At 63.3% G+C, this 57325-nt stretch carries 51 protein-coding genes (1 of these 51 cut by a window edge); 39 read left to right on the forward strand and 12 right to left on the reverse strand.

Annotation, left to right across the window (positions count from 1 at the left end; translation table 11 throughout):
• Positions 1 to 298 precede the first annotated feature (298 nt).
• From ACK41V_RS06690 to ACK41V_RS06785, 20 genes are all read left to right on the forward strand, one after another.
• Complete coding sequence (locus tag ACK41V_RS06690; RefSeq protein WP_409779591.1) at positions 299 to 1285, forward strand: substrate-binding domain-containing protein; 987 nt, start codon at positions 299 to 301, stop codon at positions 1283 to 1285.
• A 473-nt stretch (positions 1286 to 1758) separates the two neighbouring features.
• Positions 1759 to 2769, forward strand: a complete 1011-nt coding sequence (locus ACK41V_RS06695) for a sugar phosphate isomerase/epimerase family protein (protein WP_409779593.1) — start codon at positions 1759 to 1761, stop codon at positions 2767 to 2769.
• Between the two features lie 57 nt (positions 2770 to 2826).
• A complete protein-coding gene (locus ACK41V_RS06700; RefSeq protein WP_409779595.1) occupies positions 2827 to 3990 on the forward strand; it encodes a Gfo/Idh/MocA family protein in 1164 nt (387 codons plus the stop codon).
• A gap of 870 nt (positions 3991 to 4860) precedes the next feature.
• Entirely contained in the window at positions 4861 to 5712 is an 852-nt protein-coding gene (locus ACK41V_RS06705) for a type II secretion system protein (protein WP_409779818.1), read from the forward strand.
• 22 nt (positions 5713 to 5734) lie between these two features.
• Positions 5735 to 6562: a type II secretion system protein gene (locus tag ACK41V_RS06710; protein ID WP_409779598.1), complete on the forward strand. Its 828-nt coding sequence runs from the start codon at positions 5735 to 5737 to the stop codon at positions 6560 to 6562.
• A gap of 62 nt (positions 6563 to 6624) precedes the next feature.
• Positions 6625 to 7551, forward strand: coding sequence for a type II secretion system protein (locus ACK41V_RS06715; RefSeq protein ID WP_409779600.1), 927 nt, complete (start codon positions 6625 to 6627; stop codon positions 7549 to 7551).
• Positions 7552 to 8046, forward strand: coding sequence for a hypothetical protein (locus tag ACK41V_RS06720; protein ID WP_409779602.1), 495 nt, complete (start codon positions 7552 to 7554; stop codon positions 8044 to 8046).
• 3 nt (positions 8047 to 8049) lie between these two features.
• Positions 8050 to 9351 carry a hypothetical protein gene (locus ACK41V_RS06725; protein ID WP_409779605.1) on the forward strand — a complete coding sequence of 434 codons (1302 nt, stop codon included), beginning with the start codon at positions 8050 to 8052 and terminating at the stop codon, positions 9349 to 9351.
• Positions 9348 to 9935 carry a hypothetical protein gene (locus ACK41V_RS06730; protein ID WP_409779608.1) on the forward strand — a complete coding sequence of 196 codons (588 nt, stop codon included), beginning with the start codon at positions 9348 to 9350 and terminating at the stop codon, positions 9933 to 9935. Before ACK41V_RS06725 ends, ACK41V_RS06730 begins: the two co-directional genes overlap by 4 nt.
• Positions 9936 to 10179: 244 nt before the next feature.
• Positions 10180 to 11847: a pilus (MSHA type) biogenesis protein MshL gene (gene mshL, locus ACK41V_RS06735; RefSeq protein WP_409779611.1), complete on the forward strand. Its 1668-nt coding sequence runs from the start codon at positions 10180 to 10182 to the stop codon at positions 11845 to 11847.
• On the forward strand, positions 11844 to 12818 hold the full coding sequence (locus ACK41V_RS06740; RefSeq protein ID WP_409779614.1) for a hypothetical protein: 975 nt from the start codon (positions 11844 to 11846) through the stop codon (positions 12816 to 12818). Before mshL ends, ACK41V_RS06740 begins: the two co-directional genes overlap by 4 nt.
• The gene (locus tag ACK41V_RS06745) at positions 12818 to 14386 is read left to right on the forward strand and encodes an ExeA family protein (RefSeq protein ID WP_409779617.1); all 1569 of its coding nucleotides are present in this window, start codon (positions 12818 to 12820) and stop codon (positions 14384 to 14386) included. The genes ACK41V_RS06740 and ACK41V_RS06745 overlap by 1 nt, the downstream gene beginning before the upstream one ends.
• A complete protein-coding gene (locus ACK41V_RS06750; protein ID WP_409779620.1) occupies positions 14370 to 16115 on the forward strand; it encodes a GspE/PulE family protein in 1746 nt (581 codons plus the stop codon). Before ACK41V_RS06745 ends, ACK41V_RS06750 begins: the two co-directional genes overlap by 17 nt.
• 22 nt (positions 16116 to 16137) lie before the next feature.
• The gene (locus tag ACK41V_RS06755; RefSeq protein ID WP_409779623.1) at positions 16138 to 17406 is read left to right on the forward strand and encodes a type II secretion system F family protein; all 1269 of its coding nucleotides are present in this window, start codon (positions 16138 to 16140) and stop codon (positions 17404 to 17406) included.
• 319 nt (positions 17407 to 17725) lie between these two features.
• Positions 17726 to 18142 (forward strand): hypothetical protein, encoded by a 417-nt coding sequence (locus tag ACK41V_RS06760; RefSeq protein ID WP_409779626.1) that lies wholly within the window; start codon positions 17726 to 17728, stop codon positions 18140 to 18142.
• Complete coding sequence (locus ACK41V_RS06765; protein ID WP_409779628.1) at positions 18139 to 18933, forward strand: type II secretion system protein J; 795 nt, start codon at positions 18139 to 18141, stop codon at positions 18931 to 18933. The genes ACK41V_RS06760 and ACK41V_RS06765 overlap by 4 nt, the downstream gene beginning before the upstream one ends.
• Before the next feature lie 20 nt (positions 18934 to 18953).
• The gene (locus ACK41V_RS06770) at positions 18954 to 21167 is read left to right on the forward strand and encodes a hypothetical protein (RefSeq protein ID WP_409779631.1); all 2214 of its coding nucleotides are present in this window, start codon (positions 18954 to 18956) and stop codon (positions 21165 to 21167) included.
• Entirely contained in the window at positions 21164 to 22441 is a 1278-nt protein-coding gene (locus tag ACK41V_RS06775; RefSeq protein ID WP_409779634.1) for a type II secretion system protein, read from the forward strand. Before ACK41V_RS06770 ends, ACK41V_RS06775 begins: the two co-directional genes overlap by 4 nt.
• Entirely contained in the window at positions 22438 to 23751 is a 1314-nt protein-coding gene (locus ACK41V_RS06780) for a type II secretion system protein (RefSeq protein WP_409779637.1), read from the forward strand. The genes ACK41V_RS06775 and ACK41V_RS06780 overlap by 4 nt, the downstream gene beginning before the upstream one ends.
• A 25-nt stretch (positions 23752 to 23776) precedes the next feature.
• On the forward strand, positions 23777 to 24511 hold the full coding sequence (locus ACK41V_RS06785) for a type II secretion system protein (protein WP_409779640.1): 735 nt from the start codon (positions 23777 to 23779) through the stop codon (positions 24509 to 24511).
• 292 nt (positions 24512 to 24803) lie between these two features.
• Here the strand turns inward: ACK41V_RS06785 and ACK41V_RS06790 are convergent, their stop codons facing one another.
• Complete coding sequence (locus tag ACK41V_RS06790) at positions 24804 to 25157, reverse strand: hypothetical protein (protein ID WP_409779643.1); 354 nt, start codon at positions 25155 to 25157, stop codon at positions 24804 to 24806.
• A 301-nt stretch (positions 25158 to 25458) separates the two neighbouring features.
• On the reverse strand, positions 25459 to 26895 hold the full coding sequence (locus ACK41V_RS06795; RefSeq protein WP_409779646.1) for a PLP-dependent aminotransferase family protein: 1437 nt from the start codon (positions 26893 to 26895) through the stop codon (positions 25459 to 25461).
• A gap of 160 nt (positions 26896 to 27055) precedes the next feature.
• Between ACK41V_RS06795 and ACK41V_RS06800 the strand changes: the two genes are divergently transcribed.
• From ACK41V_RS06800 to ACK41V_RS06855, 12 genes are all read left to right on the forward strand, one after another.
• Positions 27056 to 27898, forward strand: a complete 843-nt coding sequence (locus tag ACK41V_RS06800) for a c-type cytochrome (RefSeq protein ID WP_409779647.1) — start codon at positions 27056 to 27058, stop codon at positions 27896 to 27898.
• Positions 27899 to 27913: 15 nt separating this feature from the next.
• Positions 27914 to 29194, forward strand: coding sequence for a c-type cytochrome (locus ACK41V_RS06805; protein WP_409779650.1), 1281 nt, complete (start codon positions 27914 to 27916; stop codon positions 29192 to 29194).
• Positions 29195 to 29271: 77 nt separating this feature from the next.
• Complete coding sequence (locus tag ACK41V_RS06810; RefSeq protein WP_409779653.1) at positions 29272 to 29673, forward strand: thioredoxin family protein; 402 nt, start codon at positions 29272 to 29274, stop codon at positions 29671 to 29673.
• Positions 29674 to 29871: 198 nt separating this feature from the next.
• On the forward strand, positions 29872 to 33219 hold the full coding sequence (locus tag ACK41V_RS06815) for an SNF2-related protein (protein WP_409779821.1): 3348 nt from the start codon (positions 29872 to 29874) through the stop codon (positions 33217 to 33219).
• Between the two features lie 386 nt (positions 33220 to 33605).
• On the forward strand, positions 33606 to 34202 hold the full coding sequence (rimP, locus tag ACK41V_RS06820) for a ribosome maturation factor RimP (protein WP_409779656.1): 597 nt from the start codon (positions 33606 to 33608) through the stop codon (positions 34200 to 34202).
• Between the two features lie 89 nt (positions 34203 to 34291).
• Positions 34292 to 35776, forward strand: a complete 1485-nt coding sequence (nusA, locus tag ACK41V_RS06825; protein ID WP_409779659.1) for a transcription termination factor NusA — start codon at positions 34292 to 34294, stop codon at positions 35774 to 35776.
• A 24-nt stretch (positions 35777 to 35800) separates the two neighbouring features.
• Complete coding sequence (gene infB / locus ACK41V_RS06830) at positions 35801 to 38665, forward strand: translation initiation factor IF-2 (protein WP_409779662.1); 2865 nt, start codon at positions 35801 to 35803, stop codon at positions 38663 to 38665.
• An 18-nt stretch (positions 38666 to 38683) separates the two neighbouring features.
• Entirely contained in the window at positions 38684 to 39055 is a 372-nt protein-coding gene (rbfA, locus tag ACK41V_RS06835) for a 30S ribosome-binding factor RbfA (protein ID WP_409779665.1), read from the forward strand.
• 3 nt (positions 39056 to 39058) lie between these two features.
• Positions 39059 to 40051 carry a tRNA pseudouridine(55) synthase TruB gene (gene truB, locus ACK41V_RS06840; RefSeq protein ID WP_409779667.1) on the forward strand — a complete coding sequence of 331 codons (993 nt, stop codon included), beginning with the start codon at positions 39059 to 39061 and terminating at the stop codon, positions 40049 to 40051.
• Positions 40048 to 41871 (forward strand): translational GTPase TypA, encoded by a 1824-nt coding sequence (typA, locus tag ACK41V_RS06845; protein ID WP_409779670.1) that lies wholly within the window; start codon positions 40048 to 40050, stop codon positions 41869 to 41871. Before truB ends, typA begins: the two co-directional genes overlap by 4 nt.
• Positions 41872 to 42021: 150 nt before the next feature.
• Positions 42022 to 42897, forward strand: a complete 876-nt coding sequence (locus ACK41V_RS06850; protein WP_409779673.1) for a DMT family transporter — start codon at positions 42022 to 42024, stop codon at positions 42895 to 42897.
• Positions 42894 to 43988: an enoyl-CoA hydratase/isomerase family protein gene (locus tag ACK41V_RS06855; protein ID WP_409779675.1), complete on the forward strand. Its 1095-nt coding sequence runs from the start codon at positions 42894 to 42896 to the stop codon at positions 43986 to 43988. Before ACK41V_RS06850 ends, ACK41V_RS06855 begins: the two co-directional genes overlap by 4 nt.
• Positions 43989 to 44097: 109 nt before the next feature.
• On the opposite strand, the gene smpB is transcribed toward ACK41V_RS06855, so the two are convergent.
• The gene (gene smpB / locus ACK41V_RS06860; RefSeq protein WP_409779678.1) at positions 44098 to 44571 is read right to left on the reverse strand and encodes an SsrA-binding protein SmpB; all 474 of its coding nucleotides are present in this window, start codon (positions 44569 to 44571) and stop codon (positions 44098 to 44100) included.
• Between the two features lie 281 nt (positions 44572 to 44852).
• Between smpB and ACK41V_RS06865 the strand changes: the two genes are divergently transcribed.
• Positions 44853 to 45293, forward strand: a complete 441-nt coding sequence (locus tag ACK41V_RS06865; protein WP_409779681.1) for a type II toxin-antitoxin system RatA family toxin — start codon at positions 44853 to 44855, stop codon at positions 45291 to 45293.
• A complete protein-coding gene (locus ACK41V_RS06870) occupies positions 45286 to 45675 on the forward strand; it encodes an RnfH family protein (protein WP_409779684.1) in 390 nt (129 codons plus the stop codon). The genes ACK41V_RS06865 and ACK41V_RS06870 overlap by 8 nt, the downstream gene beginning before the upstream one ends.
• Positions 45676 to 45711: 36 nt before the next feature.
• On the opposite strand, the gene ACK41V_RS06875 is transcribed toward ACK41V_RS06870, so the two are convergent.
• Positions 45712 to 46269 (reverse strand): DUF4124 domain-containing protein, encoded by a 558-nt coding sequence (locus ACK41V_RS06875; RefSeq protein ID WP_409779687.1) that lies wholly within the window; start codon positions 46267 to 46269, stop codon positions 45712 to 45714.
• 108 nt (positions 46270 to 46377) lie between these two features.
• Between ACK41V_RS06875 and guaB the strand changes: the two genes are divergently transcribed.
• The 5 genes from guaB to ACK41V_RS06900 all read left to right on the forward strand — a co-directional run bounded on the left by guaB (position 46378) and on the right by ACK41V_RS06900 (position 51861).
• A complete protein-coding gene (gene guaB, locus ACK41V_RS06880) occupies positions 46378 to 47853 on the forward strand; it encodes an IMP dehydrogenase (protein ID WP_409779690.1) in 1476 nt (491 codons plus the stop codon).
• A gap of 110 nt (positions 47854 to 47963) precedes the next feature.
• Positions 47964 to 48236, forward strand: coding sequence for a type II toxin-antitoxin system Phd/YefM family antitoxin (locus tag ACK41V_RS06885; RefSeq protein ID WP_409779693.1), 273 nt, complete (start codon positions 47964 to 47966; stop codon positions 48234 to 48236).
• The gene (locus ACK41V_RS06890; protein ID WP_179680916.1) at positions 48233 to 48667 is read left to right on the forward strand and encodes a type II toxin-antitoxin system VapC family toxin; all 435 of its coding nucleotides are present in this window, start codon (positions 48233 to 48235) and stop codon (positions 48665 to 48667) included. The genes ACK41V_RS06885 and ACK41V_RS06890 overlap by 4 nt, the downstream gene beginning before the upstream one ends.
• Positions 48668 to 48691: 24 nt before the next feature.
• On the forward strand, positions 48692 to 50311 hold the full coding sequence (gene guaA, locus ACK41V_RS06895; protein WP_409779697.1) for a glutamine-hydrolyzing GMP synthase: 1620 nt from the start codon (positions 48692 to 48694) through the stop codon (positions 50309 to 50311).
• Between the two features lie 293 nt (positions 50312 to 50604).
• A complete protein-coding gene (locus ACK41V_RS06900; protein WP_409779699.1) occupies positions 50605 to 51861 on the forward strand; it encodes a tyrosine-type recombinase/integrase in 1257 nt (418 codons plus the stop codon).
• On the opposite strand, the gene ACK41V_RS06905 is transcribed toward ACK41V_RS06900, so the two are convergent.
• From ACK41V_RS06905 to trbJ, 8 genes are all read right to left on the reverse strand, one after another.
• Entirely contained in the window at positions 51839 to 52210 is a 372-nt protein-coding gene (locus tag ACK41V_RS06905) for a helix-turn-helix transcriptional regulator (protein WP_409779702.1), read from the reverse strand. The genes ACK41V_RS06900 and ACK41V_RS06905 overlap by 23 nt on opposite strands.
• A 95-nt stretch (positions 52211 to 52305) precedes the next feature.
• Positions 52306 to 52569 (reverse strand): DUF2274 domain-containing protein, encoded by a 264-nt coding sequence (locus ACK41V_RS06910; RefSeq protein WP_409779705.1) that lies wholly within the window; start codon positions 52567 to 52569, stop codon positions 52306 to 52308.
• A complete protein-coding gene (locus ACK41V_RS06915) occupies positions 52566 to 53852 on the reverse strand; it encodes a TrbI/VirB10 family protein (RefSeq protein ID WP_409779708.1) in 1287 nt (428 codons plus the stop codon). Before ACK41V_RS06915 ends, ACK41V_RS06910 begins: the two co-directional genes overlap by 4 nt.
• A 2-nt stretch (positions 53853 to 53854) precedes the next feature.
• Complete coding sequence (trbG, locus tag ACK41V_RS06920) at positions 53855 to 54865, reverse strand: P-type conjugative transfer protein TrbG (protein WP_409779710.1); 1011 nt, start codon at positions 54863 to 54865, stop codon at positions 53855 to 53857.
• Positions 54862 to 55575 carry a conjugal transfer protein TrbF gene (trbF, locus tag ACK41V_RS06925; protein ID WP_409779713.1) on the reverse strand — a complete coding sequence of 238 codons (714 nt, stop codon included), beginning with the start codon at positions 55573 to 55575 and terminating at the stop codon, positions 54862 to 54864. Before trbF ends, trbG begins: the two co-directional genes overlap by 4 nt.
• A gap of 9 nt (positions 55576 to 55584) precedes the next feature.
• Positions 55585 to 56955 carry a P-type conjugative transfer protein TrbL gene (trbL, locus tag ACK41V_RS06930; protein ID WP_409779716.1) on the reverse strand — a complete coding sequence of 457 codons (1371 nt, stop codon included), beginning with the start codon at positions 56953 to 56955 and terminating at the stop codon, positions 55585 to 55587.
• A gap of 3 nt (positions 56956 to 56958) precedes the next feature.
• On the reverse strand, positions 56959 to 57279 hold the full coding sequence (locus ACK41V_RS06935) for an EexN family lipoprotein (protein ID WP_409779719.1): 321 nt from the start codon (positions 57277 to 57279) through the stop codon (positions 56959 to 56961).
• 12 nt (positions 57280 to 57291) lie between these two features.
• Positions 57292 to 57325, reverse strand: partial view of a P-type conjugative transfer protein TrbJ gene (trbJ, locus tag ACK41V_RS06940; RefSeq protein ID WP_409779722.1) — the final stretch only. The gene runs 695 nt beyond the window's last position; only the last 34 of its 729 coding nucleotides appear in the window; its start codon lies off the right edge, out of view — the gene reads right to left on this strand; the stop codon is at positions 57292 to 57294.

A 57325-nucleotide genomic window follows, 5' to 3' on the forward strand; every position in this document is an offset into this window, starting at 1 on the left:
GCCCCGCAGTGGCAGCCCTTCGACAGGCTCAGGGCGAACGGGGAGGGGGAGCGCACGGCGCTGAACTCCGACCTGTCCCCAAACCGTTCGGGCTGAGCTTGTCGAAGCCTGGGCGCACACGCCCCGTAGTGGCAGCCCTTCGACAAGCTCAGGGCGAACGGGCGAGTGGCGCAGGCCCAAGGTGCTTGCATCCGTTCCAAAGTGCTTTCACCCGTTTTTGATTTCGTCAGTGTTCCCCAGTCGGCCAGGCTTTCATGGCCATTTTCAGCAAAGCAATAGCAACAGGAGACAACGCATCATGAACAGCAAGATTTCTTCTTCCTTCACCCGCCGCCTGGCCCTCTCGGCCGTGGGTGCCGCAGCCGCACTGGCGCTGGCCGGCCCGGCCATGGCGCAGGCCAACAAGACGATCGTGGGCGTGGCCATTCCGTCGGCCACGCACGGCTTTACCGGCGGCATCGTGTACTGGGCCAACCAGGCCAAGAAGGACCTGGAGAAGGCCCACCCCGGCCTGCAGGTCATCGTCAAGACCGCAGGCGGCGCGCCCGAGCAGGCCAACCAGCTGCAGGATCTGGTCACGGTGAACAAGATCAACGCCCTAGTCATCTTCCCCTTCGAATCGGCCGCGCTGACCAAGCCCGTGGCCCAGGTCAAGGCCAAGGGCGTGTACGTGACGGTGGTGGACCGCGGCCTGACCGACACCAGCGCGCAGGACGCGTATGTGGCCGGTGACAACACGGCGTTTGGCAAGATTCCCGCCGAGTACATCGCCAAGGCGCTGGGCGGCAAGGGCAACGTGGTGGCCATGCGCGGCATTGCGACCACGCTGGACAACGAGCGCATGGACGCGTTCAACGCGGTGCTGAAGAACCACCCCGACATCAAGCTGCTGGACGCCAAGTACGCCAACTGGAACCGCGACGACGCCTTCAAGGTCATGCAGGACTACCTGACCCGCTTCCCCAAGATCGATGCCGTCTGGGCGGCCGACGATGACATGGCCGTGGGCGTGCTCAAGGCCATTGAGCAATCGAAGCGCAAGGACATCAAGCTGGTGTTCGGCGGCGCGGGTGCCAAGGGCATGATCAAAACGCTGATGGACGGCAGCAACCCGATGATCCAGGCCAACGTGTCGTACAGCCCCAAGTTCATCTACGACTCGATCAAGCTCACGGCCGAGGCGCGCATCAAGGGCGAGAAGCTGCCTGCGACGACCATCATTCCGTCGGTGTTGATCACCAAAGAAACGGCCAAGGACTTCTACTTCCCTGATTCGCCGTTCTGATGACGGAAATATGAGTCAAATTGCTGATTAAGTACATATCTCAGATGAGGGCATCAGCCTGTGCACCCGCCGCGGCGCTGGGGGTTGACTCCCTCTCCCCTCGCGGGAGAGGGTTGGGGAGAGGGGGCTGCACCCGCGCAGCGCCCGTTTCATACCCCTCTCCCCGGCCCTCTCCCACAGGGGGAGAGGGTGTGAGAGTCGTCTGAATCTGAGATAGGCGAATAATCAGGTCAAATTGGCCTCTAGCGCTTATCCAATAAGCGCCAATAGCTATCAAAAACATAGTTACTGGTGTTTGCTGGGTTTGCGGTAGGCCTTGGCTCCCAGTCCCTCTGACTGCCCCAACACCCACCACCGTTCGGGCTGAGTTTGTCGAAGCCGTGCCCCGGCCTTCGACAGGCTCAGGCTGAACGGTTGGGTAGTGCGAAGTGAATACAGACAACCCCTATCGCCTCCTTTCAACAGGACCCACCATGCCAAGACCCGTCACCCTTTTCACCGGCCAGTGGGCCGACCTGCCGCTGGCAGAACTCGCGCCGCTGGCGAAAAGCATGGGCTACGACGGCCTGGAGCTGGCCTGCTGGGGCGACCATTTCAACGTGCAGGAGGCGCTGTCGTCGCCCCAGTACGTCAAAGACAAACACGCACTGCTGGCCCAGCACGGCCTGCAGTGTTTTGCCATCGGCAACCACCTGGTGGGCCAGGCCGTGTGCGACCTGATCGACGAGCGCCACCAGTCCATCCTGCCGCCCCATGTGTGGGGCAATGGCGAGCCCGAAGGCGTGCGCCAGCGGGCCGCGAGCGAGCTGGCCGACACCGCGCGCGCCGCCGCAAAGTTTGGTGTGAAGACGGTCACGGGCTTCACGGGTTCGTCGGTGTGGCATTCGATCTACGCCTTTCCGCCCACCACGCAGGCGTACTGGGACAAGGGCTTTGCCGATTTCGCCAAGCGCTTCGGCCCCATCCTGGATGTGTTCGAGCAGCACGACATCAACTTTGCACTCGAAGTGCACCCCACCGAGATCGCGTTCGACATCGCCTCGGCCGAGCGCGCCATTGCGGCGGTGGGCGGCAACAAGCGCTTTGGCTTCAACTACGACCCCAGCCACCTGGCCTACCAGGGCGTGGACTACGTGAAGTTCATCCGCCAGTTTGCCGACCGCATCTACAACGCCCACATGAAGGACGTGTGGTGGGGCAAAGGCGACGGCACGGTGGGCACGTTTGGCGGCCACACCAGCTTTGGCGATGCCCGGCGCAACTGGGACTTTCGCAGCGTGGGGCGCGGGATGATCGATTTCGAATCCATCATCGTTGCGCTCAACGACATCGGCTACCAGGGCCCGCTCTCGGTGGAGTGGGAGGACAGCCGCATGGACCGCGTGCACGGCGCGACCGAGAGCGCGGCGTTCTGCAAGCGGCTTGATTTCAAGCCCGCTGCAGGTGCGTTCGACGCGGTGTTTGCGCGAGACAAGCAGGCCTAACCACGCCGCCTCCAGAAAACCGATAACAACAACACACAGCGAGCAAAGGCGTTTCGTATGTCCAGTCAAAGAAAGCTCCGCTACGCCATGGTGGGCGGCGGCCAGGGCGCCTTCATTGGCGCAGTGCACCGCAAGGCCATGGCGCTGGATGGCCAGTTTGAGCTGGTGGCGGGCGCGCTCTCGTCATCGCCCGAACGTGCCCGCGCATCCGGCGCCGAACTGGGCCTGGCGGATGACCGCAACCACGGCAGCTGGCAGGACCTGCTGGCCGACGAACTGCGCCGCATCCCTGAGGATCGCATCGACCTGGTCAGCATCGTCACTCCCAACCACGTGCACCACCCGGTGGCCCTGGCTTTTGTGCAGGCGGGCTTCCATGTGGTGTGCGACAAGCCCTTGGTTCACACCAGCGCGCAGGCCGACGAGCTGGTGGCCGCCGTGCAGAAGGCGGGCACCGTGTTCGGCGTGACCTACAACTACACCGGCTACCCGATGGTGCGCGAGGCCCGCCACCTGGTGCAAAGCGGCGCTTTAGGCGTGATCCGCAAGATCACCGTCGAATACAACCAGGGCTGGCTGGCCACAGCAGTGGAGCAGGGCGGCCGCAACAAACAAGCCGATTGGCGGCTGGACCCCGCGCGCAGCGGCAGCGCGGGCACCATGGGCGACATCGGATCGCACGCAGAAAACCTGGCCGCCACCGTTACCGGCATGGCGCCCGAAGCCCTGTGCGCCGACCTGACCGCCTTTGGCGCAGGCCGCCAACTGGACGACGACGCGCAGATGCTGCTGCGCTACGAAAGCGGCGCGCGCGGCTTCATCGTGGCATCGCAAGTGGCCGCGGGGCTGGAGAACGACCTGCGCCTGCAGGTCTCCGGCACGCTGGGCACCATCACCTGGCGGCAGGAGGACCCGAACCACCTCGTGCACTCGCCAGTGGACGGGCCACGCCGCATCCTCACCCGCGGCGCGCCGTGGCTCAGCCCGTCGGCCTTGCTGGCCGGGCGCATTCCCGCAGGGCACCCCGAGGCGTTCATCGAGGCCTTTGCCAACGTGTATCTGGGCGTGGCCGCCGACATTCGCGCACGCCAGGCGGGCACGTTGGCCAACCCCTTGCAGGCCGACTACCCGCGCGTGGAAGACGGCGCGCGCGGGGTGCGATTCATCGAGAAGGTGGTGGAGTCTGCTGCGTCCGAACGCAAGTGGACAGTGCTGGGGTGACGTTTGCCTGTGCAGTTGCGCGCGTAGTGCGTACTGCGTGTGCGTAGCGCAATGTTCGCAGCGCTTGGCTGCATCGGACGCAGTCAGACCCCATCAATGGCATCCATCGCACGGATGACACGCTCGCGTGGAACATCGCGCGGATGAGACCACAGGCGCGCTGCTTGAGCGTAGCTTGATCATGTTCGTGGCGACCCTTGTCGAAGCGCCGCTCGGGGATGGATCGCAACTGTTGTGGGTGCTGCTGACGCACCCACGCTGCAAGGCCACGCACTTGGTGCAGTAGCTGGCCCCGTCGACTTTTTGAACCCCTTCCAAAGCATTGGGCGGCACCAGTCCTCCCTGTTTGCGCGCGGACTCCTGTGGTTTTCAGACTGCAAATATCGATGCGGATGGCGTGCGCAAACGCTTCTTTCTCGCGGCACAAATCCCGTATACAGCACCCGCATTCAGCGCACTTTGTTGTTGTGAGGCTCGCGGAAGTTGTAGGCCGGTCAAAACATGCGGGTAAACCCTTGATTTTTCGATAGTTAAAAGATATCGAACTTTGTTGGTAATTGTTTGTTTTTGTGTATGTTGTGTCACTAATACATAAGCACTATGGATTGTGAGGCGCAGTTGCGCGATGCTTGCGCACCGTCTGAAAGAGAAAAAATTGTGGAGCGAAGCAGGAGTTTGTCGTTGATTTCATTGAAGAAATGGACTCGCTTCCACCTTTCAGTTTTGCGGCGATTTCAGTCGATTCAGGGTGTCGATGGAGGCGAACGAAGCGCTGCTGTCGTTCAATTGGTGACGCCAGTTTTCACTTGTTTACATTCGTTACGTTCAGTAGTCTTGGCGCTCACTCTTATTTCAACGCTTGAGGAAATCATGCGATCACTTTTCTCCGTCCTGCCATCTCGGCGCATGCACCGGCCCGCTAGCCCCCGAGCCGCGCAGGGTGGTTTCACCCTGGTGGAGCTGGCCGTGGTTCTGGCCGTCATCGGGCTCATCATCGGCGCCGTGGCCATCGGCAAGGATGTGCAGCGCAACGCTGAGTACACCAAGATCAAAAACAAGTTCATTGATCAGTGGGAGCAGGCTTACAACCAGTACTACCAGCGCACGGGCGTGGTGGTGGGGGATAGCCAGATTTCGCCGCGGATCATGGTCAATGGGGCGGCATACGTCGCGACTGGCACCAACCCCGTATCGGGGGGCAACATGCTCACTGCAGTCGAGCCCGCGCCGGTGTGCGCCCACGCTCCTGCGGGGAATGCGGATGTGCGCGACTCGGCAAATGCCTACGTTGCGACGACGAATGATCTTCGCTTGTACATGACGCGCGCCGGTATCCGGATGCCCCCCGGGCGTGCTGAGGGGCAGGAGGATCTGTTTGTCTACACAGATACCAATGGCGCTCCCCAAGAAATTCAGGTGTGCTTCCAGTGGAATCGGCCTAGCAGCGCGGAGGGCGCTGGCAACGTAATGGTGATTGCAGGGCTGACTCCCGATTTGGCTCGAATGCTTGACCAAATGATCGACGGAAAGCCGGATGCGCAGGAAGGGCGCTTCCGTCTGCGAAACGTTGCTAACGGTACGCCGAACGGGCCGGGCGTCGAATGGTCTGCCAACAACACGTTTGGACAAGGGGCTGCCACGCCGACCGCGACCGGTGCAGGGCAAACGCGTGATGAAGAACAGGTCATCACCCTGACCGCCATTTACAAGATGAATCAGTGAATCAGGGCGAGGAATCAACATCATGAAGCAAGCATTCAAGCTCCCTGCACGCCGTATGCAAGCGCTGCGTCAAAAGGGTTTCACACTGGTTGAACTGGCGGTTGTGCTGGCCGTCATCGGCCTCATCATTGGCGCCGTTGCCATCGGTAAGGACGTTCAGCGCAACGCTGAATACACCAAGGTCAAGAACAAGTTCATCGACCAGTGGGAGCAGGCGTACAACCAGTACTACCAGCGCGCGGGCGTGGTCATCGGTGATAACCAGACCGCTCCACAAAACATGGTCAACGGTGAAGGACTGCCGTTAAACACGCGCTCAGGTCGCAATATGACCGGATTTACCCCCCCTGGGGCTGTGTGTGACAAGGCGCTCGGCCGGGGCATGGCAGTTCGGACTGGGGACCGTACGGACCTGCGGACTTTGATGACCCGTGTGGGCGTTCGCATGCCACCGGGTCGTGCCGAAGGTCTGGAGGACCGCTATGTCTATCTGGACACCAACGGCAATCCACAGGAGATCCAGGTTTGTTTCCAGTGGAACGTCCCGTTGGCGGACAACTCCCCAGCTAACGCAGTGGGCGAAGGTTCAGGCAACGTGATGATCATCACGGGACTCACCCCCGATCTGGCCCGCTCGCTGGACCAGATGATCGACGGAAAACCCGATGAGCGTGAAGGCCGCTTCCGTCGTCAGGGGGTCCTCAACAACGCCGGTGGAGCTGTCAATGCGCCGGGGCAGGAGTGGAATCTCACTAATCGCGATTCCATTGACCCTGCCCACGCCCCGGGCCGCAGCTTTGACGAAGACCAAGTGGCCATCGTCACCGCGATCTACAAGATGAACCAGTAACTGGTCTCCATCCATATTTCATACCGTACCCCATCCGTATCGACTCATCGCCGGAGATTTTTATGCCCAAATCCAATTCATTTCGCAGGCTTGGCCGCAAGGTCCAGCAAGGCTTCACGCTGGTAGAGCTGGCCATCGTGCTGGCCGTCATTGGTCTCATCATCGGGGCCGTGGCCATTGCCAAGGATGTTCAGCGCAACGCCGAATACCAAAAGGCCGTGAACAAGTTTGCCTACCAGTGGAAGATGTCTTACGACCAGTATTACCAACGCGCTGGCGTGGTGGTGGGCGACTGCCAGCAGGCGCCGACGTATATGGTCAATGGGTCGGAGACCCAGATTCCGGCGGGCACTGATGCCTGCACACGGGCAGGGTCGATGGCGGTTGCGGGTATTCCCGAAAATTTTGCGAACCGGGGGCTGAAGATTTGCAGCGGTCAGGGCTACTCTGCAGGCCAGGCTGGCGTGGGTGATGCCGCTTTGGCCACGCAGAACCTGCGCACCATCATGACCCGCACCGGTGTACGCATGCCGCCAGGCCGCGGCGAAGGGCATGAAGACCGTTTTCTGTACATCGACTCGAACGGGAATGCCGTTGAGATGCAGGTGTGCTTTCAATGGAATACGTCCGGTACCGCCAGCGGTGCGGGCAACGTGATGGTGATTCGGGGTCTTACCCCTGACCTGGCCCGTTTTATGGACCAGGTGATTGATGGCAAGCCCGATTCGCGCGAAGGCCGCTTCCGTATCCAGAGCCGTCCTGCCCACACTGCCGCGACTGACGCCAATGCGCCTGGCAATCAATGGGAAGCCAACAACACCGAAGGCAACAACATCGCGAACACGGCGGCCAATAGCGCCATGAACAACAGCGATGCGCGCCAGCCAGTGATCAACAACAGTGGCAACGCAGGTGGGACCGCCACCGGACGGACCTTCGACGAAGACCGCGTCATCCTGCTGACCGCCCACTGGACGATGGAGCAGTAATTGAACGCCACCCGCACGCTCAAGCTGGTACTCCTGGCGCTGGCCACTGCCCTGTTGGGCGGCGGCGCCTGGATGGCGCACAAGGGGCTCAAGCAACTGGCTTGGGAGCGCCAGCAATTTGCGCAACTGCAATTGGGGCTGGACAACGCCCGTCGCCTGATCCCCGAAGTGCAGCAGCGTGAGCAGCTGGTGCGTTCGATCAAGGAAGTGGCAGCGCAGGTGGACCGCATGGGCTTTGATCCGTCGCAATGGGGTGAGCGCAGGCTGCGCCGCGCCCAAGGGCCGGCTACCCGTGCAGAGGCAGCCCAGTTTCTGGGTGAGCTGGGGCGGGGCGGGGCGGGGCAGATTTTTGTAGCCGATGTGTTTGACATCGCCACGGTCTCTTCGGATGCCAGTCTCTTTCATCCTCCGCTACCGGGCGACCAGGGGCTGACGCTCGGTGTCACCGGCACGCTGCATTTCCAGACGGTGTCTGTCTCTCAATCGCCCAGGTGACCCATGAGCGCTGAACATGTTTATCGCGTAGCCAACTCCGGATGGCTTCACTGCCACGGCCACCAGGCGCAGGAAGTGCCCGCATGGCCCCGGCTGACGCACAGTGCGCTGGTGGTGCTGGATCTGGACGATGTCTTTACAGACGTATGGCGCTTTGAAGGCAAGGCCGACTACGCGCCAGCTTTGATTGAAAAGCGCGTGAGGACCCAGGGCCTGGTCGATGGGGCCGCCCATGTGGTGGTGCACCGTTTGGTCAAGTTGCCCGGTGGATTTCAGGTGTTCTTCTCTGCAATCTCGCTGGAGTTGTGGCAGCGTTGCACGGAGTGGGCCAAGGAGCAAGCCGACCACTGCCTGGTCATGATGGCCCCAGGTCTGCTGTGCCACGACGTGAGTTCTGGCAACGCGCGGTTGATGTTGTCTCAGCGTCGGTTGCTGAGTTTTGTGCACACCGAAGAGGGCATGGTTTTTGGTTCGACGCAGGCCCTGGGGTCAGGTCAATCGGCCATGGCCAGTGCCGCTCAGGTGTTGACGGCCAACCAGACCGCGCTTTTGACACGATTGGGCGCGGACGCCGTGGAGTGGGGCACGTTGTGGTCTACCCAGGCTGCCGACGTTGACACCTGCTTGACGGCGCTGCGCAGTGTGCTGGGTGGTACGCCGGTGGTAATGCCCGCGCAAGAGCTGGCCCTGGTGGGTGAGCGTGTGCAGACCGTGATGCCAGCGCTGGCGCGCCAAGCGGCAGGGCGCCACGCACTCAATCCATTGGTGGAAACAGTGGCTTGGCGCGCCGAGCGCTGGGTGGCCCCTATCACGGTGGTGACTGCCCTGGTGGGCTTGGTGCTGGCGATTGTTGGCGTGCTGGTGGGTCAGATGGCCGAACAGCAGCGGTCCGCTGGGTTGAACCAACAATCCGAACTGACGGTTTTGCAAGATCGCATTCAGGCAGTCTCTACGGTAGAGGCGCCACAAAAACTGCTTCCGGTGGCAGAGTTTTCGCGCACGTTGGATGAAGGCGCCCGGCATGACCCGGTGGCTTTCATGGCGTTGCTGAAGGCGTCGGCGGGCAACGATATTCGCATTCAGCGGGTACGTCTGGAATCTGCCACGGGGCTGGCGCGCATCAGGGCGTTTCGGGTGGATGGCGTGATTGCTCCGGGCGCATCGGCTTCGGTCACGCGTTGGGTGTCCGCGATGACAGCTGCTGGCTGGAAGCTCAAAGCCGTGGACCCCACCTACACCGTGCCCGGCGCCTTCTCATATGAGCTGGTTGCAACGGCAACAGCCGCAGGAAATGTGAAACCATGAAATACGCCGCCTTGCTTCTGAACGGCCTTGCCATTCTTCTACTGGGATGGGGGCTGTACGGGGTGTTCCAGTTGACGCAGGCGCGCACGCCATCGGTGCGCCCACTGGCGATGGAACTCTCACCTCTGCCCTTGGCCCTGCGCAATGACCAGGCGCGTGTGGTGGATGCCTTTGGCGCCATGTCACGCATCCAGACCCAGACGGCCAGCGCGGGTACCGATCCGCAAAGATTGATTGCATTGCCTGTGCCCGGTAGCGATGTTGTCGGCAGCGTGCAGATGCCGCGCCGCTCGCTGTCGGTGCACCTGGACAACCTGGGCGCTGAGACGCAGTCGGTCGTCATTGATGGACACCTGGCGCGCCAGGGTACGCGCCTGGATGGCGGTGGGCGTGTTGTTCGGGTGCGGCCCAACGAGGCGGTGTTGACGGAGCGCCTGGGGCGCCAGACGCTGGTATTGCCTACGGATGAGATGCGGGTAGGGACGCTGCGCTGGCCCGACGGCTCGCTGGCAAGTATCAACACCCAGGAATTCCGCACAGGACTGCCGGGCGGCCAACCGGGTCCCATCAAGGTCTTGCCATGAAGCAGGTGCTTTGCGCCGAAGGAGGGCAGGCTGCCATCGGCCTCCTTGCAGTACCGCACCCAGGTTTCCTCATGAAATTTCAAAGAATCACGCTAGTAGCGCCAAGGACAGCGATATGAACAATCCTCCGTTTTTCAAGCCTCTTGCGCTGGTATGTGCCGTTTTGGTGCTGACTGGTTGTGCGGGTCAACCACCTCGCAGTGCGTCCAGCCTCCCGCCTCCCGATACGGCGGCTGCGGACCAGATGCGTGAGCACGCAGCGCAAGAGTCGCAACGGCTTCTGGCCCACCAGCAAATGCTGCTGGCCGAGATGACCAAATCGGCTCCGCCGCCTGTCATTGCCCCCATGGCGCCGGTTTTTGATCCTCTTGAAGGCAAGTTGATCAACGTGGCGATGTCCAAGGCCAGCATCAGCCAGATCCTGAGCGCATTTGCCGACGCAGGAAATCTGAACCTGATCGTAGACCCCAACGTTCTGAAAGGCGGGCAACTGGCGGACATGCATTTGCGCCAGGTGACCTTGCGCGAAGGCTTCAACGAGGTGCTGCGCACTTATGACGTGTCGGGCGAATTCCGCGGCAACACCTTGCGGGTGAATTTGACGGAAGAAAAGTTCTTTGCGCTGAACTTTCTGAACACCAAGACCAGCATTCAAATGGGTTCTGGCGGCAATGTGTTTGGCAGCAGCAACTCGGGCGGAAGCGGCGGGGGCAGCAGCGGTGGTGGCGGTGGATCAGGTGCCCAACAGGGCAGTCTGACGATGTCGGGCTCGGGCGGCTCTAACACCGACCCCTATCTTGAGCTGGAAAGCGCGCTCAAGTCGGTGCTGGGCGACAGCAACCAGGACCGTGCCGCCCAGCAGCAGGCGATGATGCAGCAACAAAATTTGAGCATGTCGACGCCCGGCGCTACGCTACCCACGTGGCCAGGTGCTCCAGCACCCAGCAGGCCTGCCCCCTTGCCCCAGGCGCCCTTGGCCACGATGGGCGACGACAGCGGCTTCACGTTGAACAAGATGACGGGCACGCTGTATGTGAAGGCGCGGCCTTCCAAAATGCGCGCCGTGGAAAAAATGCTGGCCCAGGTGCACAAGGTGCTGGGCAAGCAGGTGTACGTCGAGGCGCAACTGATCGACGTACAACTTTCAGACAACTTCGAGTTTGGTGTGGACTGGACCAGCCTGCGCAGCCGTCTGGCCGCGGGTTTTGGTTCATCGCCGATGCAGCTTGGCGGCAGCTCTGGCCTGCTGCCCAACGCGGCGTCGGGTTACCCGGCGCGCGCTATCTCGATTCCTGCCGCTCTCATTGGCAGCGTTGCGGGGCCTGCGTTGGGGATGTCTTACCAGGGCAGCAACTATGGGGTCGTGATCAACGCGTTGCGTTCGTTTGGCAACCTGAAAGTGCTGTCCAACCCCAACGTGCAGGTGCGCAACGGAACGCCCGCTTTGCTGTCGGTGGGGACCAGTTCGCGTTATGTCTCCCAGTCGGCGTCCACACAGACTGTTCCGGGCGGCGGGGCTTCCACCACGTCGTCCAGCGTGCAGACCGACACTGTGTTTTCCGGGGTCATGGTCGGTGTGCTTCCGATGGTGCGCGATGACGGCCGTATCGAGCTGCTGCTCAACCCGATGCAGAGCGATGTAGACCCTGCCAGCCTGCAACTGGTGTCCGTGGGCGGTGACAACCTGGTGTCGTTGCCCAAGGTCAGCTACAAGGGCCTGACGACCACGCTGAATGTGGGCGATGGCGATGTGGTGGTGGTGGGTGGGTTGATTGACCAGCGCTCGTCCAGCAACGACCGCGGCGCACCGGGTGTTTCGGATGTTCCATTGCTGGGCAAGCTGTTTGGCAATGAGAACAAGGTGCACGGCAGCCGAGAGCTGGTGATCGTTTTGCGGGTGCGTGTGCTATGAGCCTCATCCACGACGCGCTGAAGTCCATGGATGCGCCACAACAAGACCCCAAGCTGGTGCTGGCGCGCGCCCCAGTGGCGGTGGCGCGCCGTCGTCCAGCATGGCTGGATGCCGCGTTGGCGTTTTTCATCGTGCTGGGTGCGGGCGTAGTGGGCTGGCTGGTGTGGCAAAGCCAGATGAAACCCAAGCGAGACCTGACGCCCGTTGCTGTGGCGCCCGTCAGTGCTGCGCCTCAGCCTGTGGCTGCGCCCATGCCGCTTGCCTCGCCTCCTCCATCAGACGTGTTGCAGCCTGCAGTGGCGATGCCTGCTGTGGCAACACCCGTGGTGGCAGACGTCGGCGGAGCTGCGCCAGTGGCCCCACCTGCCGCGCCGCAGGTTGCTGTGGCCACCAACGTGGTGTTGCAGTCTCCTTCTCTTGCTAGCACGTCGTTGCCTGCAGCGCCCAAAGTTTCGGCACCAAGCCTGGTTGCAGCAAATGCGCAGGCTGGGTCTGCGCCCGCGATGCAAGAATCGCCCCGACTGGCGCCGCAGCGTCAAGCGCGCTCCAGCAGGCCCGCTCCTGCTGCGGTGGCGCCGATGCCTGTCGCTGCGCCCGCAGTGGATGACACCCCGGTAGAACTGCGTTTTGCCCGTTTTGTTGCCGCCATGAAAGAAGGCCGTGGCGCCGATGCAGAACGTGAACTGGCCGCCCTGAAAGAGCGTTTGCCAGCGGGGTCGTTGGGTCTGCTGCGTGCGCAGGCCTGGTTTGATCTGCGTGCCGGTCGTGATGCGGCTGCAGCCGATGGATACCGTGCCATTCTTGAACGCATGTTGGGTGACGAAGAGGCGGCTATCAATCTGGCCAGCATCCAGGCACGCCAGCAAAAGCCCGAGGAAGCACGGGCGACCCTGGACGCAGCATTGCGTCTGCGGCCCGACTCTGCCGCGTTGCGCGCGGCCTTGGGCCAGTTCACTCCGGCGGCGCGGTAATGACAGCCAGCTCCCTCTATGCAACGCTGGGTTTGTCGCGCAACCCATTTCCTCCCACGCCAGATGCGGGATCGTATTTCTTTACGCCCCGCCTGGAAGAGGACTTTGCCGAGATCGTCCATTGCATTGAAGCCCGCAAAGGCTTTGTATTGCTGACGGGCGAAGTGGGGCTGGGCAAAAGCACGCTGGTGCGCCGCTTGCTGGACACGCTGCAAGACAAGAACTGCCATTCCGCATTGATCTTGAACACCTTCTTGCAAGACAGCGCGTTGCTGTCAGCGATTCAGGCTGACTTTGGCTTGCCGCCCACGGACTCTGTGGACCAGGGTTTGGCGCACCTTACCGAATTTCTGATCGCCAAGCACCAGGCCGGTGACATCAACCTGCTGGTCATTGACGATGCACAGAACCTGAGCGTCGAGTCTCTGGAGCTGGTGCGATTGCTGTGCAATCTGGAAACAGGTCAGGAAAAGTTGTTGCAGATTTTGCTGGTGGGCCAGCCCGAACTGGAGCAGACGCTGGCAACGCCAGAATTGCGACAGCTCAAGAGCCGCATCATCAAACATGCACGCCTGAGTGGTCTGCACAGGGACGAGGTCGCCCGCTATTTCGACTTTCGGGTCAATGCCGCGGGTGCTGAAGGGCGCCTGTCGTTGGAGCCCGCGGCTGCAGACATCCTGCACCGCACCACGGAAGGCAACCTTCGCCGCATTCATCTGGTGTTGGACCGCTGCCTCTACGGATTAGCGAGCACCCGCGCATCGGTGGTGACTGCCGCGCTGGTGCAGCGTGCCGTGGCCGACTTGCCTGCCCTGGGTGACGAGGCGGTTGCGCAAGCGTCTGCCCTTGCGGGGTCGCGCCATCGCAAAGCCTGGATCATTGCAGGCCTGCTGGCAGGCACCAGCGCCACCGTCGCCGTGGCAGGTTTTGGCCTGGTGTCCCAACAACAGATCAGTCCGCCGGTAGTGTCTGTGGATGCGGTAGTTGCTGCCGCACCGGCATTGCCCGGTCCAACTTCTGCCGCTGTGACTGGGCTCGTTGCCGCGTCTTCACCTGCCGTGGGGATGGTTTCCTCTTCCGGTGGCGCCGCTCCTGATGCTGCGGCTGCTGTGACTGCGCCAACCGCTGCAACTGCAACGCCAAGCGCCACGGCGCAGCCCGAAGCTGCGCCGATGTCGCCCCGCCGTGTGTGTGAAAGCCGGCTGGAGGCCGTCGCCACGGCAGACGAAACCTTGCACGTGCAGCGTCTGCCGGATGGCATCGCCGACTCCATAAAGTCTTCTGCTCGCCTGTGCCGATTTGCAGTGGGCAAGGAGTCGTGGGTGGTGTGGCTGGGCCGCAATGACGCGCGACATATCGTTGCCGCACAACAGGCCACCCGCAAGGTGCAGGGAAAACTCAAAAGCATGGGCTTGCTGGATACCCGAGAGCCGGATGACGGCTTTTTTGGTTCGAAGACTGGAGAGGCGTTCGCTCGCTTTCAACAGCAGCACGGTTTGGCCGCCACGGGCAAACCCGACGAACTGACTTTCTTACTTCTGGAGCATCAGGATGCATCCCCCCGCTGAAATTTTGCTGGAGGCCTCGGGCCAGTTGCTGCCGTCGGGTGCCTTGGCTGCCGACCGCCTTGCTGTGTTGAGAGACAAGAGCCCCTCGCTCGGAGCTGCATTGGTCAACGCGGGCCTGGTGTCGGCCGTGGCGATCGACTATGTGCTGCAAAAGCAGAAGATCGAGAAGGTGCCCATGGGCAATCTTCTGGTCGAGCTTGGTTTTGCGAGCGCCAATGAAGTGGCTCGTCAGCTGGCGGGGCAACGCGGCCTGCGCTTTGTCAATGCCGCAGAAATGCCTGAGCCCGACACCGCTGTGGCGGGGATCTTCAATCGGTCGTTGTGCCTTACCTATGGGTTCCTGCCCGTTCGGGAAAACGAAGAAGGCCTGATCGAAGTGGTGCTGGGCGATGCCCAGCCAGATGCCGTAACCGAACTGGTGCAGCGCAAGCTGGGCAAGGGGTGCCACTTCTTTCAGGGCGAATTCGACAGCGTGGCCCAGGCCATTCAGCAGCACTATTATTTTGCAGAGCACCCTCCGGCACGGCTGATCGAGAGCGAGGTCCGCAAGCTGGAGGCCGACATCGACCGCGCCTACAGCCCCGCGCGGCTTCTGGAGCACATGCTGCATCTGGCGGTGCGTGAGCGAGCCACCGACATTCACCTGGCGCCCACCGCCCGCAGCCGCTCGGTGCTGCTGCGCGTGGACGGCGTGCTGCGGCCTGTGTTCGCACTGTCGCCCGCGCTGGACCGCCTGGTGGTGTACGTCAAGCTCCAGGCCGATATGGATGCCAGCGAGCAACGCTTGCCGCAGGACGGCAGCTTTACGGCGCAGGTGATGGAGCACAACTACACCATGCGCGTGTCCACCCTGATTTCCGAGTTTGGTGAGCGCATGGTGCTGCGCCTGCTGCCAGAACGCAGCAACCTTGACAAGCTGGCCGATCTGGGCTTTCTGGAGGAGGATGTCGCGGTCATGGCCAAGGCGTTTTCACGTCCGCACGGGCTGATTCTGATCACCGGGCCCACCGGTTCCGGCAAGAGCACCACGCTGCATGCAGCGCTGCGCATGCAGCCGCTGATTGAGCGCAACGTGCTCACGGTGGAAGACCCGGTTGAGTACCGGGTGCCGGTGGCCTGCCAGACAGAAGTCAACCGCCGCGCGGGTTATGAGTTTGCCAACGCCATGCGGCACTTTCTGCGGCATGACCCGGACATCATTCTGGTGGGGGAAATTCGCGACTCCGAAACGGCGCGGGCCGCGCTGGATGCGTCTTCCACCGGGCATCTGGTGCTCTCCACCCTGCACGTCGGCAGTATCTTTGGCGTCATGCCGCGGTTGAAACTGCTGGGCGTTGATGCCGAAACGATTGGCGAAAACCTGGTGGCCGTCATCAACCAGCGTCTGGTACGGCGCATTTGCCCGCACTGCGCCAAGCCGCGTCTGGCGACGGACGATGAGCGACGCTGGCTGGGGCAGGCCAACTCAGCAGAGACCTTGCAGGTTTTCCATGGCGCAGGCTGCCACCATTGCCGTGATACCGGTTATCTGGGGCGGCTGCCGGTGTACGAAATGCTGGTGGTCAACCGCGATCTGGCCGATGCCATTGCGTCGGATGCAACCCGTGCCGAGATGCGCCAGCGCGCGCTGGCGGCAGGCATGCGACCTATCCTGACACTGGCCCGCCATCGCGTGCTGGCGGGGGAGACCACCATGGAAGAAATCCTGCGCACGGTGGGCGAGGACTGAGCCTTTTTGGCAGAACCACTCCATGGCCAATCTCAATACTTACTACTACCGGGTGCTGCTCCCGCACGGCGCCGTCAGGTCCGGCCTGCTGCGGCTGGCGGTCAAGCGCGACCTGTCTGCCCGCCTGCGCCTCGAATCGGACACCGACGGAACGGTGATCGGCTTGTGGCGTTTTCCGGCATGGCTGGCGGTGGTTGCCGATGTGTTGACGCACCTGTTTCGCAAGCAGGTGCGCAGCGAAGATCTGGCCGGTTTCCTGCGCGACCTTGGCTTGATGATGCGCGCTGGCGTGCCCGCGCTGGATGCGCTGGCGACACTGGTGGACGAAAGCAACAGCGTGGGCAACCGGGCCATGGCGGCCGTGGCGCGCAACATGCTGGACGACCTGAACGCCGGGGTGGGCATGACAGAGGCGTTTAACCGCCATCCCAATGTGTTCCCTGAAACCGTGCGCAACCTCATTTCCATTGGCGACCAGACAGGTACGCTGGACCGGATGCTGGGCGAGGCCGCCGAGCACGTCGAACGCATGATCAACATCCGGCGCGACATCAAGACCGCGCTCATCTATCCCGCTTTTGTGTTTGCCACCATCATTGGCGTGGCAATCTTCTGGATCTACTACGTGGTGCCCAGCATGGCGCGCCTGTTCAAGCAGTTGCAGGCCAAACTGCCGCCCATTACCGAGGGGTTGGTGGCGTTTGCCAACCTGCTTTCCACCCATCTGCCTTGGGTGCTGCTGGTCACGGCCATCGTGGTGATCGTGGGCGCTATCGCGTTCAAACGGTCCGAGCGGTTCCAGCTGACCACTTACCGCGTTTTGCACCGCTTGCCTATCGTCCGCACCTTGCTGGTGTCCTCGGGAATGGCCCACATCACCGAGCATCTTTCGATTCTGGTGCGGGCAGGGGTAGACCTTGTATCGAGCCTGCGCATCCTCGGCCGGGCGACCAAGAACCGCTACTACCGCAGCAGACTGATCCAGGTGGCTGAGTCGGTGTCTCGCGGGGAATCGGTGTCTTCTTCGATGCGACGCGTTGGGGGCTTTCCTGCAATGGCGGTGCGCATGATTTCCGTGGGGGAGGAATCGGGCAGCTTGGACCAACAACTGTCGCATCTGGCCGCTGACTACCGCAAGCGCCTGGAGGTGCTCGTCAAGTCGTTGGCGGAAATCCTCAAGCCCTTGATCATTCTGGTGGCGGGTGGACTGTTTCTTTTCTTGATCGTTGCCTTGTTGTTGCCTGTCTACGACCTCGTTCGGCAGTCGGTAACGCAGACGATGGGAGGGTGACGGTGATGCTGTTGTTGCCCTGCCAGCCGCTGCCCTACAGAGTCCGACGCGTATTGCCCGCGGCAATGGGTATGCCCCTGCTCCGTTTTTTTGAGGTCTGCCCGAACTGTCGGGCAGGACAGTGATGCGCAAGGGTGTATGGATCGGCGGCGCCTTGGGCCTGCTGGTGTTGGTCGTGCTTGGTATCGCGAGGTCGGTGTGGCAAAGAGCCGATTCCGGCTTGACGGCGCCTCACGCCACAGCTGGCGTGCAGCGTCCCGCAAGGGCTCCGTCCACCTCGCCGGTGGCCCCTCTGCCAGACAGGGCTCAAGCGCCGGGCATGGCTTCAGGTCAGATGCAGCCGGATGCGCACGCTTCGGCTGCAGCAATCAATTCTTCTGAACGTCGCGCGCGTTTGTCTGCGGTTCGTGCTGAGCTGTCAGCCATCATGGCCAAGGGCTCGCAGGCATCCCCTGCGCAGGTCCAAAAACTGCTGGACGAATTGGAGGTGCTTTCGCAGGGCTCGTTTGATCCGCGCTACTTCCAAGCACTGCGCGACATGCTCGAAGGCAGTGGCAAGGTGCAAGACCTCAACCGTGAATTGCAAGGCTTGGCCAGTAGCACCGCCCCGAAGGACGTGGTACGCAGGGAGACTATCTTGGTGGAGTTGCGTGTTCTCAGCGCGCGCATTGGCGCGGCTGCCACCGACCTTCAGACCTATGCGCGCAAGCCCACAGCACAAGGTAAGGCGCCATGAACGCCATTTTTTCCCGCAAAAGCCAAGGCCAACGCTCTGTACGGGCGCACCAATTGGGTCTGTCGCTGCTGGAGGTTGCCATCGCACTGGTGGTGGCTGGCCTGCTGTCGTGGGCATCGTTCAGCGCCTACGAAACAGTGACTTCGCAGCAGGAGGTTGAACGGGGCCGTGCAGAGGGCCAGCAGTTGCAATCCATCCTGCGCGCTTTCGCGTTGCGGCATGGCCGCCTTCCATGCCCCGACGTGGGCGTGGCGGCCAGCGGCTACGAGTCCTTGGCGGGCCTGGACTGCGCGGCTGGAAATCAGCTGGGCTGGTTCCCGTATGTGAGCTTGGGCCTGCAGATACCGGAGGAAGCGCTGCGTGCGCGTTATGCGGTGTTTCGCGCACGAAGAGATGACAACCGGTTGCTGGATGCCGACCTGGCCGTGTCCCTGGAGCGCACCGGCGATGTGGAGAGTCAAGAAAACTTCAACGATGTGACAGACCTGATTGTCGGGCTGAACAACGCTTCAGCCTTGTCTGTGGCAACCACTCGCCCGCACCTGACGGGTGATGCAGGGGCTGCCGGGGCCATCAACTGCACCACCAATGTGGTCATGGCCGTTGCCTACTGGGTGGTGGTGCCGCTGAAGGACGCTGACAACGACGGCAATCGCCTTGATGCGCCCCATGCCAGCACCAGCCTGTGTGCCGCTGGGCCTTCGGCACCGCTTCGGTTCGGCGCGGACGATGTGGTGGTGGCGGAGTCGCCCGCGCAACTGGCTGGCTGGCTGCGCCAGAGTCTTCCCTAGTGGCATCTGCCTTTATTCCCATGCTGATGACTAACTTGATTGCCCCCGCACCCCGCCGAGCGCTTGATCGCTCGCGTGGGTTCGGCCTGTTGCAGGTTCTGCTGCTGATCTCGGTAGTTGCAGGGCTGGCCACGATGGGCTACCTGCAGTGGCGCGAGCGTTCTGCCATCAACTCTGCCCGGCAGGAACGGCAGGCGCTGGCTCAGGCCGACCGGGCGATCATGACCTATGCCAGCGTGACGGGGACCCTGCCATGCCCCGACGTTGACCGTGATGGTTTGCAAGACTGCGGTGCGGGTGACCAGAAGGGGTGGCTACCATCCCTCACTCTGAGCCTGGCGGGCGCCGACCCCGGCGTGGATGTGGGCCAGCTGCGATACCTTGTTCAGCGCGGTGGCGGTGAGAACGACCTGACCGTACTCACCGATTCCTGGCGTCCTCTGGAATACAACACCGCGGGCAGGACCTTTGCCTCCATGCGGGAAACCCCCGCAGCAGGGACCTACCAAGCCAACATACTGACCCTGACTGACCTGTGCCAACGCCTGGAAACTGGCCGCACCACACCCTATGCGGCGGGCATGGCAGAAGTGCGCGCACCCACAGTGCGAACCGTGGCGTACGCACTGGTGCACCCAGGCAATGACGATGCAGACGGCAACAATTCACCCTTCGACGGTGTGAATGCCTCAGCCGACCCTGCGGTGGAAGACCCTTCGCGCAGGCCGCTGCTGTCGGCCTACAACGACATCGTGCTGGAGAAGTCGTACCTGAGCCTGTTCATCGGCTTTCATTGCCAGCCGCTTATTGATTCGATCAACACCGTCGCGCTGGCACACGACGTGGTGGAGCAAGTCGCCGACTTGCGCGAGGGCAACATCGAATCTGCCAAACAGTCGATTGCATTCGCCGCGCTGTCGGCAGGCATCACCGCTATCGAAACCACGGCTACCGTGCTGGAGGGCATTTCAGAGGCGGGCAATGCGGCTGCGGCATGGGCTTTGTGCGCGGCCACGCTTGGGTTAGCTGTCAACGCGTGTGCGGCGGCGCCGCAGCACACGGCTGCGATTGTCTTGACGGGGGTATCTATAGGTCTCAATGCCGTGTCCATAGCCGCCAACATCGCGGCGGCGGTGATGGCGGGCAATGCACTGGCGCTTGCGGACAGCTCAGTCGACGCATCGACGCTGACCTGCCCATCCGCTGACTACTCCCAGGCACTTGCCGCTGCAAGGGCCGAGGTCACGGACGCCACCAACGACCGCAATGCCATCGCTGCAGAGCTTGCCACCAAGCGCATTGAGCTGACGGCTGCCGACCTCGCACGCACTGCTGCCATCAACACGCTGGTGGCGCGCTTGCGGCAACCAGGAAGCTCTTCGAACATTGATGACCGGGTACCGCCCCTGCTGGTGGCTGCGGACAGCTGGGAGACCAACTCGTTTGCTGTGGACGGTGCCACCCGACGCAGAAACAACTACCAGGACGCGGTGAACAACTGGAACGCCCAGATCGCCACATACGCGAACATGATTGCCAACCGCACAACGATGCTGGCTCAGTTGAATGCAGAAATTGATGCGCTGGACCTGCAGATTGCCGCTGCGACCACCCCAGCGGCGAGGGAGCCGCTGCAGAAGCTGCGCATGGAGAAGTCCTCTCAAAGGATGCTGTTGAGTGACCCCGTTGAACTGCAGAAGCAGTACGACGATGCGGTGACCGCACGCAACACCGCACAAAGCAACCTGACAGCGGCGCAGAACGATCTCACGACGGCGCAGGCCAACTTGAGCGCTGCCCAGACTGCGTACCAAACGGCCTACAACAACCTGCGAAATGCAGGGCGGTACACCATTCTTGTTGGTGGGGGGCCGGCCACCGTCATCGGCTGCAGCTCGACCGTCAGCGGCGTGTGTCAGTCAGGTGATTTCAATAACACCGACGCGATACGTGATGCGATCCATGACCTCATGGGCGCTTCCAGCACCAGCCCGCACCCTGATTCGAAATACCTTCTGCCTATCAAGATCCGACGGATCATCACCGCTCTGGAAGGGCAGCTTGGACATGCCGAAACACGAATCACTGATGCCCGGAGCCTGGTCACCCGCCTGGAGAACCTGGCTGCCAGCCCGGCACCTTGCAACATCACCGGCCGGGGCGTGACGCCGATGGAGCCCGCCACTTCTATGGGAATCCTCATTCAGGTAGACCAAAAGGGAGGCATTCGATGATGAAGCGCTCCCTGCGCCGTGAGAGCGGCTTTTCACTGGTGGAACTGGCGGTGGCGATGGTCATCATTGGCGTCATCGGTATCTTTGTCTGGCGCTGGGTGGTGTCCACCCGCGAACCCATGCAGCGGCCCGCAATGATGCGCCAGCTGAGCGAGGCCCAGTCCGCTGTCGAGGGCTTTGTGCTGCGCAACGCCCGTCTGCCCTGTGCGGCCGCGGGGACCAACGGCAGTGAGTCCTGCGGCGACGCCGCGGCCGTGCGGTTGCCCTGGCGGACGCTGGGGCTGAGCAGTGAGTTCGGCCGCCTGCACTACGGCGTGAACCGGGGTGGAGGCTGGGACTTGGCAGAGATTCCAAACTTGTTGGTACGGCCTGCGGATGGAGTGTCGCCCGACCTCTATATCGACTTCACGGGCATGCCGGAGTTGCCCGACTATCCCTCAACCCTTGAAACGGCTGTTACCGCTTCCGCCTCTGTGGTCGCGGCCGCGGGCAGAGCGACTGCTGCCATAGTGGCAGCAAAGGGCCGTCGACTGGATCCTCTCACTGGAAATCCCGCGCCTCCCAATGGCCTGGACTGGTGCCGCGTGCTGCGCCGTTTTGCGGCCAATCCGACGGCGGCGGGTGTGTTGGCGGCAGGCAATGTGGCCAACAGCGTGCCAGTGGCCTTTGTGCTGGCACACCCCGGTGAGAACGGCGCCTTTGACGGCAACAACGCGGTGGGCGCAGGGGGCTCCTGGCAATTCGACTTTCCGGGGCGGCCACAGGACAACAACTTTGATGATCTGGCGCTGGCGGTGGGACCGGCCGACCTGGCTGCCCGCATCGGCTGTGCTGCGCGCCTGAGCGAGATGCAGGCTGTCGCGCAGGGCGCTTATGCGGCGTATGACAACGCGCGTGTCATGCAGGAATACTGGAAGCTGCGTGTGTTTGACATCGAGACCTCCGAGTCGGCTGTGCAAGGTGCCAAAACGGGTGTGGCGCTTGCGGCCATGGGGCTGGCGTTGGCCACCGCCAGCGGCGTGCTCAGCATTGCCTCTGCCGCCAATACCGAAGGGGTGACCGCCTTCATCGTGGTCATGGCCGCCGCCAATGTGGGGCTCTCGATCGCCGAAACCGTTCTGGCCGCGCAGGAGCTGGTTGAAGCCGAGGCTGCGTTGGTGGTATCCAAGCAAAAGCAGGCCGCCGCAGATACCTACGCTGTTCAGTTGTATGACACGTTCACGAGCACGCTGAACCACGCCGTCAGTCTCGACACGAAGGGGCTCAACCCATGAAGCGGAACATGATGGGTTTTACCCTGGTCGAACTCTCCGTGGTGCTGTTGGCACTGGGGTTGATCCTGCCTGCCGCGGTGATCTTCTGGCAGTTGCAGGAGCGCCAGCGCGTGACCACCGTTCAGATGGATTCCCAGCAGCAGGCACGTGATGCGTTGCTGGGGTTTCTGCATGCCAACTATCGCTTGCCCTGCCCGGCAGCCGATACAGCCGGTGTGGAGGCTTGCGTAGAGGGCACAGACCCGCGCCAAGTGGGTTATGTGCCTTGGCGCACCCTGGGGTTGCCGCGACCCGAGGCGGGTGCCTTGCGTTATGGCGTGTTCCGCCAGGCATCGGCCGCGACGGCGCATGAAGACCGCGACCTGGCCGTGGCACGAGACCGTATGAACCCGTTGCGCGTGCGCACGCCGTTCCCGGTGCCGCGCAACAATGACGCCCCCAACGACGAAGCACCGCCAATTCCCACTGCCACCGCGACGCTGCTGGGCGTTACCTATTCCGGCGACGACACGGCTCCGCTGAACGCTGCGTGCAATCTGTCGCAGAACCCGCCGTGCCCGCTGGGCGTGGCAGGCGCAGTGAACCTGATCGACGTCTGCCTGGCCCTCAACACGGCCAGCCAGACGCTGACCGCGCCCGCGGGCACGCTGGGTACCAACATGCGCGGTGCACGTCGTTCCGTGGCGTTTGTGATTGCGGCGGCCGGCATGCTGGATGCCGACGGCGATGGCAGGGCTTTTGACGGGGCCAACGCCGCGGCAAGCAGTGCCGATCCGACGTTCGATGCGCCAGGCACAGTGGTTACCAGCACCTACGACGACATCGTGATGTCTGCCAGCCATGCCGAGCTGTTTTCCGAACTGCACTGCGGTGCCGCGCTGTCGGCCATATCGCATGCGCACTTCAATGCAGCCACAGGTGCTTTTGTGCTGGAGCGTGCGCTGTACGACTACCGGGACCAGCTGTTTGTGGCCGTCAAGCTGGCCGAATCGGACGTAGCCGCTGCCACGGCGGGGCTCGCAGGGGGCGCTGCCAGCGTAGCGGACGCGGCGAAGGAGATGTTGTCGGCCACCGCAGACACCACGATGAGTGCTGGCGCCCGTGCCGTGCAGATCGGTCTGGCCGCCGCAGGCATCGTGGCCGCCGCGGTGGGGCTGGCGGCTGCGGTCTACGCAGAGATCGACGCCATTGCGTCGCTGCTGGAAGCCGAGAGAGTGCACGACGAATTTGCCGACCGCACCACCGCGGCGACCGAGCTTTCCACTTCCGTCAATCGCAACACGCTGACCGCAGACGCGATTGGTCATTGATATTTTGCTTACCGAGTCACGCACCATGACCTCATTCCATATTTCTCAACGGGGCGTAAGTGCCTCGCGCCGCCAGCGGGGGTTTTCGCTGCTGGAGCTGAGCATTGCTCTGGTGGTGATCGGGCTGGTGCTGGGTGCGGTGGCCATCGGGCGTGACCTGCAGCGCTCTGCCGCCAACCAGCGGCTGTCCACCGACTTCATTCAGGGCTGGCAACTGGCGTACGAGGCGTTTGTCAACGGCGTGGGGTATCCGCCCGGTGACAACCCCGTCGACCCATCGGGCCGCATCAATGGCAACGGTGCCGCGGCAGGGACTGAGATGTGTGGCACCGCCATGATCAATACCTTCTTGGCCGCAGGCATCAAACTGCCCGACGGCCGCACTGAAGGCCAACAAGACCGGTATGTGTACCTGGACAGCAATGGCAATCCGCAGGAGGTGCGGGTGTGTTTTCAGAGCGTGAATTGGGCAGAGCCTGGTGCGGCGGTGAACACCTATGTAACGCGGCCGCGCAATGTGATTGTGATGAGAGGTGTGACGTTCTCGTTAGCGGGGGCGCTGGACCAGCAGATTGACGGGCACAGCGATGCGCGGTTTGGTCGCCTGCGCGATATCACTCTGGCCAACGACACCACGGCCGGTACCCCTGGGCAAATTTGGCCTATCGATGACAGCATGGCCTTTGGCAGCACCACGTCCACCCGGCTGGACGAGTCTCAAGTAGCGGTAACCACCGCGCTGTTCAAAATGATGCGTTGATGCGCCGCTGATGCGGTCCGCCCCGCGGCTGTGTTGCTGAAAATTTAAGTGTTTTTTGCCTGACTAGGTACGTACCTGCCTCAGATGAAACGCCCTAAGCCTGTCGAAGGGCTGTTTGCAAAAAGCGCCCTGGCTTCGACAGGCTCAGCCCGAACGGTCTCGGGCAAATCTGAGGCATGTGAAAAATCAAGTGTTTTTGGCCTCTAGCGCTTATTCGGTAAGCGCTATCAGCTATTGATTTGGGAGCGATTCGCTTCGGCAGCCCAAGGAGGTGCCGCGGTGGCAAAGCTTGCTACACCGCCCCCGCCAACTGAAACCTTTGGTCAAAGTTCATCTTCCCCAGCACCCGCAGCGCGGCCTGCAGCGTGTTCCCGTCCACTTTGCTGATGTCCAGGCTGTAGCGCCGCTCGGTAGAGACCACGTCCACACTTTTGGTGCCCCACTGCACTGCGACGAGCAAGGATGGCCGTTGCCCCGCTTCGGCACCGACCGAAACGCCGCGCTGCTCCGGCCGCAGCATGAACTCCAGCCGGGGGGCGCGCATGAGCGTGAGGCGGTTGGCGCCCAGGGGGCCCAGCGCGAACGAGACGATCCAGTCGTCTTCGTCTTCTACGGTCAGAAACGGGACAGGCTGGGGTGTGGCCATGGGTGGACGGTGGTCGTGGGGTGCCAGTGGGCTGGCGGATGGGGCCAGCGGTCGCAGAGCGCGGCCCGGGGTGCGGGCGGCGCTCAGTATGCCGTTGCAAGTCCCATGCCGGAGCGGGGAGAACCCGACGTTGGGCGCTTCCAACGCGGCGCTGGCTGTGTCAGCTTCGCGCAAGCTGAAGTTGTGTAAGCGCGGTCGCGTAGAGTAGGGCGCAAGCAAAAAATTTTGGTAAAAAGTGCCTCTAGCGCTTTATCTGTAAGCGCTGATAGCTACTCTTTTGATAGTCCTAGCATGGTTTGGTCTAACCCGCCAAAGCGCAGGCCAGCTCTCCCACGGTTTGCAGCGCGGCTTCAAACCGCTCTTGCGCGGGGTGCCCATAGTTGATGCGCACACAGTGGGCAAAGCGCTGGTCCGCCGAAAAAATCTGCCCCGGTGCCAGGCTGATGCCCCGGGCCAGTGCCTGCCGGTGCAGCGCCAGTGCATCGACCTTGGGCGGAAGCTCCACCCACAAAAAGTACCCGCCCTCGGGCCGCGACACGCGCGTGCCGGGCGGAAAGTGCCGTGCCACCGCCGCCAACGCTATCGCCTGCTGCTGTTCCAGGCTGCGGCGCAGCGCGCGCAGGTGCCGGTCGTAGCCGCCCTGGGCCAGGTATTCGGACAGCGCCTGCTGCGAAGGCATGGCGGCCGAGAGGGTGGTCATCAGCTTGAGCCGCTGCACGGCCGTGGCAAAGCGGCCCGCAGCCACCCAGCCCACGCGGTAGCCGGGGGCCAGGCTTTTGCTGAACGAGCTGCAGTGCATCACCAGCCCCTCGCCGTCAAACGCTTTGGCCGGGGGCGGGCGCTGCGGGGCAAAGTGCAGTTCGCCATACACGTCGTCTTCGATCAATGGCACCTGGTGGCGCGCCAGCAGGGCGACCAGTTCGCGTTTTTTGGCTTCGGGCATCAGGCTGCCCAGCGGGTTTTGAAAGCTGGGCATGAGCCAGCAGGCTTTGATGGGCGGGTGGGGCGGCTGCCTTTCCAGGGCCTCGGCCAGCGCCGCAAGGTCGATGCCGTCGCGCGGGTGGGTCGCTATCTCCAGCGCCTGCAGGTTCAGCCGCTCCAGCGCCTGCAGCGCGGCGTAGAAGGTGGGGGATTCGACCACCACGATGTCGCCGGGCTGGGTGACGGCCTCCAGGCAGAGGTTCAGGGCCTCCATCGCGCCGTTGGTGATGACGATTTCGTCCACATCCACGGCGCTGCCGTGCAGGCCGTAGCGCAGCGCGATCTGCTGGCGCAGGCGCTCGTCGCCGGGCGGCAGGCTTTGCACGATGCTCCACGGGTCAAGCTTGCGCATGCCGCTGGCCAAGCAGCGCGCCAGCCGCTCCAGCGGAAACAGCTCCAGCCCCGGGAAGGCCGAGCCCAGCGGCACCAGGTCGCGGTCACGGGCCAGGCCCAGCACCTCGAACACCAGGTCGCTGATGGCCACGCCGGTGGAGGTGGGTGCGGGCTGAGAGGGCAGGGGCTCGGCAGGCCGGGCTTCGGCAGCGGGCAACCGCGCGCTCACGTAGTAGCCCGAGCGGGGGCGTGCATGGATGAGGCCCTGAGCCTCCAGCAGGTAGTACGCCTCGAACACGGTGGACGGGCTGATGCCGCGCGTGCGGCTGGCCTGGCGCACCGACGGAACGCGGTCTCCCGGGCGCAGCGCGCCGCTGTGGATGAGCTGAGCAATGGCGTCGGCGTGGCGTTCGTAGCGTTTCATGGGGGCAAGAACCCATTCCAGGGCTGGAGGCAGTTCAAACTGATCTGTATTTTTAACTCGAAACTGAATCTGTACTGTTTTTAAGGGTGGGCGTAGAGTGGCGACGAGTGCTGGGGTGCGTGTTGGCATCCACCGGTCTGCTCTATTAGTGACAAAACCCATGATCGATTGCCTGCGCAGCCTGCTGCGCCCTGTTTCTTGTCTGCCCTCTTGTTTGTCTGGCGCCGTTGCCCTGGTGGCGCTGGCTTTAAGTGCTGGCGCTGGCGCCCAGACGGTGCCCGCCAACGCGGCTGCGGCCACCTCGGCGGCCACGGTGTCGGCGTCCTCCATGTCGTCGCGCGTGCTCGCTTGCACGGCCTGCCACGGCAAAGAGGGCCGGGCCACGCCCGACGGTTACTTTCCGCGCATTGCGGGCAAGCCAGCGGGTTACCTGGCCAACCAGCTGCTCAACTTTCGGGATGGGCGGCGCAGTTACCCGCAGATGACCTACCTCATCGAGCACCTGACCGACGACTACCTGCGGGAGATGGCCGCGCACTTTGCGGCGCAGGACTTGCCGTACCCCCCGCCGCCCGCACCCCAGGCGCCCGCCGCCGCGCTGGAGCGTGGCCGGGCGCTGGTGCGGCACGGTGATGCTGCGCGCAACATTCCCGCCTGCGTGTCGTGCCACGGCGCGGCGATGACGGGCGTGAACCCGTCCATCCCCGGCTTGCTGGGCCTGCCGCGCGACTACCTGAACAGCCAGCTGGGCGCCTGGAAAACCGGCCAGCGCCGCGCCCATGCCCCCGACTGCATGGCCGATATCGCCCAGCAACTGACGCCCGACGATGTCAGTGCCGTGTCTGCCTGGCTGGCCGCCCAGCCCGTGGCGGCAGGTGGCAAGCCCGCCCGCACCTTGCCCGCTGCGATGCCCGTACGTTGCGGTGGTGTGGCCGATGTGACGGTGGCGGCAGCAGCTGCTGGTGGCCCTGCGGCTGGCAGTGTTGTTGGCGCCGTGCGCTGAGAAAGGATGCCCGTCATGAAACGCATCCTCTGGACGATTTCTTCCGTGCTGGCGGCCTTGGGCGTTGCAGCCGCGGTATTGGTCACCTTGAACCTGCGCGGTGAAGAGCCGCTGCCCACCAGCGAAACCCTGCAAAGCACGCCTGAATTGGTGGCGCGCGGCGAGTACTTGGCCCGCGTCGGCAACTGCATGGCCTGCCACACCACGCAGGGCGGGGCGCCGTTTGCTGGCGGGCGCGGCATCGAGACGCCGTTTGGCGTGGTGCACAGCTCCAACCTCACCTCCGACAAGCGCCACGGTGTGGGCAGCTGGACGTCTGCCGAGTTCTGGCGCGCCATGCACCACGGCCGCAGCAAGGATGGGCGGCTGTTGTACCCGGCCTTCCCGTTTCCCAACTACACCGAGGTGACGCGCGAGGATTCGGACGCGATCTTTGCGTATCTGCAAAGCGTGCCCGCCGTGGCCGAGGCCAATCGCCCGCATGCGCTGCGTTTTCCGTACAACACGCAGGCGGCGCTGGGTGTGTGGCGGGCGTTGTTCTTTGCGCCGGGCGCCGCACAGCCACAGCCCAAGCAGACCGCTGAGTACAACCGCGGTGCTTATCTGGTCAACGGCCTGGGCCACTGCACCGCCTGCCACACGCCCCGAAATGCGCTGGGCGCTACGACCGAGGCCAAGGCCTTCACGGGTGGGCTGATTCCCGTGCAAAACTGGTATGCCCCCGCGCTCAATGCGGCGGCCGAGGCGGGCGTCAAAGAATGGGCGACCGAAGACGTGGTGGCCTTGCTGAAGACCGGCGTGGCCCCGCACGGATCGGTGCTGGGCCCGATGGCCGAGGTGGTGTTCCGCAGCACGCAGTACCTGACCGATGCCGATGCGCGCGCGATGGCGGTGTACCTGCAGGCCCTACCGCAGCAAAACGAAAACCCCCCGTCCACCCTGCCTGCACCACCGGCCAGCGCCATGGCGCGCGGTGGCAAGGTGTACGAACAACATTGCTTGCAATGCCACGGAGACCAGGGGCAGGGCGAGCCGGGTGCCTTCCCGGCGCTGGCAGGCAACCGGGCGGTGGTGCTGAACGACCCCACCAACCTGGTGCGCGTGGTGCTGCAAGGCGGCTACCTGCCCGCCACGGCAGGCAACCCGCGCCCGCATGGCATGCCACCGTTTCAGCAGTTTCTGTCGGACGAGGAGGTGGCAGCCGTCACCACCTTTGTGCGCAACAGCTGGGGCAATCAGGCCCCCGGTGTGGGTACCATCGAGGTTTATCGCGCCCGCGAACGGCGCGGCATGTAGCGGGTGGGTGAGGGCTGCGGCGGAGTGCGCCCCGCCTGCGCCACCCGCCGCGCGCAAACCACCCAGGAGCCCCGTTGATGCAAAGCCCGGCCGCGTTGCCCGAATCCACCCCGCCCCATCATCCTGCCGCCACTGCGCCCGGCGGCTGGTGGGCCGTGTGCTTGTGTGCAGGCTGGTGTGGCACCTGTGGCGTGTACCGCCCCCTGTTTGACGAGTTGGCCCGCGCGCACCCGGACGTGCGTTTTGAGTGGGTGGACATTGAGGATGACTCGGACATCGCGGGTGACCTGGATGTGGAAACCTTCCCCACGCTGCTCATCGCGGACGGCCAGCGGGCGTTGTTTCTGGGGCCGCTGCTGCCGCAGGCGCCGGTGCTGGCGCGGCTGCTGACCAGTCTGCAGGCGGCGCCGGGTGGCGCAGGAGCGGGCGGCGAGGCGCAGGCGGTTTTTGAGCGTGTGCGCGCTGCGCGTGGGGCGTAGTGGAATGGGGCTCGTAGCTGTCGCACACCTTTGACCCTGCCTGTGTCAAGAAATACTCCTGTTTTTATAGCTGCTAGCGCTTGATGGATAAGCGCTAAAGCCATTTTTTGCTTGAAATTTGTGTCTACACCCCGCACTCCGTGGTTTCCGCTCAATTCACTGCAAGCCCAGTGCGACAAGGGTGCATGGTCGCGTGGGATGGATCTGTACCGCGGCGCAGAGGTGGTCCGCATCGATATAGAAGAAGCCGGGGGCGGCAGCTGGCGTATCGAAGGCGAGGTGCAGGGCAGCTTGCCCGAACCGTATGAAGTGTCGGTAGAGCTTGTTCTTGCGCCCAACGGGCAGGTCAAGCACTGGTCGGGTGACTGCACTTGCCCCGTCGGTGGAGATTGCAAACACGCCGTGGCCCTGACGCTGGAGGCTGCGCATCTGGGCCCAGAGAAGGGCGCACTGCCGATGCAAACCGTGGATGCGCTCAAATCCCTGCAAGACCGAAAGGATGCCCTGGCACGCGCCGAGGCCGAAGCCCGGCTGGTGCACTGGCTGCAGGACTGGGACCGCGCGGTGGGCGCCGCCACCTCGCAGGCGCCAAGTGCACATCCAGGGCGGCCCGAGTGCTATCTGTACCTTGTCTCGACCGTGGGGCAGTCGCGCACCACAGTGCCGCAGATGCAGCTGGAGGCCGTGGTGTCTTACCCCAAGGTCACCGGTGGCTGGTCCAAGCCCAAGCAGATCCGCACGCAGCCCGGGCCGGGCCAGGCGGTGTACGACCGCGCCAGCGATGCCGACCGCCAGGTGCTGCAACTGCTGCGCGCCATGCCGCGCAGCGTGGGGTACTACTCGGCCTACAGCGTGGCGCCCATTGGCGTGCTGGAAGGCGCGGTGGGCCTGCTGGCGCTGGAGCAGGCGGCTGCCACGGGTCGCCTGTTTGTGGATGCGGGCGGATCAACGGTGGGCGCCGCGTTGCGCTGGGGCGAACCGTTGCCCATCGCGTGGGGGTGGAAAGAGTCCGTGGCGGCCCATGGCGGCGAGAGTGCCTGGGCCTTGCGGGCCACGCTGCCCAGCCCCACTGCCACCCTGTGTGACAACCACCCCCCGTTGTACCTGGACGCAGCCCAGGGCGTCTGCGGCCCGGTGCACGCCGACGGCCTGAGCCCCGCGCAGGTGGCCATGCTGCTCAAGGCGCCTGCACTCAATTCCACCGCCCTGCAAAAACACCATGCTGAAGTGGCCAGCCGCCTCGGTGGCGTGCTGCCGCTGCCGCCGGTGCTCGGCCCGCTCACACGGGTGCAGGGGGTGAAACCCGTGGCACGCCTGCATCTGGCGCCGTCGCCTCCGAATGAAGTGGCTGACATGGGCCTGATCACCGCGCAATTGCGGTTTGACTACCATAGCCATGTGGGTTGGTGGGCGGGGCAGGAACTGGCCGTGCTGGTGCCCGGTGCCGACGGCGGGCAGGTCCTGCTGCAGCGCGACGGCTTGGCAGAACTCAACGCCATCGAACGCCTGATGGACCTGGGCCTGCTGGGCACCGACGACGGGCTGTTTGGCATTCCGGGCGAACGCTCGCAGAACGACTGGATGCACTGGGCGGACAACGGCTTTGGGGTGCTGCGCGACGCGGGTTTTGACATCACGCTGGATGCCGCGCTGGACGGCTGGATCCAGCATGCCGACACGCTGGCCGTGGCCCTGCAGCCCGAAGGCGATGACGAGGCCACATCGCCCTGGTTTGCGCTGTCGCTGGGCATGGAGATCAACGGCGTGCGCCACAACATCCTGCCCTGGCTGCCCCACCTGATTGCCGCTGCGGCGACCCAGCCGGTGCACCCCGACACGGGCTTGCCCCAGTTGCCGTCGCATGTGTATCTGCCATCGCTGGCGGGCCCCGGTTTTGTGCGACTGCCCACCGATGCGCTCCAGCCGTGGATGGCGGCGCTGCTGGACCTGGTGTGCGACCGGGCGCACGACTTCAACGGCGACAGCCTGAAGCTGTCGCGTCTGGATGCCTTGCGCACCAGCGCCGCGCTGGGGGAGGGCGCTGTGTGGGAGGGCGCCGATGCCTTGCGCGCCATGGTGGCCCAGCTGCAAGGCGCCACCGCGTTGCCCGAGGTGCCACTGCCCGCCCGCGTGCTGGCCACGCTGCGGCCTTATCAACAGCAGGGCCTGAACTGGTTGCAATTTTTGAGCGCGCACGGCCTGGCCGGTGTTCTGGCGGACGACATGGGCCTGGGCAAAACGCTGCAGACCCTGGTCCATATCCAGGTTGAAAGGGATGCAGGGCGCCTGACCCATCCCGTGCTCATCATTGCGCCCGTGAGCCTGATGGGCAACTGGCAGCGCGAGGCCGCGCGGTTCTGTCCGGATCTGCGCTGCCTCGTGTTGCACGGCGCAGGCCGCCACGCGGTGGCCGATGAGGTCACCGAGCATGATCTGGTCATCGCCCCGTATTCGCTGCTGCAGCGCGACCGCGAGCGGTGGCTGGCCCACCCATGGCATTTGGTGGTGCTCGATGAAGCCCAGAACATCAAGAACGCCAGCACCCACGCCGCCCAGGTGGTCAGCCAGCTGCAGGCGCGCCACCGGCTGTGCCTGTCGGGCACGCCCATGGAAAACCATCTGGGCGAGATCTGGAGCCTGTTTCACTTTTTGATGCCAGGTTTTCTGGGCAGTCAACAGCGCTTCAAGGAGGTGTTTCGCACGCCCATCGAAAAATGGGGCGACGGTGCGCGCATGGCGCAGTTGCGCGCGCGCATCACGCCGTTCATGCTGCGCCGCACCAAGGCGCTGGTGGCCAGCGAGCTGCCGCCCAAGGTCGAGTCGGTGATGCCCGTGGAGTTGACCGGTGCCCAGGCCGATCTGTACGAAACCATCCGCTTGGGCATGGAAAAAACCGTGCGCGAAGCCCTGCAGTCGAAGGGGCTGGCCAAGTCGCAAATCACCATCCTCGATGCGCTGCTCAAGCTGCGTCAGGTGTGCTGCCACCCGCAGTTGGTGCCGCTCGATGCCGCGAAAAAGGTCAAGACATCGGCCAAGCTGGACCAATTGATGGCGCTTTTGCCCGAAATGCTGGCCGAAGGGCGGCGCATTTTGCTGTTCTCTCAATTCACTAGCATGCTCACGCTGATCGAGGCGGAGCTGAAAAAGCGCAGCCTGCCCTGGGTCAAGCTCACGGGGCAAAGCCAGAAGCGCGACGCGATCATCGAACAGTTCACCAGCGGGCAGGTGCCGCTGTTCCTGATCAGCCTCAAGGCGGGCGGGGTGGGGCTCAACCTGCCGCAGGCCGACACGGTGATCCACTACGACCCCTGGTGGAACCCGGCGGTAGAAAACCAAGCCACCGACCGCGCCCACCGTATCGGCCAGACACAAAGCGTGTGGGTGATCAAACTGGTGGCGCAGGGGACGATTGAAGAGCGCATTCTGGCGCTGCAGGAGCGCAAGGCGGAGCTGGCGGGTAGCCTGTACAGCGGGTCGGCAGCGCGCAAGGAGCCGTTGTTTACCGAGGGCGATCTGGCAGAACTTCTGCAGCCGCTATCGCACTGATAGCTGCTGGCGCTTGATGGGTGAGCACGAGGCGCTGTTTTGGCACTGCATCGCCTGGCGGGCCGCATGAACGCTGGGGTGGACGCTGTTTCGCTTGTTGCAAGGGCGTGTTGACAACAGTTTTACCCGTGCGTGTCTTTGCAAATCAACACTTTGCACGCTACAATACGAGCCTCACGACCAAGCGGGCGGGTACCAACCGCCCGTTTTTTTTGGTCGAACGCTTTTGGAGCTCGAAGCTGTCGGAGAGGGTCTCCGGGGGTTATCGGGTTTTTTGTTTTGGATTTACGCAATCAAGGGTGCACAAAGGTGCTTCTCTGGAATGGGCTGCTGGCCTGCTCCATATTTGTGTAGATCGTGTTGTTTTCCGGGATTGAACTGAACACGTGGCATTGCAGCAAGTCGTTGAACAAATTGTGACGGGCCTGGGGTACGACCTGGTGGAGATTGAACGCTCTGCCGGTGGCCTGCTGCGCATCACCATCGATTTGCCCTGGGTGCAGCCGGCCGCCGATGCGCCCTCCCCCGTGCTGGAGCAGTTTGTCACGGTCGAAGATTGCGAGAAGGTCACCCGCCAGTTGCAGTTTGCGCTGGAAGTGGATGGTGCTGAGTACAAGCGCCTTGAGGTTTCATCTCCCGGTATTGATCGCCCTTTGCGCCACGAGCAAGACTTTGTGCGTTTTGAGGGTTCGATCATCGACGTCACTCTGCGGGTGCCCATTGGCGTGGCAGCCGCGGCAGGGCAGGTGAATGCCACACGCAAGAAATTTCGCGGCACGCTGGAGCGGGCCGAGGCTGGAGGTTGGCAGATCGTCTGGAGCGATGCGCCACCGGTAAAGCCAGGTCAAAGAGTAAGCAAGAAGCGCGTGCCCGCCCCGTTGCAGGCTTTGGGCTTCACCTTGGATGAAGTGCGAGACGTCCGTTTGGCGTCCATCGTTGATTTCAAGGGCCGTGCAGGCAAGGCCGGGCCAACGCCCCACTGAGCTGTCGGATGAATTGGGTCGGGTGGCCGCCAGGCATGTGCCAAGTGCAGCCCCTCGCCTTCGGGTGATTGAAACAGGAGAGTCGTCGCATGAATCGCGAATTGTTGATGTTGGTTGAGGCCATTTCGCGCGAAAAGAACGTGGAGCTTGATGTGGTCTTGGGTGCCGTGGAGGCTGCCCTGGCCCAGGCTACCAAAAAGCTGTACCAAGGTGAGGTGGACATCCGCGTGTCCGTTGATCGCGACAGCGGCAACTACGAGACTTTCCGTCGCTGGCTGGTGGTGCCCGATGACGCAGGTCTGCAAAATCCTGAAGCCGAAGAGTTGCTGATGGATGCGAAAGACCGCATCGCAGACATCGAAGTCGGCGAGTACATCGAAGAAGGTGTGGAGTCGGTGCCGATTGGCCGCATTGGCGCCATGGCCGCCAAGCAGGTCATCCTGCAAAAGATCCGCGACGCCGAGCGCGAAATGCTGCTCAACGACTTCATGTCGCGTGGCGAACGCATCTTCACGGGCACCGTCAAGCGCATGGACAAGGGCGACATCATTGTCGAGTCCGGCCGCGTCGAAGGCCGTTTGCGCCGTGGCGAGATGATCCCCAAGGAAAATCTGCGCAGTGGCGACCGTGTGCGCGCCATGATCATGGAAGTGGACCTGACACTGCGCGGCGCTCCCATCATCCTGTCGCGCTCGGCCCCCGAGTTCATGATCGAACTCTTCCGTCAGGAAGTGCCCGAGATCGAACAAGGCCTGCTAGAGATCAAGAGCTGCGCCCGTGATTCCGGTTCGCGCGCCAAGATTGCGGTGTTGAGCCACGACAAACGCGTGGACCCCATCGGCACCTGCGTCGGCGTGCGTGGCACCCGTGTGAATGCGGTGACCAACGAACTCGCTGGCGAGCGCGTGGACATTGTGTTGTGGTCTGAAGACCCCGCTCAGTTCGTCATTGGCGCTTTGGCCCCGGCCAATGTGTCCTCCATCGTGGTCGATGAAGAAAAGCACGCCATGGACGTGGTGGTGGACGAGGAAAACCTTGCCATCGCGATCGGCCGTGGTGGTCAGAACGTGCGCCTGGCGTCCGACCTGACCGGCTGGAAGATCAACATCATGGACGCTGCCGAATCGGCGCAAAAGCAGGCCAACGAGTCTGACACTGCCCGCAAGCTGTTCATGGAAAAACTCGATGTGGACGAAGAAATCGCCGACATCCTGATCTCCGAAGGTTTCAACACCCTGGAAGAGGTGGCCTATGTGCCGCTGCAGGAGATGTTGGAAATCGAAAGTTTCGACGAAGACACCGTCAACGAGTTGCGTGCGCGTGCCAAGGACGCTCTGCTGACGATGGAAATCGCCCGTGAGGAAAGCGTGGATGAGGTCTCCCAAGACCTGCGCGACCTCGAAGGCCTCACCCCCGAGCTGATTGCCAAGTTGGCTGACGGTGGTGTTCACACACGTGACGACCTGGCCGATCTGGCCATTGATGAACTGACCGACCTGACCGGACAGTCTGAAGAAGATGCCAAAGCCTTGATCATGAAGGCGCGCGAACATTGGTTCGCGGGGCAAGAGTAAAGGTCAGGGAGGCACGAACCATATATGTCCAGTAATACTGTCGCCGAGTTTGCAACCGAACTCAAAAAATCGCCTGAAACCCTGCTCGACCAGCTCAAAGCTGCCGGTGTGGGCAAGGCTGCTCCATCGGACGCGCTGACCGAGTCAGACAAGCAAAAACTGCTTGCCTACCTGCAAGCCAGCCATGGCACGGCATCTGCCGACCGCAAGAAGATTACGTTGGTGAAAAAATCCACCAGCGAAATCAAGCAGGCCGACGCCACGGGCAAAGCCCGCACCATCCAGGTGGAAGTGCGCAAGAAGCGCACGTTCATCCAGCGTGATGAGGGCACCGAAAGCGTTCCGGAATCCGATGTGTCGGTGGAAGAGGAAACCGCTGTTTCCAGCGAAGACCTCGAACTGGCTCGGCGCGAAGAAGAAGCGCGCCGCCAGGCTGAGCTGATTCGCCGCCAGGAAACGGAGCTGGCTGAAAAGCGTGCCGAGCGGGAAGCCCGCGAAAAGCGTGAACGCGAAGCCGAAGAGCGCGCTGTTGCCTACGCAGCCCAAGAGGTCGAAAAGAAGGCCCAGGCCTCTGCCGTCAAGCAGGAAGCGACCCGTGAGCAGGCTGCAGAGTCTGCCGCACGCACCGCTGCGCAGACCGAGGCCCGGGAAAAGGCTGCGGCCGAATCCCAAGCCCGTTCCGACGAAGAAACCGCTCGCGCTGCAGATCTGGACGCCCGTCGCCGCAAGGCCGAGGCTGAAGCAGCGGCAATCCGCTCCATGATGGCCACGCCCAAGAAGGCGGTCATGATTGCGAAGAAGCCGGAAGAACCCAAGCCCGTGGCAAAGCCCGCGCTGACTGGCGATGCCAAAAAAGGCACGTTGCACAAGCCTGCCGTGGGTTCTGCTGTGCCGCGCAGCGGCGCCACCACGGCTGCGCCTGCCGCGCCGGGTGCTGGCAAGGAAGTCAAGTCTGCCAAGCTGTCCTCCAGCTGGGCGGGAGACCCTGCCAAGAAGAAAGAAATCAAGACCCGCGGCGACAGCAGCGGCGGTGTCGGTCGCAACAACTGGCGTGGTGGCCCGCGTGGCCGCCGTGGTGACAACCGCGATCACCGCGATGATCACCACCAGCAATCCGCTCCAGTCGAGGCGCGCATCATTGAAGTGCACGTGCCTGAAACCATCACCGTGGCCGAGCTGGCCCACAAGATGTCCATCAAGGCGTCTGAAGTGATCAAGGCGCTGATGAAGATGGGCCAGATGGTCACCATCAACCAGCCCCTGGACCAGGACACCGCGATGATCATCGTGGAAGAGCTGGGTCACAAGGCGGTGGTGGCTGCACTGGACGATCCAGAAGCCTTCACGGACGACGACACCAAGCAACAAGATGTCGAATTGTTGCCCCGCGCACCTGTGGTCACCGTCATGGGCCACGTGGACCATGGCAAGACCTCGCTGCTGGATTACATCCGCCGTGCCAAGGTGGCTGCGGGCGAAGCCGGTGGCATTACCCAGCACATTGGTGCCTACCACGTGGAAACTCCACGCGGCATGGTGTCGTTCCTTGACACCCCGGGTCACGAGGCCTTCACGGCCATGCGTGCCCGTGGTGCACAGGCGACCGACATCGTGATTCTGGTGGTGGCCGCCGACGACGGTGTGATGCCCCAGACCAAGGAAGCCATCAAGCACGCCAAGGCGGCTGGTGTTCCTATCGTGGTGGCGATCACCAAGTCGGACAAGCCCGATGCCAACTTCGAACGCGTCAAGCAAGAGCTGGTGGTTGAAGAAGTGGTGCCTGAAGAATACGGTGGCGATTCGCCTTTTGTGCCTGTGTCTTCCAAGACCGGCATGGGCATCGATACGCTGCTGGAACAAGTGCTGTTGCAGGCAGAAGTGCTCGAACTCAAGGCCCCAGTGGATTCACTGGCCAAGGGTCTTGTGATCGAAGCCCAGCTCGACAAGGGCCGCGGCCCTGTGGCGACCGTACTCGTGCAGTCGGGCACCCTCAAGGTGGGCGACATTGTGCTGGCAGGTCAGACCTATGGCCGCGTGCGCGCCATGCTGGACGAAAACGGCAAGACGGCCAAAACAGCGGGCCCATCGATTCCGGTCGAGATCCAGGGTCTGACGGAAGTGCCGCAGGCGGGCGATGAGTTCATGGTCATGACCGATGAGCGTCGTGCCCGCGAAATCTCCACATACCGCGCTGGCAAATTCCGCAACACTAAGCTGGCCCGCCAGCAAGCTGCGAAGCTCGAAAACATGTTTGCCGACATGACGGCGGGCGAAGTGAAGATGCTGCCCATCATCGTCAAGGCCGACGTGCAGGGTTCGCAAGAAGCGCTGGCCCAGTCGCTGCTCAAGCTGTCGACGGACGAAGTCAAGGTTCAACTGGTGTACGCCGCGGTCGGCGCGATCAGCGAGTCCGACATCAACCTCGCCATCGCCTCCAAGGCCATCGTGATCGGTTTCAATGTGCGCGCCGATGCCGGTGCCCGCAAGCTGGCTGAGAACAACGGCGTTGACATGCATTACTACAGCATCATTTACGACGCTGTGGACGAATTGCGTGTGGCGATGTCCGGCATGCTGGCCCCAGAACAGCGCGAAGAGATCATCGGTACGGCCGAGATCCGCACGGTGTTCGTGGCCACCAAGATCGGTACGATTGCCGGTTCGTACATCACCTCGGGCATGGTCCATCGCAACGCACGCTTCCGCCTGCTGCGCGAAAACGTGGTGGTCTACACGGGCGAAGTCGATTCGATCAAGCGCCTGAAAGACGATGTCCGCGATGTCAAGGAAGGTTTTGAGTGCGGTATCAAGCTCAAGAACTACAACGACATCAAGGAAGGCGATCAACTCGAATTCTTTGACATCAAGGAAATCGCGCGGACGCTGTAAGGCATCGACGAAGACGACATGGCTGCAAAGAAGTCCTCTACCCCCAACCGCGCCTTCAAGGTGGCCGATCAGATCCAGCGCGATCTGACGGAACTGATCGCGCGCGAGTTGAAAGACCCGCGCGTGGGCATGGTGACGCTGCAGGGTGTGGAGGTGACCCCCGACTACGCCCATGCCAAGGTGTTCTTCAGCGTGTTGACGGGCGACCCTGTGGAAACACAGGCCGCTCTCAACCAGGCTGCGGGGTTCTTGCGCAATGGCTTGTTCAAGCGCTTGCACATTCACACCGTGCCCACGCTGCATTTCCTGTTCGACCGCACCTCCGAGCGTGCGGCCGACATGAACGCCTTGATTGCCAAGGCGGTTTCTTCTCGCGCAAAAGAGGAATAGCCTATGCACGCGCCTCGCACCAGGGTGCAGCGGCGCCCTGTGCACGGGGTGTTGCTGCTCGACAAACCGCTCGGCCTTTCGAGCAATGACGCCTTGCAGAAGGCGAAATGGCTTTTGCGCGCCGAGAAAGCGGGCCACACAGGCACGCTCGATCCATTGGCCACGGGCGTGCTGCCCCTGTGTTTTGGCGCAGCGACCAAGTTCAGCCAGCTGCAGCTGGATGCACCCAAGATCTACGAAGCCGTTGCACTGCTGGGGGTGACCACCACCACCGGCGACGCCGAAGGCGATGTGCTCCAGCGATGCGACGTTGACCCCGCCCAGCTCACGGCTGAGCGCCTGGCCGCCGTGCAGCAGCAGTTCACAGGGCCCATCAGCCAGGTGCCGCCCATGCACAGTGCGCTCAAAAAGGACGGCAAGGCGCTGTATGAGTACGCCCGCGCTGGCGTGACGGTGGAGCGTGAGGCGCGCGATGTCGTCATTCATGCATTAGAACTGACGCTAGCGCTTACAGATCAAGCGCAACCAGCTATCAAAATGGTAGTAAGTTGCAGCAAAGGCACCTACATCCGCACCCTGGGTGAGGACATCGGTGCCGCATTGGGTTGTGGCGCACACCTGACCTTTTTGCGCCGCATCGACACGGGCGGTATCAGCGTGGACCGCTGCGTCACCCTGGCGCAGCTCGAAGCCATGCCCGAGGCTGAACGCCTTGCGTGCCTGGAGGCGCCTGAGTCGTTGCTGGCACAACACGTGCGTGTCACGCTGGACAGTGACAATGCAGCGCGGTTCCTGTCGGGCGTGCGCCGCCGCGGGCCTTGGCCTGACGCGAGCGCAGTCGCCGTCTTTGGCGACACCCCCCCGGCTTTGCTGGGGGTGGGTCACATCGTTGGCGGGGAGCTGGTGCCAGACAGGCTCCTGAGTCCGCTGGAAATTCAACAAATTTTGGAAGGCACGCCGCACCTACAAGCCAGCGGCACATTGGAAAAACTATGACTAAACAAATCCGCAACATCGCCATCATTGCCCACGTTGACCATGGCAAAACCACCATGGTCGACCAGCTGCTGCGCCAGTCCGGCACCTTCGCCGACCACGAAAAGGTCGTCGACACCGTCATGGACAACAACGCGATTGAAAAAGAGCGTGGCATCACCATCCTGGCCAAGAACTGTGCTGTGAGCTGGGAAGGCACCCACATCAACATCGTCGACACCCCCGGTCACGCGGACTTCGGTGGTGAAGTGGAGCGTGCGCTGTCCATGGTAGACAGCGTGGTGCTGCTGATCGATGCGCAAGAAGGCCCCATGCCCCAGACGCGTTTCGTGACCAAGAAGGCCCTGGCTCTGGGCCTGCGCCCCATCCTGGTGGTGAACAAGGTCGACAAGCCCGGTGCCAACCCCGACAAGGTGGTGAACGCTGCGTTCGACCTGTTTGACAAGCTGGGTGCGACCGACGAGCAACTCGACTTCCCCGTGGTGTACGCCTCGGGCATCAATGGCTGGTCGTCGCTGGTGGAAGGCGCTCCTGGCGAGCAGTGGGGCCCCGACATGTCGGCCCTGTTCAACACCATCCTGAGCCACGTTCCCCCGAACTCGGGTGACCCAGCCGCTCCACTGCAACTGCAGATCTCGGCGCTGGACTTCTCCACCTTCGTGGGCCGCATCGGCGTGGGCCGCATCAGCCAAGGCACGGTCAAGCCCGGCCAGGACGTGTTGGTCATGGAAGGCCCCGATGGCAAGAGCGTCAAGGGCCGCGTGAACCAGGTGCTGACGTTCCAGGGCCTCGACCGCATGCAAACGCCGCTGGCTGGCCCTGGCGACATCGTACTGATCAACGGCATCGAAGGCATCGGCATCGGCGTGACCGTGACCGACCCCGCCAACCCTGCTCCGCTGCCCATGCTTAAGGTGGACGAGCCCACGCTGACCATGAATTTCTGCGTGAACACCAGCCCCCTGGCCGGCCGCGAAGGCAAGTTCGTGACCAGCCGCCAGATCTGGGACCGCCTGCAAAAGGAACTGCAGCACAACGTGGCATTGCGTGTGTCCGAGACCGACGAAGAAGGTATCTTCGAAGTCATGGGTCGCGGCGAACTGCACTTGACCATCCTCTTGGAAAACATGCGCCGTGAAGGCTACGAGCTGGCTGTGTCCAAGCCTCGCGTCGTGTTCAAGACGGTGAATGGTGACAAGCACGAGCCCATCGAACTGGTGACGGTCGACATCGAAGAAGGCCACCAAGGCGGCGTGATGCAAGCCCTGGGCGAGCGCAAGGGCGAGCTGGTGAACATGGAGCCGGACGGCCGTGGCCGTGTGCGCCTGGAGTACCGCATCCCTGCCCGTGGTCTGATCGGTTTCACCAACGAATTCCTGAACCTGACGCGCGGTTCCGGCCTCATCGCCAACATCTTCGACTGCTACGAAGCGCACAAGGGTGACATTGGCGGCCGCAAGAACGGTGTGCTGATCTCCATGGACGACGGTGAAATCTTCACCTACGCCCTGGGCAAGCTCGACGACCGCGGCCGCATGTTCGTCAAGGCGAACGACCCGGTGTACGAAGGCATGATTGTGGGTATCCACAGCCGTGACAACGACCTGATCGTGAACGCCACGCGGACCAAGCAGCTGACCAACTTCCGCGTGAGCGGCAAGGAAGACGCGATCAAGATCACGCCTCCGATTGATGCCACGCTGGAATACGCAGTGGAATTCATTGAGGACGACGAACTGGTCGAAATCACGCCCAAGTCCATCCGGATCCGCAAGCGGTTCCTGACGGAAAACGAGCGCAAGCGCCAAGGCCGCTCCTGAGAGGGCGTGCCGGATGGAGCGGCTTCATAGCCGCTTGAATTTGGCAAAGCCAGAGCGTGCAAGAACCCATGGTTCTTGCCGCGCGACCCGAAGGGCCACTGCCATGCTGTGGCCCTTTTGCCATGTTGATCCCTTTGTTTGCAGGTTCCCATGTTGAAGCTCACGCACTCCCGCGCGGTCGTTTTGATGGTGGCGGTGACCCTGATGTGGTCCATCGCTGGCGTGGTCACGCGCCACCTGGAGCACGCGCGCAGCTTTGAGGTGACCTTCTGGCGCAGCTTCTTCACGCTGCTGGCGCTGCTGGTCATCCTGCCGGCCTTGCAGGGGCGTGCGGTGTTTGCGTCGATGCGCCACAGTGGGCGCGCGCTGTGGATCTCTGGCGTGTGCTGGAGCGTGATGTTCACGGCCTTCATGGTGGCGATCATGTTGATGCCCGTGGCCAATGTGCTGGTCACGATGGCCGTGGGGCCGTTGCTGACGGCATTGTTTGCACGTGTTTTTATCGGCCACCACATCGCACCGCGCACCTGGGCCGCCATTGCCGTGGCGGGTCTGGGCATCGCGTGGATGTATGGTTCGCAAATGGCGGGCCTGCCAGTGGCGGGGACGCTGGTGGCGCTGTGTGTGCCCGTGGCGGCCGCCATCAACTGGACGGTGGTGCAGCACTCGCAGCGCCACGGCCATGCGGTGGATCTGGTGCCCGCCGTGCTGGTGGGGGCGGTGATCTCGGTCATTGCCACGTTGCCGGTGGCGCTGCCGTTTGAAGCATCCCTTCACGACCTCGGATTGCTGGCGCTGCTGGGCGTGGTGCAATTGGCGATTCCGTGTGTGCTGGCGGTGCGCTGCGGGCGCGTGCTCAAGGCGCCCGAGATGGCGCTGCTGGGTCTGCTGGAGGTGATTTTCGGTATCTTGCTGGCGTGGGTGGGCGCTGGTGAGGAGCCTGGCGCGGCCGTAATGACAGGGGGCGTGCTGGTGATTGGCGCCCTGGTTTTCAATGAACTTTTAGGTTGGAAGGAACAAAAATGACGGAGACGGTAGTTTCGGATGTGTTGAGTGAAGTGCGTGGCCAGGTCGGCTTCATCACGTTGAACCGCCCGCGTGCGCTCAACGCGTTGTCGCTGGGCATGGTGCGCGATCTGATGGGCATCCTGTTGGCCTGGCAGAACGATGCACGCGTGCTGGCCGTGGCGATCCGCGGCAGCAACAAGGAAGGCCCATTCGGCGCTTTCTGCGCCGGTGGAGACATTCGTTTTCTGCACCAGGCGGGCAGCCAGGGCAATCCTCTGCTGGAAGACTTCTTCACCGAGGAGTACGCACTCAACCACCTCATCCACAACTACGGCAAACCGTACATCGCGTTCATGGATGGCATCGTGATGGGCGGCGGTATGGGCATCAGCCAAGGCGCCGCACTGCGTGTGGTGACCGAGCGCACAAAGATGGCCATGCCCGAAACGGCGATTGGCCTCTTCCCGGATGTGGGTGGCGGCTACTTTTTGAGTCGTTGCCCCGGCCGCGTGGGTGAATGGCTGGCGTTGACGGGTGACACGATTGGTGCAGGTGATGCCATCGAAAACCAACTGGCCGATGGTTGCCTGCCTGCCGATCAGCAAGCTGCCGTGTGGGATGCCTTGGGTGCGCAGAGCTTCGCCAGCGGTGCTGCCGTCAAAGACTTTGTTGCTTCTAAATTTGTAGCTGCTAGCGCTTTACAGTCAAGCGCTAGAGGCCAAATTGACCAATATTTTTCGCTCCCCACCGTGGGAGAGATCGTTGCCGCGCTGGAAGCGGCCGACACCGAATGGGCAGGTGCCACAGCAGCCACGTTGCGCAAGCGCTCCCCGCTGATGTTGCATGTGGTGCTGGAGCAAATCCGCCGCGCCCGCGCGATGGGTCTGGCCGACGACTTGCGCATGGAGCGCGACATGGTGCGGCACTGCTTCTTTTTGCGCCCAGGTCAAAGCGAGACCGTGGAGGGCATCCGCGCCCTGGCGGTGGACAAGGACCACGCTCCGAAGTGGAACCCGGCACGCATCGAAGACGTGGAGCCGGAGCTGGTGCAGGCGTTCTTCCAGAGCCCCTGGCCTGCGCATGCGCATCCGCTTGCAGTGCTCTCGTAAAGAGAGCGCTTAGCGCTTGATGAATAAGCGATTCAGGGCGAAAACTATCTGAAAAAGAGGAACTGCAAGCGCTAGCAGCTCCTCTTTTTATAGTTAACCGCGGGCCCGATCAGCGGCTGCGGCTTTTCATGGCGCGTTCCACCTCGCGCTTGCCTTCGCGGTCCTTGATCACGTCGCGCTTGTCGTGCTCGGCCTTGCCCTTGGCCAGGGCGATCTCGCACTTCACGTAGCCGTTCTTCCAGTGCAGGTTGAGCGGCACCAGCGTGTAACCCTTTTGCTCGACCTTGATGATCAAGTGCTTGATGTCATCCTTTTTGAGCAGCAGCTTTTTGGTGCGGATGGCATCAGGGTTGATATGGGTTGATGCGGTCTTGAGCGGGTTGATCTGGCAGCCCAGCAGAAACAACTCGCCCTCTCGGATGAGCACGTAGCCATCCGTCAGCTGCACCTTGCCTTCGCGCAGCGCCTTGACTTCCCAGCCGTACAGGACCATGCCTGCCTCGTGGCGTTCCTCGAAGAAATAGTTGTAGGCCGCTTTCTTGTTGTCTGCAATGCGGGAGGTCGGGTCGGGTTTTTTGGCCATGAGGGTTTAGATGCGGCGCAAACCGGGAGATAAAAGGCCTCCCTACAATGGTTGTCGTCCGGGAGGCGGTCGGATGTGGCGCGTTGATCGGCGAAAATTGGGCCCAGTCAGGGCCGTTGCTTCCAGATCGGCAGCCCCACAGCCCTGCAACAGGGGGAGAAGACGGTAAAAAATGGACCCCTGCGGCCCATTTGCCGCTGCCGATCTTCAGTCTCACCGCTACTTGCACCTGCGATTCTAATTTCCTCCGGCGTGCGCGCCTTCGCGCATGCACCGTCTGCATGAAAACTGTTCACAAGTCCGTCCTCATCTGGTACAGCCCCGAAGAAATGTTTGCCTTGGTCACCGGGGTAGAGCACTACCCGCAGTTTTTGCCATGGTGCGACCACGCAGCCGTGCTGGAGACCACTGAGGACGGCATGACCGCTGAAGTCGGTATCTCCTTCAGTGGCATCCGCCAGACGTTTGTCACGCGCAATACGCACGAAACGGGTCGTCGCGTGCAGATGCATTTGGTCAAAGGCCCGTTTTCTCGGCTGGATGGCGACTGGCACTTTCATCCCGTGGGAGACGGTACACAACGCGCCTGCAAGGTCGAGCTGCAACTGAACTACGGTTTTGACAGTGCCGCACTGGCGGCCCTGGTGGGCCCGGTGTTTGACCGCATCGCGGGCAGCATGGTGGATGCGTTTGTGAAGCGGGCAGAGCAAGTGTATGGCTGACGTTGCGGGCGTTGTCGGTTTGACGGGCGCGGCGGTCGGGCGGGGAGACAACGTCCAGGTGACGGTGGTGGTATGCCTTGGACCGCGGGACATACGGGAATGGACGCTGGTTCTGCCTGCAGGCGCCACGGTGGGCGACGCGCTGCGGGAAAGTGGTGCTGAAGCGGTGTGCAAACAGTCAGGGCTGGAACCCTACCGCCTGGGCATTTGGGGCCGCGCAAGCACTGCGGAAGTGTCGATCAAGCACCTGGACCGGGTGGAGGTCTATCGCGGCTTGAAAGTCGACCCTAAAGTGGCCCGACGCGAACGTTTTGCGAGCCAGGGCGCCCGCACCACCGGGCTTTTTGCCCGGCAGCGTCCGGGCGGCAAGTCCGGCTACTGACCAGCGCCTGTTGGCGCCTGCCATTGCCGGGCCGGGTCAGCGTGCGCAATCCGACGCGATGATGCCGTCGATGCGTTTGGTTTCGGCTGCACGCCCAGCTTCATCCAGAAAAATCCGCTCGCCCTGGGCGTTGGATTGGGTAATGGGCCTGCCGGTGTCGTATGTTGCCTTGGCCGAACGGGCTCGGGTGCAGTTTTCCGCCTTGGCTTTCGCTACTTTTTCTTCTTCGGCTTTTTTCTTGGCAGCTTCTGCGGCTTCGGCCTGGGCTTTTTTCTGCTCCAGTTCGTTGTCTTTGCCGCTGCCTGCCGCGCTGGCCGCGGGCTTGGCCGCAGTAGCGGGCGCGCTGGCCGCAGGCGTTGGTGCTGCCGCCGCGGCGCCTGGGGCGCCTTCAGCGGGCACTGCTACCGGGGGAGCTGCACGCGTGGGGCGGGTGCCGCCCGGCTGTTTCAAGATGTTTTTCTCGGAAATTTCTTGTGGCGGCGGGCGGTCGCTGAACACCTTGCGGCCATCTTTGTCGATCCACTGCCATTGCGCCGCAGCGCCCATGGCCCAGGTGCAGGCCACGGCCAGCAGGAGAAGCTTGTGCATTTTCATGCGGACAAGTTTATCCATGTGCCCACAGGCCCGCCAGTGCGGCGACGACGGTTGGGCGTGTTTTTGCCACACGCGACGCGGGTACAATCCGTTTTTTGGAGCTTTCTCATGCGCCTTCTTGGAAAAGCGCTCACCTTCGACGATGTGTTGTTGGTGCCAGCGTACTCCCAGGTCCTGCCCAAGGACACGTCCCTCGCGACGAAACTCTCCCGTAACATTCACTTGAATCTGCCGCTCGTGTCCGCTGCGATGGACACCGTGACAGAAGCGCGCCTGGCCATTGCCATCGCCCAGGAGGGCGGCATCGGCATCGTGCACAAGAACCTCACGGCGCAGGAGCAGGCCGCCCAGGTGGCCAAGGTCAAGCGCTACGAATCCGGCGTGCTGCGCGACCCCGTGGTCATCACCCCTGAGCACACCGTGCTGCAGGTGCTGCAGCTGTCCGAGCAACTGGGCATCTCCGGCTTCCCGGTGTGCGACGGCGGCAAGGTGGTGGGCATCGTCACCGGGCGCGACCTGCGCTTTGAAACGCGCTACGACGTCAAGGTCCACCAGATCATGACCCCGCGCGAGAAGCTGGTCACCGTCAACGAAAAGGAAGGCACCACGCCGGCCGAAGCCAAGGCGCTGCTCAACAAGTTCAAGCTCGAGCGCATCCTGGTCGTCAACGACGACTTCGAGCTCAAGGGCGTGATCACCGTCAAGGACATCACCAAGCAGACCAGCTTCCCCAACGCCGCGCGCGACAGCGCTGGCCGCCTGCGCGTAGGCGCGGCAGTGGGTGTGGGCGAGGGCACCGAAGAGCGTGTTGAAGCGCTGGTGCGTGCCGGTGTCGACGCCATCGTAGTAGACACCGCCCACGGCCACAGCCGCGGCGTGATCGAGCGCGTGCGCTGGGTCAAGCAGAACTACCCGCAGATCGACGTGATCGGCGGCAACATCGCCACCGGCGCAGCCGCCTTGGCATTGGTCGAGGCCGGTGCCGACGCGGTCAAGGTCGGTATCGGCCCTGGCTCCATCTGCACCACGCGCATCGTGGCCGGTGTGGGCGTGCCCCAGATCATGGCCATCGACAGCGTGGCCACCGCCCTCAAGGGCACCGGCGTGCCGCTGATCGCGGACGGCGGCGTGCGCTACAGCGGCGACATCGCCAAGGCGCTGGCCGCAGGCGCCAGCACCATCATGATGGGTGGCATGTTCGCAGGCACCGAAGAAGCGCCTGGCGAAGTCATCCTGTTCCAGGGCCGCAGCTACAAGAGCTACCGCGGCATGGGCAGCATCGGCGCCATGCAGCAGGGCAGTGCCGACCGCTACTTCCAAGAGTCGACCACCGGCAACCCCAACGCCGACAAGCTCGTGCCCGAAGGCATCGAAGGCCGCGTGCCCTACAAGGGCTCCATGGTCTCCATCGTCTTCCAGATGGCCGGTGGCGTGCGCGCCGCCATGGGCTACTGCGGTTGCGCCACCATCGACGACATGAACAACAAGGCCGAGTTCGTCGAGATCACCACCGCCGGTATCCGCGAAAGCCACGTGCACGATGTGCAGATCACCAAGGAAGCGCCGAACTACCGCGCTGAATGACCGTTGTGGATGCAATCTGGCCTGATTGAAAATATCTGGTCAGAATGATATAGTCTGGTCTGAATTCACCATTCAGGCCAGACTTTTTCTTTTTGGGGGTCCGCGCATCCATGCAGTCCGTCGGTATCTACGAAGCCAAGAGCAGGTTCTCCGCCCTGATCGAGCTGGTCGAGCAGGGTGAGGAAGTGCGCATCACCCGCCACGGCAAAGAGGTGGTGCGCCTGCTGCCCGTGCGCCGCCGCCCCGTCATCACCGACGAGCAGATCGCCCGCGAGCTGGGCCAGATGGATGCCCTGCACGCCAGCATCCGCCCTGCAGGCGAAGCCGCCACTACCGCCGCTACCGACACCCTGCGCCGCAAGGGCAGGGCCGCAGCAGCATGACCGCCTTCGTCCTCGACGCCTCCGTCACCGCCGCCTGGCTGCTGCCCGACGCGGCCAGCGAGCACACGCGCCGCCTGTACACCCTGATCCGCCGCGACGAAGTCGAGCCCCAGGCCCCCAACCTCTGGCAGTGGGAGTGCAGCAACCTCATCAGCAGCGGCGTGCACAGCGGCCGCATCCCGCCCGCATCGGTCGAAGGCCTGTGGGGCGTGCTCGAAGCTATCCGCCACCGCGTGGAGCTGCACGAACTGGCCCCCGCCCAGCACAAGGCCGTGCTCGACGTGGCGCTGGACACCGGCCTGCCCACCTTCGATGCCGCCTACCTCTGGCTGGCCCGCTCCCTGCGCCTGCCCCTGGCCACGTTCGATGCCGCCCAGGCAGCCGCCGCCAAGCGCAGCGGCGTACCGCTTCTCGATCTCTCCAGCCTTTAAAAACCCCAACCGCCACCCACCGCCATGCAACACCAGAAAATCCTCATCCTCGATTTCGGCTCGCAAGTCACCCAGCTCATCGCCCGCCGCGTGCGCGAAGCCAACGTGTACTGCGAAGTACACCCCTGCGACGTGACGGACGAGTGGGTGCGTGACTACGCCAAGGACGGCTCGCTCAAGGGCATCATCCTCTCCGGCAGCCACGCCAGCGTGTACGAGGACACCACCGACAAGGCACCCGAAGCCGTCTTCCAGCTCGGCCTGCCCGTGCTCGGCATCTGCTACGGCATGCAGACCATGGCGCACCAGTTGGGCGGCAAGGTCGAGGGCGGCCACAAGCGCGAGTTCGGCTTTGCGGCAGTGCGCGCCCGCGGCCACACTGCACTGCTCAAGGACATTGCCGACTTCACCACCCCCGAAGGCCACGGCATGCTCAACGTCTGGATGAGCCACGGCGACAAGGTCACCGAGCTGCCCCCGGGCTTCAAGCTCATGGCCAGCACCGACAGCTGCCCCATCGCCGGCATGGCCGACGAAGAGCGCCGCTTCTACGCCCTGCAGTTCCACCCCGAAGTCACGCACACCGTGCAGGGCAGGGCGCTGCTCGACCGCTTCGTGCTCGGCATCTGCGGCACCCGCCCCGACTGGGTCATGCGCGACCATATTGCCGAAGCCGTGGAACTCATCCGCCAGCAGGTGGGCAATGAGGAAGTGATCCTCGGCCTGTCGGGCGGCGTCGATTCGTCCGTGGCCGCAGCGCTGATCCACCGCGCCATCGGCGACCAACTCACCTGCGTGTTCGTCGACCACGGCCTGCTGCGCCTGAACGAAGGCGACATGGTCATGGACATGTTCGTCGGCAAGCTGCAGGCCAAGGTCATCCGCGTGGACGCCAGCGACCTGTTCCTGGGCAAGCTGGCCGGCGTGAGCGAACCCGAAGCCAAGCGCAAGATCATCGGCGGCCTGTTCGTCGACGTGTTCAAGGCAGAGGCCGCCAAGCTCAAGTCCGGCGACGGTGGCCACAAAGGCGCCACCTTCCTGGCCCAGGGCACCATCTACCCCGACGTGATTGAATCCGGCGGCGCCAAGAGCAAGAAGGCCGTCACCATCAAGAGCCACCACAACGTGGGTGGCCTGCCCGAGCAACTGGGCCTCAAGCTCCTGGAGCCCCTGCGCGATTTGTTCAAGGACGAAGTGCGCGAACTCGGCGTGGCCCTGGGCCTGCCGCCCGAAATGGTCTACCGCCACCCCTTCCCCGGCCCCGGCCTGGGCGTGCGCATTCTGGGCGAGGTGAAGAAAGAGTACGCCGACCTGCTGCGCCGCGCCGACGCGATCTTCATCGAAGAACTGCGCAACCACGTGGACGAATCCACCGGCAAGAACTGGTACGACCTCACCAGCCAGGCCTTCACCGTCTTCCTGCCGGTCAAGAGCGTGGGCGTGATGGGCGATGGCCGCACGTACGACTACGTGGTCGCCCTGCGCGCCGTGCAGACCAGCGACTTCATGACCGCCGACTGGGCCGAGCTGCCGTATGCCCTGCTCAAGAAGGTGTCAGGCCGCATCATCAACGAGGTACGGGGCATCAACCGCGTGACGTACGACGTGAGCAGCAAGCCGCCGGCGACGATTGAGTGGGAATGATTTTCCGCTCTTCGCGGTCAATCGACTACTATCGCTAAAGCGACGTAAGTTGTTGATTTATAAATGTTTTATCATCAACATCTATCGACAACGATTGGTGGCAAGCAACTCAAGTTGTCGGTTGATCTGTCGGTAGCCAAAGTTCGTTTCACTGGTCTAAAATTTGTACCGTCAGCCTGTTTCGACGCATGACGGTAAAAAATAAGGCGAAAAGCTAGGTTTCATGCGGGTTCCGGGCGTGTTTGCAGTTTGAGCGTGCTTGACGGTAAAGGCGCTCTCACCCAGGAGAACGCATGCTCACCGACACCGCGCTCAAGAACCTCAAGCCCAAGGCCGCGCTCTACAAGGTGACCGACCGGGACGGGATGTACGTCACTGTGTCGCCGGTCGGCACTGTCACCTTCCGCTACGACTACCGCATGAACGGCCGCCGTGAGACTCTGACGATCGGACGTTATGGAGCTGACGGCTTGTCGTTGGCCAGGGCCCGCGAGAGGTGCATAGACGCCCGGCGCGCGGTGTCTGACGGTAAATCTCCGGCGCAGGAGAAGCAGCGCGAAAAGCGCCGTCTGTCTGAGGCCAAGAACTTTCAGGAATTTACCGACAGGTGGGCAAAGGGCGCCAGGATGGCCGACAGCACGCGCTCGATGCGAAAAAGTATCCTCGACCGGGACATCCTGCCCGTGTTCAAGAACCGCCTCCTGACCGAAATCACTTCGGACGACCTGCGCGACCTTTGCAACAAGGTCAAGGGCAGGGGTGCACCGGCTACGGCCGTCCACGTGCGAGACATCGTCAAGCAAATCTATGGGTTTGCCATCCTGCACGGCGAGAAGGTGGCCAATCCAGCCGACGACGTGGGGCCGTCGTCGATCGCGACCTTCGTGCCGAAAGACCGCGCCTTGTCGCCCGTCGAAATCCGACTGATGCACCATCAACTGGAAACGGTGGCGTCGTACCCGACCATCCGCCTGGCCCTGCGGCTCATCCTGCTCACCCTGGTGCGCAAGGGTGAACTGATCCATGCCACCTGGAACGAGATCGACTTCGAGAACGCGCTCTGGACCATCCCCAAGGAGCGCATGAAAGGTTCCAAGGCGCACAACGTCTATCTGTCGCAGCAGGCGCTCGACATCATGGTCGCGCTGCGCACCTGCGCTGGCGGTTCCAGGTTCGTGCTGCCTTCGCGCTACGAGCCCGACAAGTGCATGTCCAATGCGACCCTCAACCGTGTGACGCAACTGGTGGCCGCGCGAGCGAAGGAGAAGGGCCTGCCATTGGATGGCTTCACCGTGCACGACCTGCGTCGTACCGGTTCGACCATCCTGAACGAACTGGGCTTCAACAGCGACTGGATTGAGAAGTGCCTGGCCCACGAGGACGGGCGCTCGTCGCGCGGCGTCTACAACAAGGCCGAGTACGCCGAGCAGCGCCGGCACATGCTGCAAGAGTGGGCGGACATGATCGACGCCTGGGTGGCAGGCAAATCCCACACGCCGACCTTGCTGCCTCCGTCGATGAAGGTCATCACGACGCAAGCATTGCTTTGACCGGACGGCGCTTGCGCTGCCGCACGTCGGGGGAGGGCGCACGCTTCATCTGTGCTGTGTCTGAGACCTGGCGGCGCGCCTCGATCCAGGCCTCGACCTCCGCGAGATCCCACACCACGCAGCGCGAGGTCAGGTTAAATCGGCGCGGAAACTCCCCTCGACGCTCCATGTCGTAGATCGTGGTGCCGGAGAGCGGCACCATCTTGTGCAGTTCCGTCCGCCGGATCGTGCGCCGAAAGGACAGGGCGCTTGAGCCCTCCAATTGGGCTCGCTGCTCGGGGCTCTGCAGGTCTTCGACGTGCCCGCGGTGAAGGGCCCTGACCGCGGCTGACTCTTCGCCTTTTCTCATGATCGACTCCCTCGATGCCACAGCGTCACGGAAGACCGGTCACGCTGAGGGCACTGCAAACGTTGATGCCCTCATCGTGCAGGAGCCGACATCTATCAAGAACCTGCTGCAGCGTGTCCGGGCGTAGCTTGGGGCGAGGACCGCTTGCGCGCAACTCTGCTGAAAGCGCGATCGCGCGCCATGAAAGCCTCCAGCATGTGCGGGACGAGGGAAGCCGCGTCAACCGGCTCGCCGTAGGTCTGCGCATGCTGAGCCGCATAGCGGTCGAGCATGGCCTTGAGGTAGGCAGGCATGGTGACGGTAAGCTTCACCGTCGTCGCCTTTGGCAATGGGCCAAGGCGGAGCTTGGCTGCGCTCACTGCGACGCTCCCCGCTGGAAGAACAGCGGCTGATACGGCCGCAGCACGAGGTCCTTGCTCACCATCACCCGCATCGGAAAGCCCGGCCGGATGGTCAGCGTCGGCTGGATGCTCATGTTGCGCTTCGTGATCTCCTGCCCGACTTGGTTCACTGTCTCTTGGGCGCTCTCGCGCCCGGCAACGACGATTCGGTTGCCATCGGTGCGGCTTTCCGGCGCTGCCAGCTCCGCGCCTATACCCAGCAGAGTAGACAGCGCAGCGCCGGCCAGGATGCGGTCCCAATGCCAATCGACGCCATCCTCGAGCCCGGCGTAGCCGGCAGGGTCGATGCCGGGCAGACGATCCAATGCTACGGACGACGTGTCCGGCAGGATCAGCCGCGTCCACACCAGCAGCACGCGACGCTGACCGAAGGCTACCTGGCTGTCATAACGGCCGATCAGGCGCGAGCCTTGCGGAATCAGCAGATGGCGGCCCGTGGCGGTGTCGTAGACCGCCTCGGACACGTTGGCGATGACTTGCCCGGGCAGGTCGGAGTTGATGCCGGTCACCAGTGCCGCAGGAATGATGGTGCCTGCCATCACCTGGTAGGGCGATGCCGGCAACTGCAAGCTCCCGGGATTGCGCGTGGATGTGTCGCCTGCCTTCGCGATGAACGCCTCCTTCTGATCCTGCCGGTTCTGTACAGCCGTCGGATCCGAGGGCTGCGCTGCGGTGGCAATGTTCCCCATCGGGTTGAACGGCTGATTGCCTGAAGCGAGCGCCGAAGGGTCAGCAGCGGCCTGTGCGGTGCCCGGCTTCGGCCCAGTGTTGCTGCCGCCGCTTCGAAAAAACACAGAAGACCGTGCAGCCTCTTCGGCCGCCAGACGCTCGGCCTGCGCCGGATCCACGCCACCGCCTGGCGGGCGCATCTCCATCGGCTGCTGCGCCTTGACGATGGCCGGCCCCAGGTCGCCGGGCAGTGGCTCGCCCAGTACGGGCGGCGCCTGCTTCAAGGTCGACGGAAGCCCGGCATAGTCCTTGGGCAACTTGTCCAAATTCTCGGCGCGCGAGACGCGATCGACGTTGAACAGTTCGGTGGCCGGATTGCGCTCGCGCTTGTTCGACTGCAGCGACCAGAGGGTGCCACCAAGTACGGCGGCGGCGAGGGTGCCGGCACCGACCGCCAGCATGCGGCGGTTCAGGCGCGTGACGGGACGCGGCGAAGCGCGCAAGGCCAAGGATTCGGGCGCGACCTTCTGGGCTGCGGCTCGCGCCGCATCGGGCATGTCGGACGTGCCCATGCTCAGTTCCTCCGTGCGGTGCCCGCACTGGCACCATCCGTGCGCTCAATGCGTACCACCTGCGCCTTGTCGCCGCCCAGCCGCAGCTCGGCCGCGCCGAATAGCCGGTCCACCACGTAGTACGGCGAGCGGAATCGGTAGTTCACAAGTTGCCCATCACCCTGCGGCCCAATCACGAACAGCGGCGGCAACTCGCCCTGCGCGATTCCGCTGGGGAACTGGATGTAGACGCGCTCACCGTCATCGAAGGCGCGCAGCGGCTTCCAGGGTGGGCTGTCACCGCTGACGGCATAGCGAAATCTGATCTGCTCCAGCGTCATGCCGGTTTCCACCGGCGCGCCGGACTGAGCCAGTTGCGCCTGCTTCTGCAGGGCGAGCATCCGGTCTTTCGGATAGTCCCAGGACACGGAAGCCATCCAGGCCTGCGGCGTCGACGAGAGTTCGAGCAGGTAGGTGCGACGGTTTGTCGTCACCACCAGGTTGGTCTTCAAACCGATGCGCGTGGGTTTCACCAAGATGTTCACGCGCAGCGTTGCACCTGCGCCGCTGGCCGTATCGCCAACGATCCAACGTACCGTATCGCCGGCCGAGACCGTCACCAGTTCCTCGCCCTGCTGCAGGGCGACAACAGTGACGCGTCCCGGGCTGGTGTAGACCTGATACAGCGCGCCATCCGCGTAGGGCCAGACCTGGATGGCATTGACGTAGCCTTCGCGCGTGGGCGCGATGCGGGCCTCCGCGTTGGCACGCGAAACGCGGAGCTTTTCGTCCACGGGTTCGGGCACCAGCTTCACGTCGGACTCGCTCGGCAGTGCTTTCAACTGCTCGGGCAACGGCAGAGGCTTGGGTACCTCAACTACTTCGATGGGCTTCGGCGGTTCCGGCAACTGCTGCGCGGCAACGGCAACCGGCTCGTTGAGTGAGATCGTCGGCGGGGGTTTGCCCTGCATGGCGCAGCCAGCGAGGACCAGCAGGATCAACGGCAGTATGGACTTACGGGGATGAGTATTCATGGCTTTGCTCCTTTCGTCGTTTCGGTCGCATCAAGTTCACGGCTCCAGGACAGCCCGTTGACGTAGATGCCCAGTGGGTTCTTGCGCAGCCGCTGCTCGGTGCGCGGCGGCTGCAGCACGACGGCCAGCACGGCCGTCCAGCGCTCCATGCCGGAGGGCGAGCCGTTCGCGAAGCTGCGCTCGATCCAGCGCACCTGGAAAGACGTGTCGCTGGCCCGCACAACGCTCGTCACCTCCACGGCCACCGAGCTTTGCCCGATGCGCGAGAACGGATCGTTCGCTCGCGCGTAGTCGTTCAAGGTGGCTGCTCCACGGTCCGTCGTGTACTCGTAGGCCTCGAGCCAGTTCTGCCGCACCACAATCGGGTCTATGGACAGCGAACGCACGTCGGTGACGAAGCGCGCAAGATGATGTGCGATCTGCGCGTCGTTGGGCTTGTAGGGCGTGGCCGCCTCGCCCACCGCACGCACTTGGCCAGCGTTGTCCACCTCGACGACGAAGGGCGTCACGATGGATTGAGCCGAGCGCCACAGGAGGCCGCCGGCCATCAGCAGCGCGAGCGACAAGCAACCGAAGGCGATCAGCCGCCAGTTCTTGGCCTGCACGCGCGCGCTGCCGATGCGCTGATCCCAGACCTGCGCGGCGGCCTGGTAGGGGGTGACGGGCTCGGGCGTTGCCGAGTACCGCACCTGGGGTCGTTTGAATCTCATCTGGATCTCCTAAGAATTCGAGTCATCGCGCAGGCTCGGACTGGCACCACTTCCGCCGGCATCGCCCGAACGCAACGTGTGCGCGGCCGTCGTGGCCGCGTGCGTCATCTGCTGTTTGCGGCGCATCTGCTTGGCCCACGCGGGCTCAGCCGCTGGCGCATGGGCTGCAGACACATCGGCCGCGGGCTTGGCTGCGGCGGGCGCAGCCGCATCGGCAACGAAGCTCGCCACCCCGTCTTTGACCGTCCTGGCGCCGGATGCGACGCGCTGGCTCACGGCACTGGTGCCGCTGCGCGCGACGTTGGCGAGGCCCGCACCGGCCGCGCGCATGCCGCCAGCGCCCGATGCGGCGGCGCCTGCCTGGTAGGCCGATTTCGCCCCGCTGGCCATGGCCGTCGCAGACCGCGCGGCGCTCGCGCCGCCGCCAATAACCGCTCTCGCAGCACCCGGCGCCATCCGGGCCCCAGCGGCCACCGCAGAACCCGCACCTGCCACAGCAGCACCGCCGGCCACTGCCAATCCAGCGGCACCCAGCGCCGTCCCCGCTGCCGCACCCGCTCCGAGTTGCGGCGCACCAGACACCAGCCCGGTGGCAATGCCCGGCCCGAAGATGCCCAGCCCCAGCATCGCCAGCGCGGCCAGCATGATGACCAGCGCATGGTCGATGGACGGCTCGGTACCGGGAGGCACAGTGAACTCGGCGAACAGGCCCGTGCCGATACCAACGATCACGGCCAGCACCAGCACCTTGATGCCCGAGGACACCACGTTGCCCAGCACCCGTTCGGCCAGAAAGGCGGTCTTGTTCCAGAGCGCGAACGGCACCAGCACGAAGCCCGCGAGCGTGGTCAGCTTGAACTCGATCAGCGTCACGAAGAGCTGCACCGCGAGCACGAAGAAGCTCACGATCAGCACCAGCCACGCCAGGAACAGTACGGTGATGACGTCCAGGTTGGCAAACACCTCCGGGAAGCCTGTCAGATCGCTGATCTGCCGCATGATCGGCGCCCCGGCTTCCACGCCCACGCGCGCCAATCGACCCGGCTGCAGCAACTGGCCCTGGGTCATTGACGAACCGGACGCCACCAGTCCCAGTCCGGCGAACGACCGGAAAACGATCCCCGACAGGCTGTTGAAGTTGTTCAGAATGAAGGCGAAAGCGCCGACGTACAACACCTTCTTGATCAGTTTGCCGATCACGTCGTCGCCGCTGCCGCCGCTGGCATTGCTCATCGCCCAGAAGAGACCTGCCAGCGTCATGTCGATTGCGACCAGTGTGGCGGTCAGAAATCCCACCTCGCCGTCCAGCAGGCCGAAACCCGAGTCGATGTAGCGCGAAAAGACGTCCAGGAAGCGGTCGATGACCGACAGGTCGTTCATCTGTCAGTCCTTCGGCGCAGATGGAGGCGCAGGAGACGGCGCTGCGGGCGCCGATGCCGTCGGCGGCGAGGATGGGAGCGAAGAGGGCGGCGTGTACTTCGGCCCGTCGCTGCCGAAGAAGCGCTGGCGCGTCGCCTCAGCCACCGCGTTGCACTGCGCATCACCGACCTTGGCGTGGTCAGCCTTGCATTGCGCGCGCAGCTCTTGCAGGCGCTCGGGATTGGCCACCAGCGACTCGACGGACTCGATGGGCGCAGGCTTGCCGCAAGCGACCAGCAGCAGGGCTGCGACAGCGGCCGGGATCGTGCATAGGAGCTGTTTCATGCTCGGCTTCCCTCAGTTGCTGTAGAAGTTGACCGTGTAGGGCGTG

The organism is Acidovorax sp., assembly GCF_046291265.1.
Classification (GTDB): Bacteria; Pseudomonadota; Gammaproteobacteria; order Burkholderiales; family Burkholderiaceae_C; genus Acidovorax.

Excerpts from the sequence above, each read along its gene's own strand:
- ACK41V_RS06690 (WP_409779591.1), top strand. The coding sequence starts at position 299 with ATGAACAGCAAGATTTCTTCTTCCTTCACCCGCCGCCTGGCCCTCTCG.
- ACK41V_RS06695 (WP_409779593.1), top strand. The coding sequence starts at position 1,759 with ATGCCAAGACCCGTCACCCTTTTCACCGGCCAGTGGGCCGACCTGCCG.
- ACK41V_RS06700 (WP_409779595.1), top strand. The coding sequence starts at position 2,827 with ATGTCCAGTCAAAGAAAGCTCCGCTACGCCATGGTGGGCGGCGGCCAG.
- ACK41V_RS06705 (WP_409779818.1), top strand. The coding sequence starts at position 4,861 with ATGCGATCACTTTTCTCCGTCCTGCCATCTCGGCGCATGCACCGGCCC.
- ACK41V_RS06710 (WP_409779598.1), top strand. The coding sequence starts at position 5,735 with ATGAAGCAAGCATTCAAGCTCCCTGCACGCCGTATGCAAGCGCTGCGT.
- ACK41V_RS06715 (WP_409779600.1), top strand. The coding sequence starts at position 6,625 with ATGCCCAAATCCAATTCATTTCGCAGGCTTGGCCGCAAGGTCCAGCAA.
- ACK41V_RS06725 (WP_409779605.1), top strand. The coding sequence starts at position 8,050 with ATGAGCGCTGAACATGTTTATCGCGTAGCCAACTCCGGATGGCTTCAC.
- ACK41V_RS06730 (WP_409779608.1), top strand. The coding sequence starts at position 9,348 with ATGAAATACGCCGCCTTGCTTCTGAACGGCCTTGCCATTCTTCTACTG.
- mshL (WP_409779611.1), top strand. The coding sequence starts at position 10,180 with ATGCGTGAGCACGCAGCGCAAGAGTCGCAACGGCTTCTGGCCCACCAG.
- ACK41V_RS06740 (WP_409779614.1), top strand. The coding sequence starts at position 11,844 with ATGAGCCTCATCCACGACGCGCTGAAGTCCATGGATGCGCCACAACAA.
- ACK41V_RS06745 (WP_409779617.1), top strand. The coding sequence starts at position 12,818 with ATGACAGCCAGCTCCCTCTATGCAACGCTGGGTTTGTCGCGCAACCCA.
- ACK41V_RS06750 (WP_409779620.1), top strand. The coding sequence starts at position 14,370 with ATGCATCCCCCCGCTGAAATTTTGCTGGAGGCCTCGGGCCAGTTGCTG.
- ACK41V_RS06755 (WP_409779623.1), top strand. The coding sequence starts at position 16,138 with ATGGCCAATCTCAATACTTACTACTACCGGGTGCTGCTCCCGCACGGC.
- ACK41V_RS06760 (WP_409779626.1), top strand. The coding sequence starts at position 17,726 with ATGGCTTCAGGTCAGATGCAGCCGGATGCGCACGCTTCGGCTGCAGCA.
- ACK41V_RS06765 (WP_409779628.1), top strand. The coding sequence starts at position 18,139 with ATGAACGCCATTTTTTCCCGCAAAAGCCAAGGCCAACGCTCTGTACGG.
- ACK41V_RS06770 (WP_409779631.1), top strand. The coding sequence starts at position 18,954 with ATGCTGATGACTAACTTGATTGCCCCCGCACCCCGCCGAGCGCTTGAT.
- ACK41V_RS06775 (WP_409779634.1), top strand. The coding sequence starts at position 21,164 with ATGATGAAGCGCTCCCTGCGCCGTGAGAGCGGCTTTTCACTGGTGGAA.
- ACK41V_RS06780 (WP_409779637.1), top strand. The coding sequence starts at position 22,438 with ATGAAGCGGAACATGATGGGTTTTACCCTGGTCGAACTCTCCGTGGTG.
- ACK41V_RS06785 (WP_409779640.1), top strand. The coding sequence starts at position 23,777 with ATGACCTCATTCCATATTTCTCAACGGGGCGTAAGTGCCTCGCGCCGC.
- ACK41V_RS06790 (WP_409779643.1), bottom strand. The coding sequence starts at position 25,157 with ATGGCCACACCCCAGCCTGTCCCGTTTCTGACCGTAGAAGACGAAGAC.
- ACK41V_RS06795 (WP_409779646.1), bottom strand. The coding sequence starts at position 26,895 with ATGAAACGCTACGAACGCCACGCCGACGCCATTGCTCAGCTCATCCAC.
- ACK41V_RS06800 (WP_409779647.1), top strand. The coding sequence starts at position 27,056 with ATGATCGATTGCCTGCGCAGCCTGCTGCGCCCTGTTTCTTGTCTGCCC.
- ACK41V_RS06805 (WP_409779650.1), top strand. The coding sequence starts at position 27,914 with ATGAAACGCATCCTCTGGACGATTTCTTCCGTGCTGGCGGCCTTGGGC.
- ACK41V_RS06810 (WP_409779653.1), top strand. The coding sequence starts at position 29,272 with ATGCAAAGCCCGGCCGCGTTGCCCGAATCCACCCCGCCCCATCATCCT.
- ACK41V_RS06815 (WP_409779821.1), top strand. The coding sequence starts at position 29,872 with ATGGATCTGTACCGCGGCGCAGAGGTGGTCCGCATCGATATAGAAGAA.
- nusA (WP_409779659.1), top strand. The coding sequence starts at position 34,292 with ATGAATCGCGAATTGTTGATGTTGGTTGAGGCCATTTCGCGCGAAAAG.
- infB (WP_409779662.1), top strand. The coding sequence starts at position 35,801 with ATGTCCAGTAATACTGTCGCCGAGTTTGCAACCGAACTCAAAAAATCG.
- rbfA (WP_409779665.1), top strand. The coding sequence starts at position 38,684 with ATGGCTGCAAAGAAGTCCTCTACCCCCAACCGCGCCTTCAAGGTGGCC.
- truB (WP_409779667.1), top strand. The coding sequence starts at position 39,059 with ATGCACGCGCCTCGCACCAGGGTGCAGCGGCGCCCTGTGCACGGGGTG.
- typA (WP_409779670.1), top strand. The coding sequence starts at position 40,048 with ATGACTAAACAAATCCGCAACATCGCCATCATTGCCCACGTTGACCAT.
- ACK41V_RS06850 (WP_409779673.1), top strand. The coding sequence starts at position 42,022 with ATGTTGAAGCTCACGCACTCCCGCGCGGTCGTTTTGATGGTGGCGGTG.
- ACK41V_RS06855 (WP_409779675.1), top strand. The coding sequence starts at position 42,894 with ATGACGGAGACGGTAGTTTCGGATGTGTTGAGTGAAGTGCGTGGCCAG.
- smpB (WP_409779678.1), bottom strand. The coding sequence starts at position 44,571 with ATGGCCAAAAAACCCGACCCGACCTCCCGCATTGCAGACAACAAGAAA.
- ACK41V_RS06865 (WP_409779681.1), top strand. The coding sequence starts at position 44,853 with ATGAAAACTGTTCACAAGTCCGTCCTCATCTGGTACAGCCCCGAAGAA.
- ACK41V_RS06870 (WP_409779684.1), top strand. The coding sequence starts at position 45,286 with ATGGCTGACGTTGCGGGCGTTGTCGGTTTGACGGGCGCGGCGGTCGGG.
- ACK41V_RS06875 (WP_409779687.1), bottom strand. The coding sequence starts at position 46,269 with ATGAAAATGCACAAGCTTCTCCTGCTGGCCGTGGCCTGCACCTGGGCC.
- guaB (WP_409779690.1), top strand. The coding sequence starts at position 46,378 with ATGCGCCTTCTTGGAAAAGCGCTCACCTTCGACGATGTGTTGTTGGTG.
- ACK41V_RS06885 (WP_409779693.1), top strand. The coding sequence starts at position 47,964 with ATGCAGTCCGTCGGTATCTACGAAGCCAAGAGCAGGTTCTCCGCCCTG.
- ACK41V_RS06890 (WP_179680916.1), top strand. The coding sequence starts at position 48,233 with ATGACCGCCTTCGTCCTCGACGCCTCCGTCACCGCCGCCTGGCTGCTG.
- guaA (WP_409779697.1), top strand. The coding sequence starts at position 48,692 with ATGCAACACCAGAAAATCCTCATCCTCGATTTCGGCTCGCAAGTCACC.
- ACK41V_RS06900 (WP_409779699.1), top strand. The coding sequence starts at position 50,605 with ATGCTCACCGACACCGCGCTCAAGAACCTCAAGCCCAAGGCCGCGCTC.
- ACK41V_RS06905 (WP_409779702.1), bottom strand. The coding sequence starts at position 52,210 with ATGAGAAAAGGCGAAGAGTCAGCCGCGGTCAGGGCCCTTCACCGCGGG.
- ACK41V_RS06915 (WP_409779708.1), bottom strand. The coding sequence starts at position 53,852 with ATGGGCACGTCCGACATGCCCGATGCGGCGCGAGCCGCAGCCCAGAAG.
- trbG (WP_409779710.1), bottom strand. The coding sequence starts at position 54,865 with ATGAATACTCATCCCCGTAAGTCCATACTGCCGTTGATCCTGCTGGTC.
- trbF (WP_409779713.1), bottom strand. The coding sequence starts at position 55,575 with ATGAGATTCAAACGACCCCAGGTGCGGTACTCGGCAACGCCCGAGCCC.
- trbL (WP_409779716.1), bottom strand. The coding sequence starts at position 56,955 with ATGAACGACCTGTCGGTCATCGACCGCTTCCTGGACGTCTTTTCGCGC.
- ACK41V_RS06935 (WP_409779719.1), bottom strand. The coding sequence starts at position 57,279 with ATGAAACAGCTCCTATGCACGATCCCGGCCGCTGTCGCAGCCCTGCTG.